Genomic DNA, 57,369 nt, shown 5'->3' with positions numbered 1-57,369 from the left:
CTTCGCGCGCTGGCCCCGCGGGGCCTGCGGCGGCCGGCGCTGAGGATGGTGACACGCTGACGCACGCCAGCCGACAAGACCGCGTCAACGATCAGCGCGGCACGCCGACCACACCGGTGGAGATGCCCCTCGGCGGACAGCCCTGCTGCTCCGCCCGCAGCCGCTGCACAGCGGGCTCCTTCTCGGCGGCGTCCGGTGAGCGCTGGGCGGCCGCGAGCTCGTCAGCCAACCGCCCGGCGGCCTGAGCGCCCGATCGCGCCTGATCGATCCAGCTCAACGCAGCCGTGAGGTCACGACCACGCTCGTCCGCGGCGCTCGGATCCCGCGTCATTGCGGCCAGGTGCCGAGCGGCCTGTCCGCTCAGCTCGTCCACCATTGCGCACGACCGCTTCACCAGACGTAGGTCCTCGGCGACCCGGCTGGTCGAGCCGTGCGCCATGTCGTCGGCGACGTCCCTCGTCGTCTCATGTGCCGCGCGCAGATACGCGCGTGCCCGCTCCAGGCCGGCCGACGCCCAGAGCAAGCGCTGTGCCGGGCGTAGCTCGACCGCCGTGCCGCTGCTCTCGGCGACGCGACTGAGCGGCGACTCCAACCTGTCGAACTGGAGCCTGGCCCGGTCCAGATGGGCATCCAGGATGACCAGTCTGTCCAGAGTGAGCATCAGTCCTCCCGGCATCCGTCCAGTACGCGTCTCGGCGTCCACACATCCGAAGGCACCCTGATCCGCCTGGGTGATCGCAGACGCGACTCCCGCGCTAGGGTGGCGCAGGCCGACGAACAGGTCGACCCTTCGCGGCCTTGCCGGCTCCGCCGGGACCGAGCAACTCGACCAGCTCACCCGCATCGATGTCGAGGGATACGCCGTCGAGCGCCAAGAAGGTCGACCTCCCCCGCCCGCGGCCGCATCCCCGCAGCTGTGCTGGACCGGCACCGCGGGGGCGACTGACTGTCTTTGCCGTCAGGCCTGGGCGGGTGGTTGTTGACGGTCCGATGTGGCATCGAGCCCTAAGAATCGCCAGGAGCCTCCGCCGCGAGGAAGTCGCGCAGCGTCACCAGTTGTCCCAGAAGTTCGTCGTAGGTAACCAGTCGCACGCCGGACAAGTGTTCGCGGTACAGATTGAACGACTTCTTCTTGTCAGCGGTGTCGAGTTCTGAAGCGCTGCCCGCAACGACGAAGCAGCGAGGGGCGCTGCTCACCCAAGTGACGTCACGAGTTCTCCGCTTCGTGTCAGCCTCGTGGCGTGTCAGCTGCAGGGCCTGGTCCAGGACTTGGGTAACGGCTTCGCTGATCTCGCCCTGCACGCCGTAGATGCCCGTCCGGTAGGGTCTCCGCCTCATCAACTTCGTGCTGGGCTTCTTGATCTCAACCAGGGCCGCGTTGTTGGTCATCGACTCCTTGAGTAGGTAGTCAGCGATCTTCTTGCCTTTGGCCGCATTATCTCCTTCGCCGATCGAGACTTGGGAGTCGATGAACACAGTTGGGCCGCCGAATATTAGCTGGAGCGCGAAGAGGTTCTGCTCGAAGAACTGCTGCCACCAGTCCTCGTTGTGCCCCGCTTCGAGCGCCAATGCATATGACTTGAGAAGTTGATCGAGACTCACAAGTTCGATCGTGTGCTGGAGCCTTAGCACCTTTGCCGGGGCTCGCGTGGCAATCTGAGCCATCCCCGCGGTAGCCGCCATGAGTAGCTCATCCTGTTCGCCGACACTCAGCGGCTCCTGATCTGCGGCTACCCTCGTCATCCACCTCGATGTCGGCAGCCGACCCAGGGACAGTTGCAGCGGCTGCACCCCTAGCACAGCCGCCAGGCTGTTGTGGGTATGGTTCTCCTTCACCCGGCGGATAGCCATGTCGCCACGGTTCTTGATGCTGTCCAAATCTCGACGCAGCGAATGGAACCGGGTGAAGTTGATCCGAAATTCATCTCCATTGACTTCCGTGTCACCGGATACAAGGAACACGATCCTCGTGCAGTTGGTGGCATCCTCGACAAGCTCGATCAGTACATCGCAGTTTCTGGTAAGCCCGAGCCCGTACTCGTAGTCCTTGATGAAGCCGGACGGCAGTTCTTCTAGAGTGTCAAAGATATCAATGTCGGCCTCGACCTCGGCGGGGAGTGTGATAGATTCAATCCTCGAGTACTTCGGTCCCAGGAAATCCTCGCTCCAAGATCGCGTATCCGTGGGGTAGATCGTCAGACGCCCCTCGGGAGGATCGGCTTCGATGAGCTTTACTCCAGCGTAAAGGCGAGCCAAAGCGGCTGTTCCCGCGGCGGGAGCATCCTTCGGGACAAAGAATCCCTGCACCACTCCCTCGTACGTCGTCCGCACGTCCAAGGAACCGCGGTCGCCAGGTTCTAGACCATATCGCGCCATGTGTCGCAACTCCCACTCGACGAACTGGAGTACCGCATTGTTCTGCTCGGTTCATTCTTCGGATCGATGCACTCATGCACGATTCGCCGGTCGACATCAGCCAAACCGGGCGGAAGGACTCGCCTTGGCCGGCCGGTTCGGCAGTCGCTGACCGTCCGGCACCGGCGGGAGCGCGCCGCCGGCTCTCATCTCGGCGTCCTGGACCGCCACGACGACGGCTTCGTGGATCCATGACGAGCGGCTCATCAGCCGCCCGGCCTGGCGGTCGTCGATGATCGCCTCCTCCATCGCGGCCCGCGTCTCGGCCCGCAGCGCATGGTGCCGGTTCAGCCCGGCGGTGGCCGCGATGACCGCCCGCGGCGGCACGGCGAGCGCCGCGCGCCCCTGAGGGCCCCGGGCCGCGTGCGCTTCGAGCACCCAGCTCAGCCACCCGATGAACCCAGCCGGCGCTTCGGGGTGGTGGTCGAGGTCGAAGACGTAGGCCGCCCGTGCCCTCTGCCACATCTCCGGGTCCCACCACGCCCCGGTCGCCACACGCGTCTCGGTCATCGGCCCTCCACCGGCACTAACACCCACCTGCATCGGCGGTGGGGCGCGACGACAGAGTGCCGGGAGCAGCGGCCGGGGCCCGGTCGTCCACAGCGCCGGCAAGCAGGCCCGACCGTCCACAGCGAGAGCCGAGCGGCACCACGGAACACGTCACCCCGGAAGCATAGGACATGTCAGTTCTGTCTATTCGACACGAGGAGCAGCAATGAGCACCACGACAGAGGCCCCCGTCTACGAGGTCGGGCGCGTGTACGAGGTCGCGCCGGGCGACCTGCGGATCGGTACGAACGTGCGCAAGGACACCCGGCCCGATGCCAAGGACTTCGCCGCGTCGGTGCGCTCGCGCGGCGTGATCGTCGCGATCGACGCGCACGTCGACGAGGCCGGTGGCCTGAGCGTGCTGCGCGGGCAGCGGCGAGCGCTGGTCGCCGCGCAGGTCGGCACCCCGTCCGGCACGGTACCGGTGCGGGTTGTCGCTGCCCCGGACGAGGCGGACCGGATCACCGATCAGCTGGTGGAGAACCTGCACCGCGCGGACATGCACGAGCGCGAAGCCCGCGAAGGCGTGGAGCAGCTCGCGCTGCTGGGTGTGTCGGTCGCACAGATCGTCAAGCGCACGGCGCTGCCGCGCCCCGTGGTGGACGCCGCGCTGAGCGTCGCCGGGCACCAGGCCAGCAAGGACCGGATGGACGCCCAGGGCATGACCCTGGACCAGGCGGCGATCTTCGCCGAGTTCGAGGACGACCCCGACGCGGTCGCCACGCTGGAGAGCGCGTGGGAGAACCGGTGGGAGCGGCCCCGGCTGGCGCACATCGCCCAGCGGCTGCGCGACGAGCGCGACGAGCGCACTGCGCTGCTGGCCGAGGTCGAGCGCCTGCGCGCCGAGGGCCTGCCGGTCCTCGACCCCGCCGACGTGACCCCCGCCGTCCGGCGGCTGGCGTTCGAGGACCTGCGCGACAAGGACGGCCAGCCGGTGCCCGTCGAGCAGTGGGCGAGCACGCCCGGCGCGGGCGTCGTCGTCACCGTCGACTGGCAGGAGGACGACGAGGACGAGGACTCCGACGACGAGGACGGCGACCGGGAGCCCGCCGAGCCGCGCAAGGTCTTCGTGCCGGTGTGGGTGTGCACGGACCCCAGCAGCGCGGGGCTGCATCACCGGTGGGACGGCCCACCCCCGAGCGACACCCTGCCCGCAGACGACGACGAGCGCGCCGCCCGGGAGCAGGCCGAGCAGGCGCGCCGCGAGGCCGAGTCCGCCGAGCGGCGCCGGGTGCTGGCCAACAACGCGGCGTGGAGGTCCGCCGAGGTCGTGCGCCGCCAGTGGCTCGTCGGGCTGCTCACCCGCCGCCAGGTTCCGAAGGGAGCCGAAGCGCTGATCGCCCGTGCCCTGCTCGAGCGGCAGCACAGCCTGAGCCACGCCCTGAGCAACGGGCACGAACTGCTGGGTGACCTGCTCGGCCTGCGGACCGAGCACCGGGCGCTGTTCCCCTCCCAGGCAGCCGCGCGGGCACTGACCCAGGCGACCACGCCCGCTGCCGCCACGGTGCGGACGCTCGCCGTCGTCCTGGCCGCGTGGGAGGCCCGGAGCGGCGTCCACACCTGGCGCAACCCCGGCCCCTACGACGCCGCGATCATGGCCGCGCTCGTCGGCTGGGGCTACCCCGCCAGCGAGGTCGAGCAGATCCTGACGACACCTGACGAGGACGACCAGGAGCCCGAGCGGCAGGAGTCGTCCGACGCGGCTGACGAGACCGCCGTCGTCGCGGCCGACTGATCCACAGCCCCACCGAACCCGACTGTCGGGAGTTGCCCCGGTGGACAACTCCTGACAGTCGAATAGATCAAATAGTTTGATCTGGTCAGCCCAACGACGAGGAAGGAAGCCCGTCATGGCACACCAGATCGAGACCCACGGCAGCAAGGCTGCCGCCCTGTTCGCCCGCACCGACCCGTGGCACCGCCTCGGCACCACGGTCGCCGGTCATGCGTTCACCGCCGAGGACGCGATGAGCCTCGGCCACCTGGGCGGGTGGCGCGTGCGCAAGGCACCGCTGACCGCCACCGAGACCAGCGAGGACGGCGTGACCACCATGGACGTTCCCGGCTTCGCCACCGTGCGCACCAACCCGTTCAGTGGCACGCCCGAAGCCCTCGGCGTCGTCGGCGCCGGGTACACCCCGCTGCAGAACGAGGAGCACGCCGACTTCCTCAACACCCTGGCCGACGCGTCCGGCGCGGTCTTCGACACCGCCGGATCGCTGCGCGGCGGCCGTCAGGTGTTCGTCACCATGCGCCTGCCGCAGCACCTGACCATCGGCGGCACCGACCGGGTCGACCTCAACATCGCCGCACTCAACAGCCACGACGGCACCAGCGCCTTCCGCATCCTGGTGACCCCGGTCCGCGTCGTGTGCGCGAACACCCAGCACGCCGCTCTGCGCGATCACGTGTCGTCCTGGTCAATCCGCCACACCCGCAACGCCAAGGCCGCCGTGCAGGCCGCCCGCGACTCCCTCGGTCTGACGTTCGCCTACGTCGAGGCCTTCCAGGCCGAAGCCGAGCGGCTGATCGACACCGCGACCACCGATGCCCAGTTCTTCGACATGGTCGCCGACCTGTTCACGACCCCGGACGACGACGCGCCGGCCCGCGTGCGGCACGCCTACACCCGGCGGCAGCAGACCCTGGCCCGGCTCTGGCACGACGACGACACCCAAGCCGGCATCCGAGGCACGGCGTGGGGCGCCTACCAGGCCGTGGCGGAGTACGTCGACCACTACGCCCCCGTGCGCACCAGGCACGACCCCGCAGCCGCCCGTGCCACGCGGCTGCTGACCAGCGAGGAGCCCGCGCGCCTCAAGGCCCGCGCGTGGGCCGCGCTCACCCCGGCCTGACCGATCCCCCGACCGCGCCCGGCACTCCCCTCGTACCGGGCGCGGTCGGGCATCACCACAGCGACGGCTGCTCACCGAACACCCGCCGCAGCCGCGCGAGATCGGCGGCCACCAGCGCCGGATCGGTGCGCGCCAGGTCCCGCAGCTCTCGCGCCCGACGACGAGCCCCACGCGCGTCACCCAGCGGTGAGCCGGTCACGTCACGTCGAGCGGCCCACTCACGCCGGTTCTCCACGTAGGACGAGGCGACGACGTGCCCCGGTCCCACGTGCTGGCACAGCGGGTTGTCGCACCGGTGCCCCAGCACCTCGACCGCCGCGAGCGTCGCCATCCCGTGCGCCAGCGCGAACGCGAACCGGTGCGCGACGACGACCCGGCCTGGCGCCAGCCAGAACCGGCCGTGCCCGCGCCCGCTCACGGCACCGGTCCACCAGCGGCAGTCGGAGCCGTCCACCTGAACCACCTTCGCCCGGTACCGCGCGACGACATCCGGCGCCACGCACGCCGCCGCGAGCGCTGCCGACCCCGCCTCACCCAATCGCGCGGCCACCGTCTGAACCACCCTGCGCCGCCCCGGCCCCGCCGACCCTGTCGGCCCTCGCATCGGCGTCCGTCGTCCGGGCCTCCCGACCCGGCCGGACGACCGCCGACGGCTGTGCTGCCTGCCGCAGCCGCGCCGCCTCACGCACGGTCAGCAGATCAGCGCCGCCGCACCACTCGACCGCGTCAGCCAGGCTCAAGCCCTCCTGCTCGGTCATCTTCGCCAGCGCCTCCCCCGCCCGCGCCTCGCACGCCGCGACCACCGCGTCCCGCTCCGCCAGCGCCGAGACGACCACCACCCCCAGCGCGTCGCGCCGCCGCTCCTGCTCCGCCCGCCGCGCTCGCATCCGCGCCTGCGCATCCAGTGCCGCCCGCCGCGCCCGCTGCCTCGCCGTCTGATCCGCCATCGGACTCCCCTTCTCGTGTGACCTCACCTCCGAAGGCCGACCCCAGCCCGCACGCGCTCACCGCGACCAGCACGCGCAGCACCGACGACGTCCCCCCACGGACGACGACCGACGACCGCACCGACCCCGACACGGTCTGAAGCCACCCAGGCACTGCCCCACACACCTCTTGCATGGCCGGTAGTTGATCTCTCAACCACTGATCGCTGAGGTCGGAGCCCACGCCTTCGGCGGGTGTGACCATGTCGATCCACAAGCTGACGGCCGGGAGCGGGTACGACTACCTGACCCGCCAGGTCGCTGCGCAGGACGCGACCGAGAAGGGCCACACCAGCCTCGCGTCCTACTACTCGGCCAAGGGCGAGGCCCCGGGCACTTGGATCGGGTCTGGGATGGCCGGTATCGACGGGCTCGACGAGGGCGACGAGGTCACCGCCGAGCAGATGCGCAGCCTTTTCGGCGCCGGCAAGCACCCGCTGGCCGAACAGCTCCGCGCCGCAGCCGCCGAAGCCGGGATGGACGAGCGGGAGCAGGAGACCGCCACCTGGCTGGGCACGCCTTTCCGGGTCTACGCCAACGACACATCAGAGTTCCGCATCCGCGTGGCCAAGCAGGTCGCGGCCCTCAACGCCAGCCTCGGACGCCCTTCCGCGGAGCCGGTCCCGCTGTCGGATCGGGCGCGCATCCGCACCGAGGTCGCGGCCGAGCTGTTCCGTGAGGAGTACGGCCGCGAGCCGGTCGACGCGCGCGAGCTCGCCGCCACGATCGCCAAGCACTCCCGCCCGCGCACCAACGCCGTCGCCGGGTACGACCTGACGTTCTCGCCGGTCAAGAGCGTCAGCGCCCTGTGGGCCATCGCCGACCGCGCCACCGCCACCGCGATCGAGCGCGCTCACCAACGCGCCGTGAAGGACGCGCTGACGATCCTGGAGGGCAAGGCCCTGTTCACCCGTGAGGGCACCAACGGCGTTCGCCAGGTCGAGACCCGTGGCCTGGTCGCCACCTCGTTCACGCACCGCGACAGCCGCGCCGGCGACCCCGACCTGCACACCCACGTCGCGGTCGCCAACAAGGTCCAGATCCGCGACACCGGCCGCTGGCTGGCGATCGACGGACGGCTCATGTTCGCCGCCACCGTCGCCGCGTCCGAGACCTACAACACCGCCCTCGAACACCACCTCACCGACACCCTCGGCGTCAGTTTCGAGGCCCGCGAGGGCGACGACCCACGCAAGCGCCCGATCCGCGAGATCGTCGGCGTCGACCCTGCACTGGCCTCTCGGTGGTCTGCCCGACGAGCCAGCATCGAGGCGCGCCGAGCCGAGCTGGTCAGCGCGTTCCAGACCACCCACGGACGCCCGCCCACGCCGGTCGAGTCGGTGCAGCTGGCCCAGCAGGCGACCCTGGAGACCCGCCAGGGCAAGCACGAACCGCGCAGCCTCGCCCAACAGCGTGCCGCCTGGTCAGCCCAGGCGCGTCAGGTCCTCGGCGGCGAACGCGGCGTGCAGGCCATGCTGCACCGGACCCTGCACCAGGGCGCGATGCACGCCCGCCAGGTCGACGCTGAGTGGGTCCGCGAGACTGCCACCATCATCCAGCAGACCTTGCAGAGACACCGTTCCTCCTGGCGTCGCTGGCACGTCGAAGCCGAGGCGCAGCGACGCGTCCGCGGCACCGACGTGCGCACCCACGACGTCGACCGCCTCGTCGACCTCCTGGTCGACGAGGTCTTGACCGGCCGCTCAGTTGCACTGACCCGCTCCGAGCAGGACATCGACACCCCAGCCGCGCTGCGGCGCAGCGACGGTGCCAGCGTTTACACAGTCGCCGGGTCAACGCTCTACACGTCGGAGGACCTCCTCGCTGCGGAGACGCGGATCGTCGCCCACGCCAGCCAGCACGACGGCACCCGCGCGACGCCCGCCGCCGTCGAGCAGGCGCTCGCCCAGTCCCCCACGGACGGCCTGCCGCTCAACGCCGGTCAAGCGGCCTTGGTCACCGAGATGGCCACATCCGGCGCCCGGGTCCAGCTCGCGATCGCCCCGGCCGGCGCAGGGAAGACCACCGCCATGCGCGCCCTGACCGCCGCGTGGACCGCCGCTGGCGGCGACGTCGTCGGGCTCGCGCCGTCCGCGACCGCCGCCACGGTCCTCGGCGAGGCCGTTGCCGCCCGCACCGACACCGTCTCCAAGCTGATATGGCACCTCGACCACGATCCCGAACACCTGCCCGGCTGGGCACGGCGCATCGGCCCGAGAAGCCTCGTCGTGGTCGACGAGGCCGGCATGGCCGACACCCTCTCCCTGGATCGCCTGATCGAGTTCGTCACCTCCCGCGGCGGATCGGTCCGGCTCATCGGCGACGACCAGCAGCTGTCCGCCGTCGGTGCCGGCGGCGTACTGCGCGACGTGCGAGCCACCCACGGCGCCCTGCACCTGACCGAGCTCATGCGCTTCTCCGACCCGGCCGAAGGCGCCGCCTCCCTGGCCCTGCGCGACGGACTGCCCGAGGCCCTCGGGTTCTACCTCGACCGGCGCCGGGTCCACGTCGGGGACCTGAGCACCCTGACCGACGACGTCTTCGAAGCCTGGCGCACCGATCGCGAGGACGGCCGCGACACCGTCATGCTCGCCCCGACCCGCGAGCTCGTCGGCGAGCTCAACGACCGCGCACGCACCCACCGGCTCGACGGCCGGACCCCCGAGCACGTCGTGCACCTGGCCGACGGGTCGACCGCCTCGGACGGGGACACCGTCATCACCCGGGCCAACAACCGCCAGCTGCGCGTTACCGGCACCGACTGGGTCAAGAACGGCGACCGCTGGCACGTCACCACCGTGCATCCCACCGGGGCACTCACCGTCCGGCACATCGGCAGCGGGTGCAGCGTCGACCTGCCGCCGGACTACGTCCGCACCTCCGTCGACCTCGGCTACGCCACCACGATCCACACCGCCCAAGGCGTCACCGCCGACACCAGCCACACCCTGCTCACCGGGCAGGAGTCCCGCCAGCTCGCCTACACCGCCGCCACCCGGGGCAAGGCGGCCAACCACCTGTACCTGGAGGTCGTCGGCGACGGCGACGAGCACAGCGTCATCCGCCCCGAGCACGTCCACCCGCTGACCGCGACCGACATCCTCGAGAGCATCCTCGCCCGCGACGAGTCCGCGCGTTCAGCCCACACCACCCGCCGTGCCACCGAGGACCCCGTCACCCTGCTCGGCCAGGCGACCGCCCGGTACGTCGACTCGCTGTACGTCGGCGCGGAGCAGGTCCTCGGACCCGAGCAGGTCGCTCGCCTGGACCAGGCCGCGGACCTCGTCGTACCGGAGGTGACGCTCGCCCCCGCCTGGCCGACCCTGCGCGCGCACCTTCTCCTGCTCGCCGCCCAGCACGGCGACCCCGTCGACCACCTGCGTCACGCCGCGAGGGTGCGCGAGCTGGGCACCGCCCACGACGTCGCCGCGGTGCTTGACTGGCGCCTGGACGACACCGGACTGCGCAACGCCGGCTCCGGCCCCCTGCCCTGGCTGCCCGGCATCCCCACAACACTAGGTACGGACCCGCAGTGGGGCCCGTACCTGGCGGCCCGGGCGGCGCACGTGCGTGACCTCGCCCAACAGGTCGACGACCGCGCCCGGTCGGAGGAGTCGACCCCCCTGTGGGCCAGCACCGGACAGCACCGCACCGACGACGACCTGCTCGGTGACGTCGCCGTGTGGCGCGCGGCCACCGCGGTTCCCGACAACGACCGCCGACCCACCGGCAGGCCCGAACTCGGCAAGGCCGCCGCCCGATACCAGCAGGCTCTGGACGCGCGCCTGGCAGCCCACCACACACCTGCCCTCGCCGAGTGGCAGCCCCTCCTCGACCGCGCTCTCACCGACGCCCGACACGACGCCTTCATGCCGGTACTCGCCGAGCGTCTGTCGGCCCTCTCCCGCGCGGGCCTGGACGCCCCGCGGATCGTGCGCCGCGCCCTGGCCGACGATCCCCTGCCCGACGACCACGCCGCAGCAGCCCTCTGGTGGCGCATCATCGGGCGTCTGTCGCCCGCGGTCGCCGCCCAGGCCGAGTCCGACCATCGCCTCACCGCCCCATGGACCCCGCAGCTGGCGGACGTCGTCGGCCAGGACACCGCCCACGCGCTGCAGGCCAGCCCTTGGTGGCCCGCGCTGGTCACCACCGTCGACCATGCCATCGCCCGTGGCAACACCGTCGAGAACCTGTTCGCCCATCCGATCACCGACGACGACGTCGACCCGTCCCAGACGCTCGTCTGGCGCATCTCCCTGCTCACCGACCCCCTCGTCGACGAGTCCGACCGCTACGCGCCCGAGCCCGCGCTCGGTGCCGACGACGTCGATCCGTTCAGGCAGGACGAGCCGGACCACACGCTCGTCGTCCTCTCCGATCACGAGTTGCTGCACCTGCCTCCGGCGGCCGACCCGATCGACGACCCGCTCGCACCCGAGCCAGAAGAGCCGGACTCGCAAGACCTCTTCGATGACCCTGCGTTCGTCGAGGCGTACCTCACGCTCGCCGCGGCCGCGCGAGCCCACACCACCGCGCTTGCGCCCACCGACCGGATGGTCGACGCCCAGGCAGCCCGCGAGTTCGACGCCGCCATGGCACCCGTCAGCCCCGCTCGCATCCTCGAGCTCAACAGGCTCGCGACCGACTTCTACATGGGCCAGTTCCCCGGCTCCTGGGCACAGACGTATCTGGCCGAACGCATGTGCACCGACCTCACCGGCGACGCGCACGTGCTTCCCGGGTACGCCCCAGCCGGTTGGACTCGACTCGTCGACCATTTGCGCCACCAGGGCGTCACCGACCTGGAGCTCACCGAGTCCGGGCTGGCCACCGTCGCACGCACCGGCCGTCTCATCGACCGCTTCCGCGACCGCCTCGTCTTCCCCGTCACCCACCGCGCCGCCGACGGCCAGCTCGAACCCCTCGGCTTCATCGGCCGGCGGCATCCTGACGCGACAGACGAGACCGGCGGGCCGAAGTACCTGAACACCCCCCAGACGCCGCTGTTCCACAAGGGAGCACAACTCTTCACGATCCGCGCCGACCACCTCGACGCGGGCGCCACACCGGTTCTGGTCGAGGGTCCGCTCGACGCCCTGGCGGTCTCGCTCGCAGGGCGTGGAGACTTCGTCGGCGTCGCGCCCCTCGGAACATCGCTCACCGAGGAACAGGCCGCCCATCTCGCCGGGACGAGCGCACGAACTGATGTTGCTCCGATCGTCGCCACCGATGCAGACCACGCTGGTCAGCGCGCGGCGCAGCGCGACTACTGGCTCCTTGCCCAGCACGGCGTGGCGCCCATGAGCCTGCCCTTGCGTCCGGCGAGCGACCCAGCCAGCACGCTCGAAGTCGCAGGGCCCGAAGGGCTGCATGCGCTCCTCGCCGGCCCTACCCCGCTGGCCGAGGTAATCGTGCACGAGCGACTGCACAACCAGGAAGGCCCAGAAGCCGTGCGGGACGCAGCCCAGGTGCTCGCGGCCAGCACTCCAGCCACCTGGGCTCCGGGCGCTGCGCGGGTGGCGCGAGAGACCGGCGCCTCCGAGACGGCCGTGTGGCGCGAGATCGCCCGGGCGATCCAGCAGTGGGAACACGACCCCCGCGCCGTCGCCGCTGAACGCCTGATGAAGCTCGGTGCTGCACTGCAGCATGCCAGCCCCGACTCACAGGCGTCCGACACCGCTCCGCCCAGGCAGCCTCATACTCCACGACGGCCCGTAGTCGCCGTGCCACGCAAGGACCCGGCCCCGACCACACCGCGCCCGTGACCATCGCGGAGCGGAAAGCCCCATCGAGGACGCCCTACCTCTGCGATGACCTACCCACGAGGCTTCGAAGATCGAATGGGAGCAGTTGCCCAGCTCTCGGGTGAGATGGACCATCAGTCAGGACGGGGGTACCGGACCTGGATCGACTTGATCTGCGGCTCCGGGAGGATGACGACGGCCCACGCGCCGTCGCCGTCCTTGTCCTCGAAGCCGGGGCCTCCGGGGCGCTTCCGACGAAGCGGGGAGCCGAGCGTGAGTCCGCGCTGGTCGTCCTCGGGGTCTGTGTCGAAACCGACGAGCTGGCCCTTCCACACGGTGTCGTCGAGGAGCTCGACCGTCAGGTAGGGAGGCTCGGCGCCCTGAACCGCCCCGGGTTCCATGGAGGCTCTGGTGTGTCTCGCCTTCCTCGGAGTCGTGTTACTGGACTCTGGTGCCACTTGACCCTTTGAGGAGGGCCTTGTGGGACGACGTGGATACCCGCCCGAGTTCCGTCGCAGGGTGCTGGACCTGGTCGCCAGCGGACGCTCTGTCGCGGACGTTGCTCGCGACCTCGGGATCAGCGAGGAGTCGATCTACAGCTGGCGGCGCCAGGACCGCATCGACGCCGGCCTGGTCCCGGGGCTGACCTCGACGGAGAAGGCTGAACTTGCCGCGGCCAAGCGGCGGATCGCCGAGTTGGAGGCTGAGCTGGCGGTGCACCGGCGGGCCAGTGAGCTGCTGGGGAACGTGGTGCCCCCAAAAGGCGGTTCGAGGCCATCGCGGTGATGGCCGAAGAGGGACTACCAGTCCAGGTCGCCACCCGCGCGCTCGGGACCTCGGAGTCGGGGTTCTACGCCTGGCGCAGCCGCGCCCCATCGCCCCGGACGATCCGACACGTGATCCTCACCGACGCGATCCGCGAGGTCCACGCCGCGTCCCGAGGCATCTACGGCGTTCGCCGCGTCCACGCCGAGCTGACTCTCGGCCGGGGGCTCACCGTGTGGCAGGGGACGGTGGCGATGTTGATGCAGCGCGCGGGCCTGAAGGGCATCGGCGGGCGGCCGAAGTGGCGTCGCCCGCACCCTGACTTGATCTCCACCGACATGGTCGACCGGCGGTTCCGTCGCGAGGGCCTGGACCAGCTGTGGGTCACCGACATCACCGAGCACCACACCCCTTGGATTCCAGCGGTCGTCGCAACGCGGTCGTCTATGCGGTGTCGAGTAAAGCAGCCATTCGCTCGGCTGGGGTGTCCCAGTCGAGGGACTTGCGGGGCCGGCCGTTGAGTTCGTCGGTGATCGCGGCCAGGGCGTCGAGGTCGTGGGCGCTGAGGTCGGAGCCCTTGGGCAGGTACTGGCGCAGGAGCCCGTTGGTGTTCGGCGGACTCAACCGGTCGTCGCAACACCTCGTGATCGCGGAGGTGTCGGATGGCACGGCGGCAGCAACAGGCGGATCGGGCGTTGCGACCGGCGATGCGATCACCGGGTCGACCGATTCCGGCGAGGCATGTGGAGCGGGAGTTCTGGCGGCTGATCGCGGCGGGCAAGAGCAGCGAGGAGGCCGCGGCCGGGGTCGGTGTGTCGGGGCCGGTCGGGGTCCGCTGGTTTCGTCACGCTGGCGGCATGGCGCCGTTGTCCCTGGCTGAGCCAACCGGCCGCTACCTGTCGTTCGAGGAACGCGAAGAGATCGCGGTGCTGAAGGCCCGCGGGCTCAGTGTCCGCGCGATCGCCCGCGAGCTGGTGCGTGATCCGGGGACGGTCTCGCGGGAGTTGCGGCGCAATGCCGCGACCCGGGGCGGCAAGCTCGAGTACCGGGCGACGGTCGCGCAGTGGAAGGCGCAGACGGCCGCCCGGCGCCCCAAGGCGGCCAAGCTCGTCACCAACCCCCGCTTGCAGGAGTACGTCCAGGTCCGGCTCAGCGGGCAGCTGCGCCGGCCCGACGGGACGCTGGCCGCCGGGCCGGCGACGGCCTGGAAGGGTCTGAACAAGCCCCGCCGGGGCGACCGGCGGTGGGCGATGGCCTGGAGCCCGGAGCAGATCTCGCGGCGTCTGGTGGTCGACTTCCCCGACGATGAGGACATGCGCATCAGCCACGAGGCGATCTACCAGGCGCTCTACATCCAGGGGCGCGGGGCACTCAAGCGCGAGCTGGTCGCCTGCCTGCGGACGGGGCGGGCGCTGCGCAAGCCCCGGGAGCGCGCGCGCAACAGGCCCCAGGGTCACGTCACGCCCGACGTCGTCCTCAGCGAGCGGCCCGCCGAAGCCGAGGACCGGGCGGTCCCCGGGCACTGGGAGGGCGACCTGATCATCGGGCTGAACCGGTCCGCGATCGGCACCGTCGTCGAACGCACCAGCCGCTACACCCTGTTGGTCCACCTGCCGCGCCTCGAGGGCTACGGCACCGTCCCGCCGGTCAAGAACGGGCCGGCCCTGGGCGGCTACGGCGCCGTCGCGATGAAGGACGCCCTGCAAGCCACGATGACCACGATGCCGTCGGAGCTGCTGCGGTCGCTGACCTGGGATCGCGGCAAGGAGCTGTCCGCGCACGCCCAGTTCAAGATCGACACCGGCATCGCCGTCTACTTCGCCGACCCGCACTCGCCCTGGCAGCGCGGCACGAACGAGAACACCAACGGGCTGCTGCGCCAGTACTTCCCCAAGGGCACCGACCTGTCCCGATGGCCCGTCGAGGACCTCCAGGCCGTCCAGGCCGCGATCAACAGCAGACCCCGCAAGGTCCTCGGCTGGAGAACACCGGCCGAAGTCCTCGATGAGCAACTACGGTCGCTCCAACAGGCAGGCGTTGCATCGACCGGTTGAACCCAGTCAGTTCGGCTCGTGGGCGTTCACCCGCCGCGCGAAGGACTCCGGGCTCGTCCCGTCGATGGGCTCGATCGGCGACTGCTACGACAACGCCGTCATCGAGTCGTTCTGGTCCCGCATGCAGGTCGAGCTGCTGGACCGTCAGAGCTGGCGCACCCGTCTGGAGCTGGCGAACGCAATCTTCGAATACCTCGAGATCTTCCACAACCGCCAGCGCCGGCACTCCGCCCTGGGCTGGCTCACGCCCCTAGAGTTCGAGACGAGACAGCCGATCACCGTGGCCTAGATTCCAGCAACCCGACTCCACGAGACCCGGGACACACCACTGCGGTCGCATCGTCACAACGGCGTGATTCCACTGACGGCCACGGTTGATGGGCGCGCGGCGTGGCCACTTGACTGCGGCGAGAACCATCACCAGTCCGCATGCGAGCAGGGAGCCTGACCCGCTTCCCCGGACACCTGTCCTGAGGTGACGATGTCATCTCCGAGAGGAGTCCTTGTGCCTGCAGCCAAGCCGCCGGAGTTCCGGCGTCGCGCGGTGGATCTTGCCCGCAGCGGTCAGCACCCGGTCGCGAAGGTCGCGTCCGACCTGGGGATCAGCGAGTCGTGCCTGCGCCGGTGGATGGCTCAGGACGACGTCGACACCGGCCGCCGGGAGGGGCTGACCAGCGACGAGCGCAAGGAGCTGGTCGAGCTGCGGCGCCGGACGCGGGTGCTGGAGATGGAGAACGAGATCCTCAAGCGCGCCAGCGCCTACTTCGCGCGGGAGAACGTGCTCCCAAAATGACGTTCCGGCTGGTCCGTGAACTCGCCGACGACGGTGTCTCCGTCGCGGTGGCCTGCCGGGTGCTCGACGTCTCCAGGTCCGGCTACTACGACTGGCAGGTCCGACCCCCGTCGGCCCGAGCGGTCGCCGACGCCGAGCTGACGGCCACGATCGTGGCAGTCCACCAGATGTCGCGGTGCTCCTACGGCGCCCCGCGGGTCCATGCCGAGCTGCGCCTGGGCATGGGCATCGCCTGCGGCCGCAAGAGGGTCGCGCGGCTGATGCGGGCCGCGCAGGTCAGCGGCATCAGCCACCGGCGCAAGCGCGCTCGTCACCACCCGGCGCCGGCCCCGCACGAGGACCTGGTCCAGCGCCGGTTCGTCGCCGACGGTCCGGACCGGTTGTGGTGCACCGACATCACCGAGCACCCGACGAACACCGGGAAGGTCTACTGCGCCGCGGTCCTGGACGTGTTCACCCGCAAGATCGTCGGGTGGTCGATCGCGGACCACATGCGCTCCGAGCTCGTCGTCGACGCGCTGCAGATGGCGATCTGGACCCGCCGGCCGGGGCCCGGCGCGATCGTCCACGCAGACCGCGGAGCCCAGTACACGTCGTGGATCTTCGGCCACCGGCTGCGCTCGGCCGGCCTGCTCGGATCCATGGGGCGGGTCGCCTCGAGCGTGGACAACACGATGATGGAGTCCTTCTGGTCGACCATGCAGCGCGAGCTCCTGGACCGCCGCTCCTGGGCCTGCCGCGAGGAGCTCGCCGCGGCGATCTTCGAATGGATCGAAGGCTTCTACAACCCTCTCCGGCGCCACTCCGGCCTGGACTACCGGTCCCCGAACGACTTCGAGGACCTTCACACCGCCGCCACCGCGGCGGCATGATCACCCAACCCGAACTGTCCGGGAAACCGGGTCAGGCTCCCAGAGAGGTGGCGGCGACGCCGCCGATGTAGGGCACAACGGAGACCGGGGAGTCGAACATGCCCGTACCGGCCAACTCGGCCGATCGGTAGAGGGGAAGCCAGACCCAGGGCAGCAGGATGAGGGCGGACACCCCTGTTGCCACCAAGGAGGCGATCACGACTCGTGAGACCTCGACGAGCGCCGTCTCTTTGACCGAGGGCTCGTGTCGCGCCTGCTGCAGCTGCCAGATCGCCCCGGGCGCCAGGAGCAGAAGGAACGAGACGAGAGCGGCGATGCTGTCGGGGATCAATCGTCGCCGTTGTCGGCGAGCTCTGTGGTGGTCTGGGCGCTCATCTGGCCGACGTCGAGTAGGAGTACGACGAGCCGAGCAGGCTCTTCTCCTCGAGTCGCTGGGGGTTCTCGGTCGTGCGCGGCTCGCCGGTGCTCTCGCTCATCTCAACCTCCATGTCGTGGTGTGTGCTGCCGCGATCAACGCTCCCACAGAGCACCGACACGGGGCCGGCAGTCGCGTCCGGTTGAGGTCAGTCGTCGAACTCCTCGCTCACAACCTCGGGGAAGCTCGGGGGCTGGGACATCGCGTGTGCGTAGCGCTCTGCGGTTCTCGCGGCAAGGCGATCGCGCGCGCCGGGGCGGTCGGGCGCCGCTATGCGATCGTGCAGTGTGCGCCCGTCGTCCTCGAGCGAGATCGTGACAGGCACGGCGGTCGTCAAGTCTGCTGAACCGGTGATGAGCAACGGCAGCGCGCGTTGCGCGACCCAGTCGCGCAGATGCTGTGCCTCTGTCGTCGGGCTCACCGCCGCGGACCACGGCGCAGGCCTCTCGACGACGACCGCGGCACTCGACTCGAACGCCAGAGGCGTCCCCCAGCTGCCCTCGCCCAGGACCGTGCCGACGCCGACCCGGCGCAATGAGCGGTCTTGAGCGAGGAACGGCGTCCCGTTGGTCGTCAGCATGGCGCGCCCGACCGTCATGGTGATCGCCCGGTGCTTGTCGGCGTTCGAGTACGCCTGCAGGAGCAGCAGCGGGTGGACGTCCTCCGAGATCACGTCCGTGAGCATCGCGAGCAGCGGTCCAAGCGATGGGACGCGCGCGGGGTCGGCGAACGGCTGCAGCTCCTTGATCCGCTGGTAGGTCGTGCTGGTGTGCTGGCCAAGGACTGGCACCCTGCGGCGGATGTCCTTCGCCCAGGCGGTGAACCGCTCGGGGTCCTCATGGATCGGCATCGCGACGGCTTTGGCCGCTTTGTCGTCCAGAGCAACACTCTGCTCCGACACGAGATGCCAGACGACGTTGTCCAGGACGGCGCGCAGATGGTTGATCGCCTCCGAGAACAAGAGCGAGATGAGCGGTGGGATCGGTCGCACCGCGGATACCAGCGCCCGGTACCGGCCGTCGTTGCGGCGCACCTGCTTCACTTCCAACGCGGCGAGCGACCATTGTCCGGAAAGATCGCCCATCTCGAAGATGCAGTCGTCGACACGCGCCAGCCGGGCGACGGCGGGCTCCAGCTGTTCGGGTAGCCACGAGGGATAGATGGTCACTCCAGTGGTCGGCGAACGCCCTGCAAACCTGGTCAGTTGCTCGCGTTCGAAGGCTACAGCCGACGAGGACGGCCGCTGCCCCGAACGCAGAAGGTGGCGTCAGTCAGGACCTCGCCGCTCCACATCCGTCTGCATGCCGTCGATGGCTTGCGGGTTCGGCCTGCCGGCACCACCCGCGGTCGCGCTGCCCCGCTTACCGAAATGCTCAGCGAGGGTGGCGACGTCGGCGCCGTAGGCCATGGCGCGGTGACGACGTGACTCGTCACCCTGGTGACGGGTGTATCGCCCCTGCGCCGGCCAGACCTCGTGATCGCTGTCTTGGCAGTGCTGACGTAGGCGCTGACGCATCCGGTCGGTGAAGGCTGGCAGCGCGTACCGGTGCCACTCCTCGAGGGCGTCGGCGGTGACAGCGAGGCCGGCGCGGCGGCGGAAGTCGGCGAGGACCGCGATCTCGTGCACCAGGTGCGGGTGGCGTGGCCAGCACGAGGGGATCATCGAGTCCGGGTCCCACGCGTACTCGTGGTTCAGCCAGGTCACGACCTGCTCGAGCCACTGCCAGATCTGAGCCCGCAGCTGAGGGTCGACGCAGCTGGCGGGGTCCCAGGGACGTGCCAGCAGACGGGGATCACCCAGCACGTTCTGCTGCTGTCGGGTGCCCGATCCGGCCGCGAGGTCGAGCTCGGTGTAGGCATGTTCGATGCGCCGCCCAGCCCGCGGGAAGACGGCGATCATCTCCCCCGGCGCTCGCGCCGCCGAGGGTGCCGGAGCCTGGTCACTCACTACTGCGTCCGTCGTCCTGGCCGGCCAGGCCGCTGCGCCGCGCCTCGACGAGGGCCGTCGCGGCTCGCGCCTCGGGGCTGACCTGGTGTCCACGGTCGACAGCCACCTTGGCCCGCAGTGCGTCCTTGCCGACGAGCAGCGCGCGACCGGCCTTGCCGTCGACGCAGCGGTGCAGCTCGGCGATGATCGGCGCCCCGTTCTCCGCCAGCACCAGGGCATGACGCTCTTTGAGCTGGCGAACCTCGGCGGGGGTGAGGATCGCGATGTCCTCCCCGGACATCTGCCGACCACCCATCCGTCCGCTCTGCCAGCTGGTGCGGGCCACGCGGACCTCGCCGAGCAGGTCGGAGATCTCCTTGTTGAACGCGACGTCCTTCGAGCCGCCGAACACGATCAGGTTGTTCGTCAGCCCGAGCAGGGTGCGCGCCTCCTGCTCCCCGAAGATCGCGGCCAGCTGGGGCCACGCCTGGGCTGCCCAGATGAAGCTGATGCCCAGAGCGCGCTCGTTGGCCATCCGGGTGCGGAGGGTCGGCAGCGGCGCGGTCGACGGCAGCTCGTCGAGCACGGCGTGAAACGGCGGGCACAGCCGACCCCACGGACTGGCATTCGCTGCTTCCAGCGCGGTGTCCAGGACGTGCTCGGCAAAGGCGGTCATGAGCGGAGACGCGGAGGCGTACGGGTCCTCCCGTCCCAGCACGTAGATCGTGCCGCACGCGGCGATGACGTCGGCAATGGCCGTGGCCGGACGTCCGGGACCTGGCACGCACCGACGGCGGATGTCGTCCTGGAAGAACAGGGACATGGCCTGCTGGACGGTCGTGACCGTGTTGCCGGCGGTGCGGTCGTCGCCGTGCAGAGCGCCGTGCAACAGACCGTCCCAGAATGACGCCGCGTGCGGGTGCTCGCGCAGGATCTCGCTCGGCTGTGTGGCGGCCATGGGCCGGGCGACCCAGCGCAGCACGTCGTCCAGGCTGCCTCCGGTGAGCGCGGCGGCGTGGAAGAAGCCCTGCAGCACCTTCGCGGCCTCAGCGGCGTAGAACCGGGCGGCGGCGTCACCGTGGCCACCGGCGACCGCGCCCTTGACCGTGCCGGCGGTGAATGCCTTCGCGCGGCGTTCGGCGACGAGGGGGTCGGCGCAGTCGCGGATGGGGTCCCACACCGCCTCGGGCAACCCGGGCACCAGGCCGAACGGGTCCAGGACGACGCACGGACGCTCACCGGTGGACCGAGGGTCGAAGGACAGGAGCAGGTCGTCGACCTTCGTCAGCGTCACCATCGCGGCGCCCGGGGCGTCGAGAAGGGCGGGGACGAGCAGGTCGAGGGTCTTGCCCGAGCCCTGCGGGCCGATCACGCCGGCGGTGCGATCCCACGGCACCCACAGCTCGCCGCCGCGTGGTTCGCGCGCCCTGCCGAGCCGCCAGCCGACGTCGGCAGGGCGGAGGCGTCGCGGGTGGCCGGCGGTCATCGCCGACTGCCCCGCGGTGCGCCGTAGAGGTCGGGACGGATCACCTTGGCGTGCCTGCGCAGCCGGGTGCGGCCGAGCAGCGTCTCGGCCTCTGCGGCGGTGGCCATGCCGTGCATGCGGGCGGGTCCCCAGCGGTCGAGCCCGAGCTTCACCGCCCACCCGATCAGCGCGACGATGACCAGCTCGACGAGGCCGACGCACGTCCAGAGCAGCCCGGTGGAGGCAGGTCGTGGCACGGCGAGGCCCGCGCTCGCCTGTCCGCTGAGCAGGGGGGCGAGCGTGGTGAACAGTGCCATCCGGTCGACGAACACCCACCCGTTGCCGGCCACGAGGTTCGCCAGCGATCGTCCGGTCTGCAGACCCAGGACCAGCGCCAGGAGCACCGCCAGCACGATCCCGACCGGGATCTCCCAGGTGAACGGATACGGCGTCGTGCGACGAGTGCGCTGCATACGTTCCGAAGGCGACACAGCGGCGATCGGTGCTCACGGGCGTCACCCCGAGCGTCGCGATCTGGCCGGTCAGTCTCGGAGGTCCTCGCTGCGCAGTATCGGCTCGTAGTCACGGCCGCCGTAGAACACGCCGAGCACGACGACGGCGTCGTCTCGCACGACGAACGCGATGACGGCTCTGCGCCGGAACCCGATCGTGCGCAGCCCCGGGCGGATGTCGTCTCGGGCGGTGCCGCGTAGCGGGAACGGCGCCAGGTCCTCACAGAAGGTGACGATCGTGTCGATCAGGTCGGCAGCGGTCTGTGGTGAGCCAACTGCGGCTACATAGTCGTGGAGCTCGTCGAGCTGGGCGAGTGCCTCGCGTCGGAAGACGACCCGGCGCTGCGCGGGGTTCACGCCTTGCGCCTGGCCGCCAGGTGAGCGCGTACGTCGGCGGCCTCGATCACGTCCTCCGGGTTGGCCTGCATCGCGTCGTAGGCCGCCGCGACCTCGCCCTGCAGCCATGCCTCGACGGCCTGGTCCCGGGCGATCAGGGCTCGGAGCCCGTCGCGCACGACCTCGCTCTCGCTCGCGTACTGGCCCGATCGCACCCGCGCGCGAACGGCGTCGGCCATCTCCGTCGGCAGGGTGATGCTCATCTGACGTGTCGTTCGCATCGTCGACCTCCCGAAGTCGAGTAGGACTCAATCCTACTCCGAGTGAGCGCAAGAGCAAGGGTCTACGGCGCGCTGTGGACAGCCACGGACGAGCCTCGATGGGTCCCCTGGGCGCCGTCATGCCGCGCCGGCCCCTATGCGCCAGATCGAGAAGAGGCTGTGGTCGGTCCAGTAGCCGTAGTCGTAGTGGCCGACCCTGGACCCGCCGGCCTCGATGGTGAGCCGCCTGTCCGGGTCGAAGACGATCATCACGTGGCCGACGCGGTTGGGGCCGAGGTAGCTGTCGGTGAAGATCAGGTCACCGGGTTGCTCCTGGCCGAGCGGAACCTGGTAGCCGTTGCCCTGGGCGACCCAGTTCCGCTGGCCGGCGGCGGTGCGCGGAAGCGTGACGCCGATCTGCGCGAACGCGGCTCGCGTGAACGAGGAGCAGTCCCAGGAGTCCGGGCCGTTGGCGCCGTAGACGTACGGTTCGCCGAGCTGTGCGGTTGCGAACGCCAGGACCGTAGCGATCTGCTGGTTCGGCAGGCTGGGCAGACTGGGGTTGCCGACACCGCCGATGCCGCAGTCGACCGGGTCACCGACGACCAACCCTCCCCCGTACGCGGCGGCGTAGAACAGGACGTCGTTGACGTACCAGTCGGCGTGGTTGTAGGCGAAGATCGCTCGGCGCACGCCGTCGACGCCTGCGGCGACCCCGGAGGCGGTGAGGTAGTTCGCCGCGCTCATCACCGAGTCGGCGTCGTTGTGGATGTCGGCGCGCCCGTCGCCGGACCCGTCGACGCCGTACCGGGCCCAGGTGGCCGGCATGAACTGCATGAGGCCCTGCGCGCCCGCCGGGCTCATCGCGCGGGTGCGCCCGTGCGCGGTCTCTGCCATGCCGATGCCCGCGAGGAGGGTCCAGGGCAGGTGGTACCGATCAGCGGCGGCGATGTAGAGCACGCGGATGTCGTCGGGGATGGCCGCCGCCGGGTTGCGTAGCGACGCCAGCCGAGGCGTTCCAGGTGCCGGCAGCTCGAAGCCGAGCCCGCCCTCGCCGGCCGGGTCGCCGTCGGTGAGGATCACCGCGGTCTCCTCGGCCTCGACCGGGACCGTGCACACCGCCTGGACTGCCCCGCCGGAGACGGTGGACACGACCACCGCTGCACCCATCAGCACGAGCGCGACGGGCAGGATGAGCACCGCCACGATCCCGATCACGAGTGCCTTCATGGTCTACGCCGCCCCGGCGATGGCCTCGTTGGTCCAGGTCAGATGCTGCTCGACAGGGTGCAGACGGGTCTCGACCTTGTACGGGTGCTCCCCCACCATCCACAGTGCCCGGCCCTTGCGCTGCATCGCCCAGCCGGTGATCGCCGCGGTGGCTTGCGGGCCGAGGCCGAGCATGGTGTCGAGGTCGTGGGCGATCTCTGGCTTCTGGCCGTGCAGGATCTTGATGTCCGCGAGGTGCATGAGGTCGCGGGCGATGTTCGCGGCCTGGGAGCCGATGTCACCCACGGTGAGCATGTCCGACGGCTTGTGCGCGTTGGCCCACTGGATGTCCCCGCCCTTGCCCGCGACACCGCGGGAGAGGCGGAAGTCCTCGTCGAGGGACTTCACGGCGTCCACGCCGAGGCGCATGACCTTCCAGACCTCGTCGCGCACGACGATGCGCAGGTCGCCCGGCGCGGCGATCTCGCGCATGCCCCGGCCCCAGGAGTTCAGCGCGAGCAGGGCGATGCCGATCGCCTCGTCGCCCAACGGGCTGAGCCGCGACAGGGACAGCGACTGGATGGGGGCGGTCCAGTCGACGGCGATGTTGGTGTGGTCGTCGAACAGCCCGGCGAGCGCCCCGGAGACGAGCTGGCCCAGGGCGTCGCGCAGCAGACGACTCTCGTCCAGGAACTGCTGCCGGGTGGCGAACCGGCACAGCTCGACCAATGCGGCGGACGGCTCGTCGAGGTGGTGCCACAACCTCGGGATCGTCGTCTCGGTCAGGCTCGAGGCGGCGCGCGTGTAGCCGGTGAGGTCGTGCAGCGCGGTCTTGACGATCGCTTCCTCGGACGGGCCGAAGGGAACCCGCTGCTCGCCGATTCGCTGGCTGCCGACGAGGCCGCGCACCAGCGTGAGCCAGCGGGAGAAGACGACGGCCGCACGCTGTTGCGCCTTTCGGGCGTCGAGCCGGTCCCAGCCGTCGCCAAGGGGTCCGAAGGCCAGCGGGTTGATCCGAGCCGGCATGCCAGGGCCGAGCGCGATGGGGTCGACGCCGAAGAACCGGCAGAGCGGCTCGTACTCGTCCTTCGGGTCGCCGAGGATGAGGATGCGGTACCCGAAGTCCGTCATCCGCAGCGCGAACGCTTTCGTGGTCGCGGACTTCCCCGTGCCGGGCTTGCCCATGGTGATCACGTTGGCGTTGGTGACCGGGATGTCGTCGCGCAGCACCCAGCCGATCGGGTCGGCGTAGAACGCAGTGCCGGACATGGTGTCGGCGCCGATCTGCGCACCGGTCTGCGGCAGGCCGGGCCCGGCGACGAACGGCCAGAACGCCCCGGCCTGGTCCGAGGTCATCTGGTACGACACCACCGGCGCCGAGGCCGGGACCCACCCGCGGTCTCGTCGCGACTCGCCGCGCGCCCGGACGTGCCGGAACAGCCGGTCCGGCGGCGCGTCCAGCGGCGACTCGATGGCGGCGGGCAGGTCGTGGCCGAAGTCGGCGAGCAACCGCGAGACGTCCCGCCCGGCGCTGGTCGGCCGCGGTCTCACGCGTCCCCCGTCCGGGTCAGACTCACGCCGAGGGGGACCACGGAGGCGGCGAAGGCGACGTCGTGGCTGACGTCCAGGCGCAGTGGCGCGAAGCCGGCCCGGCGGATCGAGGCATCCAGACGACGCCCGTACTCGGCGACCCGCACGGTCTTGGGCACGGTGACCGTGCACACTGCGTACGGACGGGTGACGGCACTGCCGCGAGCCTGCTTGGCCTCCAGCGCGCGCACCTGCGCGGCGGCGTCGCGGACCCTCGTCGTCGAACGCATCCGGGCCCGCTCACGCAGCCCCTGCCCCATGTCAGCGGCCCACTCCCGGGACGCGGTCTGCCGGGCGGCCTTGGCCTGGCTCAGGATCGGGAATGCGACGAGGAAGCTGCGTCGCTCCCCCGGCTCGGTCGGCGTCAGGACCGGCGCGAGCGCACCGAGCACGGCACCCTTGACGGGAAGCTTGATCGTGGCGCTGATCGAGTTCCAGGCGTCGTGGCTGTAGTGCCGTGCGACCACGTCGGCCCCGGACGGGCCGGCCATTGCCCACGGGACCTCCGCGACGACGTCCTCACCGCGATCCGCGGCCAGGAGCGCATCGACGATTCCGGCCCGATCCCCCGGCGCGAAGCCGGTGCGGCACGCCACGGCGAGCTCGGGGCTGGTCAGCCAGGTCACGGTGACCGCGCCGAGGCCGCCCTTGAGCTGGGCCTCGACCTCGCCCATCAGTCCGTACAGGACCTGGGCACGGCCCTCTACTCCACGGCCCGTCTCCCGGGCCGCCCTCGCGATCCGGGTCTCGGGTACGACGATCGTCACGAACGCCTCGGTGCGGACAGATGCCTGCGTCAGGACACGTTGCAGGTCGTCGTTGATCGCCCGCGCCTGCATCGGGCCGTCTTGTCGGCGGTGTCGCCGGATCCACTCGTCGCGCTCGGCGCCGTCCTCGGGGACGGTGCGCACCAGGATCAGGATCTCGTCGATCAGTTCGGTGCGCCCTGCCTGGTCGATGAGGTCGGCGAGCCCCTTGGCCATCTGCGCCCGGTCCTCTGCCCCCCGCATGCCGATGCCGGGGTGGACGATCGCGGCGGTCGCCGCCCAGGTGCGTACCACATGGTTCTGGATCAGGGCGACCCGTGCTGCGTTGAGCCCGACCGGTGGACCTTCGTGGATCTCGACGCCGGTCAGCGAGCCGGGCAGGTCGACCGCGGCGAGATCGTCGGCCTGCCCACGGGATGCCCTGGAGCGGAACCGGGTCCAGCCCGCGAGCGCGCCGACCGCGAAGGCCGTACTGGCCACCAGCCAGGCCAGGGCCGAACGGCCACGCACTGGGACGACGGTGACCACAGCCACGACGCCGGCGATCAGCAGCAGCACGACGGCAGACGCCCATGCCTGTCGGCTCAGCGCCCACAGCACGGGCAGCACACAGACCGCCAGCACTGTCGCCTGCCACCCGGTGAGCCCGAACGGGAACCAGCCGATCCTGGCTCGCGAGTACTCGTTGTAGACCTGACTCATCTCGGTTGCTCTCCTCAGACGGCCGCGGCGGCAGCCTCGGGTGCGGCGGCAGCCCCGCCGCCGGCACCACCGGCGGGCCCGCCCGGGGAACCACCGACCGGCGGCTTGCCGGTGGCACTGGGACTGGGACCGAAGGTGCCCTCGTCGTCAGGCCCGGCGCCGTTGATGTCCGGGGTGTCGTCGTCCCGCACTCGGCCCCGCTGACCAGGTCGCGACCGACTTCCGGAGAAGTCGGGGATGTAGGTGTTGTGGCCGACGCCCATCTGGTTGGTCACGTCCGCACCGACGGCGGCCGCCTGGCTGCCGAGGCTCTGCGCCATGCCCCAGCCCTGAGCGAGCACCTGGCCGCCCGCCCCGAACGCGGAAAGGAACCCGCCCGCCGAGCGAGCGAACCGGTCGTTGGTCGCTGCCTCGGTGTCCGCCTCCCCACCGGACTGTCCGGACGCGTCGCTGCTCGAGGCCGCGTCCGAGGTGCTGGCGCCGTCCGCCCTTCCGTTCAGCAGACCCTGCCAGCCGCCTTGCGCGGCGAGCCCGGCGCGCATGGCCGATCCCGAGCTCGTCCCGGGGTCAACGAACGCGAGCAGCTTGAACAGCGCGAGCGGTGCGAAGCTGCCGATGAAGATCAGGACGACACCTGGGACCGCGGTGCCGATCGCGGCCTGCAGGGAGTCGGTCATCGACAGAGCCACGCCGCTGGTCGCCTTCACGCCCAGCCCGAGCAGCAGGACCATCAGCACGGGCGTGAACGCGGCGGCCAGGAACCAGCGGAACGTCTTCCAGAACCACGACCGACCCCCGTCCCAGACGAGCCCGGCTGCCGAGACCGGGTTGGTCGCGGCGAGAACCATCAGCGCGGCCGCGCGGGCGAGCATGACCAACAGGTGCGCCACAGCCGCGAACACCACGAAGATGCCCAGCACGCCGAGGACAGTGGCGACGGTGCCGTCGGTGAGGTCGGCGGTCGAGAACCCGGTCCATGGCTGCCAGGCCGACAGCGAGTCGACACCGAGCAGCGAGTGCGTCAGCGCCCGGGTCAGTCCCCCGGCGGCGGCGAGGATCGCGATGGCGAACACGATCCACATCACCCACACGGCGCCGAACTGACCGACGCCGAGCAGCACCCGGCCCACGCTCTGCCCATCGCGACGCACCGCGGCGATGCCGAGTTGCACCAGGAAGAGCAGCAGCACCATGGCGCCGGCGATCCAGAAGGTCGCCTCGTAGATCTCCCGCATCGGGCCGCCGGCGCTCAGGTCGGGCACGAGGAACTCGTCTTCGATGGTGAGGGCGAGCTTGAGCAGCCATAGGCCGGCGTTCCAGATGCCCAGCATCGCTGCGGTCCAGCCGTCGACGACGACGCTGGCGGCGGCGTTGCCCAGCGCCGTGAAGGGGTTGAGGTAGTCCGACCAGTCCACGTCCGTCTCACTCCTTCGTCGTCCAGGTGCGCCACCCGGCGGCGCCGGCCAGGTCCGTGCCGGGCCAGGTCGACGGTGCGGTCTCGGGCGCCTCACCTGCCGCGACGACCCAGCGGTCGTCGGCCCACTGGAGCCGCTCGCAGTGCCCGTAGGCGGCGCGCGCCTCGGTCACGACGGTGGCGGTGACGTCCAGCAGGACGCAGGCGACGACCCAGTCGTCGCCGTCGCTTCCCTTGACCTGCGCGGCTGCCGGCACGGTGACCACCGAGGTGCCGGGCTCGTCGACGTACCGGCCGGCGTCGCTGGCCAGGAACGCCTGGACCGCGGCCATCAGCGCCCACTCGTCGACAACCGGCGCGCCAGGTGCGGACCACTGCTCGTACACGGCCCGCGTCCGCTCGATCGACACTCCTTGCAGGACCGTCGTCGCGATCGCCGCGAGCTGGCCGACCGCGCCCTCGGGTGTGCGGTCGAACCCGGTCGGGACGTCCGCAGGGCCCAGACTCGCCGCCGGCGACACGACGATTCTCGGCGCCGGGCTGGTGGCCGGGGTGCCGCCTCGGGCGTCCTGCGGGGCCACGTCCAACATCGGAGCTGCGGCGATGGCGTCTCGACGCGCCTGCCCGCTCGGCAACTCCTCGACAGCCACAGCGACTGCGGTCGGAGTGGTGCTGGACGCGACCGCGCCGTGCACGGCGTAGGCGACGCCGACGCCGACGCTCACGACGACCAGCACCACAGCGACGACGACGACGAGGAGCTGTCGCCGGCCCCAGCCTGGGGCCTCGTCGGCAGGCGCGGTCATCACACGCAGCCCGCGCCGGTGATGCCCGCGACCATCGGCGGCACGATCATGTACGCGATCCCGGCGATGAACATCATGACGACCGAGACGATCCCGGCCTTGCTGGCGTGCGGCAGCGCGAACACCCGTCCCCCGACGATTGCACCAATCCCGATGATCACGCCGATGGCGAGCAGGATGAGCACGCCCCACATGACGTAGCCGGTCATCTGGTCGGCGTAGGCCTGGGCGCCCGGAGGCGCCACCGGGCAGACGGTCGGCAGGACGGAGGCGACGTGACTCGCGACGAGGTTGCTCATGGGGTTCCTTTCAGTGGATGTCCCGCGACGCCAAGCTGGCGCAGGACGTCGCGTGCGACCGTCAGCAGCGCTGGGGGCAGCGGTGTCGAGTCGATGCCACGCAGGGCGAGGCGCTTGTCGCTCGAGACCCCGACCAGGCGCCCGGCGTGATGCCTGTCCCGGGTGGCAGGACCCATCGCTGCCGCCAGTTCGCGAGGCCACCGGCGCGGGTCCGGGCCCCGCACCACTACTGCGGCGCGCGTCGGGTCGAGCAGTGTCAGCGCGCCCTCCAGCCGGCGAAGGCCTGGAACGGTCGCCGTACCTACGACCACGACGTGCGGCGCGGCGGCCACGGTCGCGCTCAGCCACCCGCCCGATGCCAGCACATGTCCGATCTCCCAGCCGACGTCCAGCACGGTCAGGGCGATGCCGACAGGTGTGTCCTCGGGCGTGGGCAGCTCGTCGGGACGCAAGTGGTGTTCACTCGGGCGGGCGAGACGGACCTGGTCGCGGCGTCCGATGCTCCACCCCGACGACGTCCTCCCCAGCTCGGCGGTCGCCGCTGCCGTCAGACCCGACGCGGTGGGCGGGCTGCACTCGACGACGCGGGCGGGAGAGGCTTGCGTGGCGATCGCCAGCGCGAGGCTCGACGCGCCGGACTGCGGCAGGCAGCCGATCACTGGCAGGACGTCCTCGCCCGGACACCAAACGTGGTCATCCGGCGCTGACCTGGCCGGTCGGGGCACGGCGTCGCCGCGGTCCAGACGCCCCCGCTCGATGAACCGCCCCTCCTGGACCGCGTGCCAGGCACGCCGCAGCTCGTCGATACCCACAGCTCGGGTCGCGGTCGTCATCGCTGGACGCCGGCCAGCGCTGTCCGGCGCATCCGCAAGGCCTCGCGCAACTGCTCGGCGGGCAGGCCAGCCAGCACGATCTGCGCGGCGCGGGCTCGTCGCAGACGCTCCAGGCTGTCCTCCAGGCCCGCCACGGCGGCGGCCTCGTCGTACGCCTCATGAAGCAGCCGCTGCAGTTCCAAGTCGTCGGTCACGGTCATCACCTCGCCACCGAAGGCGAGCCGCAACGCCCTCGTGCGCACCACGTCACGCCGAGAGCTGACGTGCGTACGCATCGGCCAGGGCCTGGATGCTGCGCCGCGCCCGGCGCCGCACCGTGGCTTCGGAGACCCCGTGCCGCGCCGCGACGACACTCGAACCTGCCCGTGAGCACAACCCGCCGCGGCCCTCGCGACTGCGGGTCACCTTGGTCGCGCAGGCCGCCTCGGCCAAGCCGACGAGCAGGTCCTTGTCCTGGTCGTCGATCACGTGGAGGGATGTCGCCCAGGACAGGAGGTCGGCAAGCTCCTCTTCCGGATCCACCGCAAGAGGCCCCGCAGCCTTCGCGTCGAGGATCTCCCACAACTGCGCCTCGGGCTCCAGAGGCACCGCCCGTGCCCAAGCACAGTCGGTCGTGCGCAGGTGCTGGCCGACGCCTAGTTCCCGGAGCACGCCGCGGCGCAGGTTCCGCACGATGTTGCCCGCCACCTTGCGGCGGCGTTGCCAGTCGAAGGTGCGCACCTCGATCCAGAGCTGGGCCGCGACGCACTCGTCGATCCGAGGTGTCATGTCCCCCAGCCGGCGAGCCACCTGGCTCGCCCCCGGCAGCAGCAACCACGCCAGTGCGCCGGCCGCCGCCACGTCGTCACCACCGGTGGGGCTGCCGAGGCGTGCGAGCTCGTGCAGAACGTCGTCGGCGTCGTCGCGGTCCACTGAGCCGATCCACCGCGGCAGGTCGAGGAGGTCGCCCACCACAGCCAGTCGTGGATCACGGCCCCACCAGACGGGCCAGCATGTGCGGGCTCGAGCCAGCAAGCCACGTGCCGGGTCGTCGAGTTCGAGCTGTGCCGCGACGCTCATCGTGGGGCCCTTCCGCCGTAGTGATACGGCGTGAAGGTCACGCATGGTCGTCCCCCGATTTGTCCCCCAATCAGCTCCGCACCGCCGACTTTCCCCGGCTCCGGCCTCATCTCTCTCGCCGCGCGCGACACCTCACCTGCGGAAACGCCACTAGTCACTACGTCCCCCTTCGTCCCCCCGTACGCGCCCAGGAACGCTCGCGCAGCCTGCCCTAGGTGACGGCGGAGCACGGTGTCCATGACGACCCGGGGTCGCCTGGCACTCGACACTCTTGGGCGCCTGGCGTCACTCGATCGCCCCGCCGGGCGAGCGACGGTCCCGTCATCGACCACGACCTGGCAGAGAACCGACGTCCTCGCCGCCGAGGGTCGCACAGGGACCCATCCGCCGCTTCCCGGTCATCGACGCGCATCCACGAAGGCCGTCGGATGTCGGGGCTCCGGGCGTAGTGCGCCCGACCGGGGCGGGGTCGGTTAGAAGGGCGTCAACGGTGCTCGCGCACGCGGTCACCCGTCAAGTCTTCGTGCCTGCCTGTGGACAGAGCCCACGACTGTCCGGGCGAGTCGGTCTGGTCGCCCGTAGTGTGTGACGCGTGGTGCCTGGCTAGCGTGCGCGTTCGGTGTGGCCGAGGTGGCGGACGGCTTCGTCGTAGACGGCGCTGACGTGCTCGTCGAACAGCGTGTAGTAGATGTGCCGGCCGTCGCGGTTGCCTGTCACGAGCTCGAGGTGGCGCATGAGGCGCAGGTGGTTGGAGACGAGGGCTTGGGCCGCGCCCAGCCGTGTGCACAGCTCGCTGACACTGGCCGGTCCGGTGCGCAGCACGGACAGGATCTGCAGCCGCAGGGGTGAGGCGAGCCCCTGCATCACCGTGGCGAGGCGTTCGGCCTCGTCAGGGGTCAGCACTCCGGGCGTCGCGTCCGCGGGCTGGGTGATGCTCATGGGAACCATTGTGCCCACCGCCGGCCGCACGAGTGCTGTACCCATCACGATGTTGACATATCACAATGTCGTGTTGCATCGTGTGGGCATGAGCGCACGCGCGGATGTGGACGGACAGCACGGGCACGGCACCGAGGCCGACGGGGCGGGGTCGGCCCGTAGGGAGCTGGGCTTTGCGATCGCCTCGGGGGTCACCTACTTGTCGGGGATGCTCGGGGAGTACGTGTTCGACCTTCCTGGCGGCGCGCCGCTGGCGTTGTTCTTGGCGACCTACGTCCTTGGCGGGTTCTACACGATCCGCTCGGCCGCCAGCTCGATCCGGGGCGGGCGGTTCGAGGTCGACTTCCTGATGATCGTGGCGGCCATCGGTGCGGGGCTGATCGGGAAGTTCGCCGAGGGCGCGGTGCTGCTGTTCTTGTTCAGCCTCGGGCACGCGCTCGAGGAGTACGCGATGAGCCGGGCCACCCGCTCGATCAACGCCCTGGCGGCGCTGGCTCCGCGCACCGCCATGGTCCGGCTGGCCGACGGACAGACCGAGGAGCGCCCGGTGGAGCAGATCGGTGTCGGCGACGTGCTGGTGGTGCGACCCAACTCCCGCATCCCCTCGGACGGGTTCGTGTCCGCCGGCGCCTCGGCGGTCGACCAGTCGGCCGTCACCGGTGAGTCGATGCCGGTGGAGAAGGTCGCGGTCGACGACCCGGCGCGGGCGTTGCGCAGCATCGAGACGATCGAGGCGGCCCATCGCGTGTTCGCCGGCACCGTCAACGGCGCCGGCGTGCTGCAGATCACCGTGACCGCCACGGCCGCCGACTCCACGCTGAGCCGGGTGATCGAGCTGGTGCGGATGGCCGACCAGGGCACCTCTCCGACGCAGCGGTTCATCGACCGCTTCCAGCGCTGGTACGTCCCGGCCGTCGTCCTGGGGGTGGCGGCGACCCTGGTGGTGGCGATGGTGGTGGCCGGGTGGTCGTTCGTGGACGGGTTCTACCTGGCAATGACCGTGCTGGTGGCGGCCAGTCCGTGCGCGCTGGCCATCGCCACTCCGGCCGCGGTACTGGCCGGGGTCGCCCGCGCGGCGCGGGCCGGTCTGCTGGTCAAGGGCGGTGGCCCGCTCGAGACGCTCGGGCGGGTCGGGGCGATCGCGTTCGACAAGACCGGCACCCTGACCTGGGGACGACCCCAGGTGGCCTCGGTGTTCGCGGTCGACGAGGACCAGGACACGCTGGTGCGCACGGTGGTGGCGGTCGAGCAGCTCAGCGACCACCCGCTGGCCGGCGCGATCGTGCGCGACCTGACCGATCTGGTTGCCCCCGACGATCGCCTCACGGCCAGCGACCTGAACGCCGTGGTCGGCCGCGGGGTCCGGGCCTGGATCGGCCAGGACCTGGTCGAGATCGGCAGCCCGCGCATGTTCACCGAGCAGCAGATCGACCTGCCGGCCGATGTCGCCGCGGCCGCCGAGGCCGCTCAGGGCGACGGGCAGACCGTGATGGTCGTGCGCCGCGGGTCGCGCTTCCTCGGCGTGCTCGGGGTGATGGACACCCCCCGGCGCGAGTCCGGCGACGTGCTGGGCGCCCTGCGCGCGGCCGGGGTGCGCCGGCTGGTCATGATCTCCGGTGACAACCAGCAGGTCGCCGACGCGGTCGGACGCCAGGTGGGGCTCGACACCGCCTTCGGCGAGCTGATGCCCCAGGACAAGGTCGAGCACATCGCCGCCATGTCCGCCGGCGACCAGCTGATCGCGATGGTCGGCGACGGCGTCAACGACGCGCCGGCCATGGCCCGCGCCGACGTCGCGATCGCGATGGGCGCCGCGGGCTCGACCGTCGCCCTGGAGACCTGCGACGTCGCCTTGATGAGCGACGACCTCGGCCGGCTGCCGTTCGCGATGCGCCTGAGCCGCGCCACCAGCCGCATCATCCGCCAGAACCTCGTCATCAGCCTCGCGATCGTCCTGCTCCTGATCGCGGCCACCTTCGCCGGGCTCAACATCGGAGCCGTCGTGCTCATCCACGAAGGATCCACCCTGCTCGTGGTCGCCAACGCGCTGCGGCTCCTGCGCTTCCAGCCCGGCCAGGAGCACGCCGGGATCGACCACGAGGACGCTCCGCCCCGGCCTCGGGACACCCCCACACTGGTCGCCTGACCCGGATTGACCGGACACGCGCCCTGAGGTGGATGTAGGAGGTCCTGGCCCGGCCCGGTGACGACGGAGGGAGAGCAGACGATGGGCGGGGAGGTCCGGATCCTGGTGCTGGGAGCAGTGATCGGCAGCCTGTACGCGGTGTCGCTCGCAACCGTCCCGGGATCTCGGTGACGTTGGTGGCACGCGGGCGACGGCTGGACCAGGTGAGCGCGGGGGTGCGCTGCAGCCTCCGAGGCGCCGTCGAGAGCATCGAGCTGCCCGTGGTGGACACCGTGCCGAGCGCCTCGTCATGGGACGTCGCCAGGGTCTGCGTGCGCTACGACCAGGTGGAGCAGGCGTTGCACCACGCCGCACCCGTCGACTTTCCCACGATCGTCACGCTGATCAACGGCCCCGGAGACTACGAGGCGTGGGAGGGCCTCGTCGGACCCGGCAGGCTCCTGCCGGGCTTCCCCGGTGCCGGCGGCAGCATCGACCCGGCCCGTGTGCTGCATGCCGCGGCGACCCCCACGTCCATCCTGCGGACCACGCTGGGCGAGATCTCCGGACGGCGCACCACGCGCGTCGTGCGCCTGGCCGGTCTGCTGCGCCAGGCCGGGTTCCCGACCGCCCTCAGCTCACCGATGGGCATCTGGCGGCTCACGCACCTGGGGCGCTGGTCGTCGCCCTCACCGATGCCGTGTACGCCGCAGGCGGGGCCGGCCACCGGCAGATCGCCACCGACAGCGCCGCCATCACACGGGCGATGGACGACTCCACCGGCTATGTGGCCCGTCTGCGGGACAAGGGCTTGCGCCCGACCCTGCTGAGGCGGGCCCTGCCCGCCCGGCTACCACGAGCGATCCTCGTCCGTACCGCGGCGGCCTGCTTCCGGTCGGACTTCGGTGAGACGTACGTCTGCCGACGCGCCCGCCGCGCGAAGACGGAGATGGACCTGCTGAAGGACGCGCTGCTGACCCGGCTGGCCTAGACCGGCGGCTGGAAGACGACGATCAGGCCCTGCAGAGCCTGGACCCACCGGCCCCACAACCCAGTGATCAGAGCGACGCCGATCACGATGAGCAACACCCCACCGACGCGGGTGATGGTCAGCCGGTGCCGTCGCACCCACGTCAGCAGCCGAGTGCTGCGATGGACACCGAACGCGACGAGCACGAACGGCAGACCCAGGCCCAGCGCGTACGCGCCGGACAGCACGGCACCACGCACGGCGGACCCGCCCTCGAGCGACAGCGCCAGCACCGCCGCCAACGTCGGCCCGATGCACGGCGTCCATCCCAACCCGAACGCCAGACCAAGCACCGGCGCACCCCACAGCGTGGCAGGCGGGCGCCGACGAGAGCGCGTGTCGCGCTGCAAGAACCCAATGCCGCCGAGGAACGCGACACCCATCACCACGACCACCACACCCAGCGCACGGGTCACCGGGTCCTGCCACCGCAGCACCGCAGCACCCAACGAGCCGGCCAGCACACCCAGCGCGACGAAGACGGCCGCGAAGCCGGCCACGAACAGCGCCACACCGAGCACCAGGCGGCCCCGTCCCGCGGTCCGGGCCGCGGGAGCGGTCACGGCGCCGCTCGGCCCTGGGACCGTCTGCGCCGTCAGACCCCCCAGATAGCCCAGATACCCCGGCACCAGCGGCAAGACGCACGGGGAGGCGAAGGAGACGATGCCCGCGACGAGCGCGACGAGCACGGCCAGGATCGCGGACCCGGAGAACGCGGTCGTGGCGAAGACGTCGCCGATGTCCGCCCGGACGGTCAGCGCCAGCTCAGGCATGGCTCGAGGTCTCGGCTGGTCGTGGCGCAGGCTCGGGTTGTGCCGGTGGCTGCCAGTGGCCGTGGCACACCTGGAGGTGTCGGACCCAGCCCGTCCCCGGGCGGCGAGCCCTGGCGTCGGCCAAGCGGAGCCGCCTCACCACGTCACCGACACGGCGACCACGAGCACCGCGAGCGCTGCAAGTCCGCACGCGAGCACAGCACCGTGGTTTCGCGTGGCGGGCCCAGCCAACCCCGTGCGGCGACGGCCTGTCGCGGCTACGAGGTCGAGCACTGAGTACCACAGGACGGTGAACGTGACTGCCCAGACGACCATGCAGTACGGGCACAGCGCCTCGATGACGAACAGGCTCTGAGTGATCAGCCAGATGATCAGTGCCGAACCGGCAACGGCACCGGTCAGCAGCGCGGCCCGGTACCAGGTCGCGATGCGCCCGCCTACTAGGCGCATCGCACCGGTGGCGGCGACCACGGCGAACCCGGCGATGCCGAGGTAGGGGTTGGGGAACCCCAGTACCGCTGCCTGGACCGAGCTCATGATCGGGCCGCACGAGACGACCTCGTTCAGGCTGCAGCTGGGTTGGTAGAAGGGGTTGGTCAGCAGCCAGTACTTCTCCACGGCGAGCACGAACGACGCGGCGAACCCGATCAGGCCGGCGACCAGGTGAACCCAGGCGACGGTGGTCGTCGACGGTCCGCTGTCCCGGGCGGCGTCAGGTCGGCCCGGGGTCGAGGCGCTCGCTGGCCGGGCCACGCCCTCCCCGGCGTTGGTCACTGCGCGAGTGCCCGGTCGAGCGCTTCGGTCAGGTCTGCGGCCGAACGAGGCTCGAAGAGCTCGCCGTTCAGGAAGAACGTCGGGGTTCCCGCCACGCCCAGCGCGCGGCCGTCGGCGATGTCGCGCTCGATCCGCTCGAGTGTCTCGGGGGCCTCGTAGGCGGCGTCCCAGGTGTCCATGTCCAGGCCGAGCTCTTGTGCGTACTGGCGGAAGAGGTCGTCCTTCGGTTCTTGGGACTCGCCCCACTGCGCCTGTGTCTCGAACATCCGCGCGTACATCGCCTCGAGCTGGCCCTGCTGCGCGGCGGCCTCCACGGCGCGAGCGGCCCGCTGGGAGTTGAAGTGGCTGTCCAGCGGGAAGTACCGGATGACGAACGACACCCGGTCCCCGTACTGGCTGCGCAGTTCCTCGATCGCCGGGTAGACCGCGCCGCACGCCTCGCACTCGAAGTCGAGGAACTCCACGAACGTGACCGACGAGTCCGGCACGTCGTTGAGGCGTCGAGAGTCCTCCCGCACGACCAGCCCCGCCTGATCGGGTGCCTGCGGGTCGCCAGCCGTGGCGGGGTCCTGCGAGTCCTGCCAGGGACGCGCCACCACGATGGCGACAGCGATGACTGTGACCAGGACGGCGGCCAGCGCGAGGATCAGCGGCGCGCGCCGTTGGGGCCGAGGCGTCGGCCCCTGCGGCCGGCTGCCCGGCTTGGCGACCTGCGCCGGCTTGGCCGACCTGTTCGACCTGGCGGGCTTGGCCGACTTGCGCGACTTGGCGGACCTGGTGCGCTTGGGGGTCATGTCGGCTGGTACTCCTCGTGCTCGGGACTAGCTGGGGTGTGTGCTTGGGATGCGGGCCTGCTGGATCGGTCGGCTCGACGGCGCCACGCGTTCGCGGCGCCGCTGGTGGCCGCGGCTGCTGCGATCAGCACGGCGAGGATGATCGGTGCGGGGCCGGCTCGGACCGCTGGAGTCAGCGACGTGCGCAGCGGCAGGTCCGCGGTCATCGTCGCGGGCGTGAACAGGTCCGTGCGCTGCACGAGGGTCCCATCGGGCTCGATCACGGCGCTGACTCCGACGGTCGAGGCCTGGATCGTCGCGCGGCCGGTCTCGACCGCCCGTAGCCGGGACATCGCCAGCTGCTGGGTGGACTGGGCGGTCCAGCCGAACGACGCGTTGTTGGTGGGGACGACCAGGACCTGTGCGCCTTGGCGTACGGCGTTGCGCACCAGGTCGTCGAAGGCGACCTCGAAGCAGATCACGGTCGCGACCGGCACCGCACGACCCAGTCGTACTACCGGGATGTCGACGACCGCAGGCGCCGTTCCGGCGACCATGTCGACCTCGACTCGGTCGACCTGGGAGGAGAACACCCGGATTAGGCCTCGCAGCGGGACGTACTCTCCGAACGGCGCCGGCCGCTGCTTGGCGTAGGAGTCCACCGGACCCCGCTCGGGGTCCCACACGACGATGTCGTTGTAGCGGCCCTCGGGCTCGTAGCGGTCGGTGCCGACCAGGATCGGCGCGCGCACCGCATCGGATGCCTCCCACACCTGCGCAGCCGCGTCGGCGTTCGTCCGCGGATCGACGTCGGAGGCGTTCTCCGGCCACACGACCAGGTCGAGCCCACCTGGGGCCTGGGTCGCGACGGCGGCGGTGCCCTGGACGTGGTTGGCCAGTACGACCTCGGCGCGATCTGGCCGGCCCCGGTCTGCGGGCACGTTGCCCTGCACGACACCGGTGCGCAGCGTGCCCGCCTCGGGCTCGACTCCCAACGGGATGAGCGTGCCGAGTCCGAGCATCGCCCCCGTGAGCGCGGCGGCCACCAGCACTCGGCGCGCGGCGCGGCGACCTGCAGCAACCGTGGCCAGGGCGAGCAGGGCGCCGATGAACGCCACCGCGAACGAGACCAGCGGCGCCCCGCCGAGCCAGGCCAGGGAGAGCAGCGGGCCGTCGGTCTGGGAGAACGCCAACCGTCCCCACGGGAAGCCCCCGAACGGCCAGACCGAGCGCAGCTGCTCACCGGCGACCCAGACTGAGGCGAACACCAGCGCACGCAGCATCGGTCGGCGCGCCAGGATCGCAGCGCGATCGGCCCACGACCACAGGGCACCGGCGACGGCGAGCAGCCCGGCCTGCAGCACCGACAACGCCACCCACGCCACCGGTCCTGCCGCCTCGCGTGCCCATCCCAAGTGCAGCAGGAAGAAGGTCTGGCCCCAGGCGAACCAGACCAGGGCCGTGGTCCGCCCACCGCCGCGCGATCCGGCCAGGACCAGCATGGCGACCGCGACGAACCCGACCGGCCACCAGCCCCGGTCGGGAAAAGCGACGTCGGCCAGCACCCCGCCGACCGCGGCGAGCCCCAGCCGCAGCACGCCCCGGCGCGGGCTCGGCGCCGTGGTGTCCGCGGGCGTGACCGCGGGGGCTGCCAACACCTGGAGCACTGGTCCTCGAACGTGTTCTCGCGCCCGCCGTCGCGGGCTCGTGGAGCGGTCGGGAACCGCCGGGGTCGGCGTGCCCGGACATCCGCCTCGGCCGCCCTCACCGTAGGCCGGTCACGGGTACCACCGGCTGGTTCAGTCGATTGAGATTCGGTGAAGCCTGACCCACGCGCGCTCCTGAGTCGCGAGGCGGGCACCGGCCACACGCCTATCGTCGTCATGTGGCGACACGCTCCCTGGCCGACCCCCTGGGCCAGGAGCGTGTCGTCACCGCACGAGCGTGCGAACCGCCCGGGCGAGCACACTGGTCCGCCGCCCGATCGACGCTGCAAGGGGCGACGAGGGGCGGGGCACCGCAACGACCGCACCGTTGACGAGAGAAGCACCGATGACACCGACGCAGCCATCCGCACCCCGAGGCCTCACACGCGAACGGCGCGTGCCCCCGGTGCTCATCGCCGCCGCCGCCACCGGCGCCCAGCTCATGATCGCCGCTCGGTCCGACAGACGCCCCTCACCGAGCTCGCTCCTCGCCGCGGCACTGGTGGCCTCGGCGTCCACGTGGCTGATCGCCGACTCGGTGGCCCGATTCCGGCGTTCGGGCACCACCGTGGACCCGACGGCGCCCGCCGCGACGAGCGCGCTGGTCACCACCGGGGCCAACGGGCTGACCCGCAACCCGATGTATGTCGGGATGGCCGGCGGGCTGCTCGCCCACGCCCAGGCGCGCCGCTCGTGGGTGAGCCTGCTGCCCGTCGCCGGGTTCGTCGCCGCGATGAACCGCTGGCAGATCGCCGCAGAAGAACGGGCACTCGCCGTGCACTTCGGCCAGGCCTACGACCACTATCGGGCCGTCGTCCCACGCTGGGTCGGTCCCCGATCGGTCCACGCAGCCATCTCCGCCTTGGCGACACCGCGCACCTTCGCGATGAAGACCCGATGAAGCCACCAGGTGGGTGCTACCTCCAGGGCCGGTCACACGCTCTGCGCGTGGCACGGTGAGGTCATGACGAACGGACACGAGTGGCGCGACTCGACTTCGGAGCACGAGCGTCTGCGCGCGCTCGTGGTCGAGGACGAGACCGACCTGGCCGCCGCGGTCGCCGACTACCTGCGGATGGACGGGTACGACGTCATGATCGTCCGGGACGGTGCGCGCGCCGTGGAGGCCACGCGTACGTCCGCGCCGCATGTGGTGATCCTGGACCTGGGGCTGCCGTCCCTCGATGGCATCGAGGTATGCCGCAGGCTGCGGGAGTTCTCCGACGCGTACGTGCTGATCCTGACCGCGCGAGCCGACGAGGCGGAGGTCCTGCGCGGGCTGGAGGCGGGCGCGGACGACTACGTGACCAAGCCGTTTCGACCGCGCGAGCTCCTGGCCCGGGTCCGTGCGCTGCTCCGACGCTCGCGCACACCCGGCCAGCTGCCGCCCATGCCCAACCAGGTCGGAGACCTGGTCGTGGACCCCGCCGCCCGGCGGGTGACCCTCGCCGGTGAACTCGTCGACCTGACCCCAACCGAGTTCGACCTGCTCACCATCCTGCTGTCGCGCCCCACGGAGGCGCTCTCACGGCGGGCCCTCATCGAGGCCCTACGCGGTTCGAACTGGTACGGCGACGAGAGCCTGGTCGACGTCCACGTGCTGCACCTACGACGCAAGCTGGGCGACGACGCCGCCACACAGCGCTTCGTACGGACCGTGCGCGGCATCGGCTACCAGATGGGAGAGGGATGATCAGGCGACCGGCACGGCACTGGGGCGTCGCGCTACGCCTGCTCGTCGTGCTGACCGCGGTCACGCTCGTCACCGTCATCACCGCATGGGCGGTCGCCTCACAGATCGGCCCCGGGATCTTCCACGAGAACCTGCTCCAGCACAGCGACGACGACGCGACCGAGCACGCCGAGATCGCGTTCACCACCGCAGGCGGGTTCTCCCTGGCCGCGGCCCTGGCGGTAGCGCTGCTGGTCTCGACCGCACTGAGCCTGTCCATCGCCGGACGGGTCACCCGCTCGCTGCGCCCGATCGTGGTGGCCGCCGGGCGGATCGCCGGCGGTGCCTACGACCGGCGCGTACCCGTGCCGGGCCTGGGTGCCGAGTTCGACGAGCTCGCGACCGCCGTGAACGCGATGTCCGAACGCCTCGAGCAGGTCGACACCACCCGCCGGCGCCTGCTGGCCGACCTGGCGCACGAGCTGCGCACCCCGCTGACCACGCTGACCGTGTACGTCGACTCGATCGACGACGGAGTACGTCCCCCTGACGCCGCGACGTTGCAGGTGCTGCGCGACCAGGTCAACCGGCTCAGCCGCCTGGCCGAGGACGTCTCGGCGGTCTCCCTCGCCGAGGAGCGCCGGCTGCCGCTCCACAGGGCCGAGGTGCTGCCGTCCGACCTCGCCCGGGCCGCGGCCGCTGCCGCGAACCCCGCCTACCACGCCAAAGGCGTCTTCCTGCAGCTCGACACGGCCACCCGCACCCCGACGGTGCGGGTCGACCGGGACCGGATCGGGCAGGTCCTGGCCAACCTGCTGCAGAACGCCCTACGGCACAGCCCCCCGGGCGGCGCCGTAGTCATCCGAGTACGCGCCGAACGCGGCGGGGTCACGATCGCCGTGGTGGACGCCGGTGACGGCATCGCCCCCGAGCACCTGCCCCACGTGTTCGACCGGTTCTACCGCGCCGATACCGCCCGCGACCGCGACCACGGCGGCTCAGGCATCGGGCTGACGGTCAGCAAGGCACTGGCCGAGGCCCACGACGGCTCGCTCGACGCGGCCAGCCCAGGCCCAGGCATGGGCGCGACCTTCACCCTGCACCTACCGGCCGCACCAGCGGACCGCACCGACCCGGCTCCCGCACAGCCCGCACGTCTGCACGAGCGAGACACCCAGATCGACACGTGATCCACGACACCGACGTCGCGCACGTCTGATCGGACTCACGCACCCGCCTTCACTGAAGCCGGAGACGGCCGCCGCCTCAGGGCGATGAAGGAACGATGAAGGCCGGCGCGGCCACGATCACACACACGCCGGCACGACCTAACGTCGCAGCAATGTCTTCGTCCCCCCGGGTCCCACCGGTCCGCGTCCGCCGTCGGCGCCACCTGCGCCGCGCAGCGGCCCTGCTCGTGACGGGCGCACTCGTCGTCGGTCTGGTGCCGTCGACGGGTGCCGCCGACGAGCTCGACGATCGACGCCGCGCGGCGCAGGAGCGCGCCAACACCGCGCAGCAGCGCTCGGAAGAGCTCCGGGCGTCGATCGAGGGCCTGTCGGCCGATCTGGGCCAGGCGGTCGCCGACCTGGCTGCGACCGAGGCCCGGCTGCCTGCCGCGCAAGAGCAGCTCCGACTGGCACAAGACGAGCTGCAGGCGGCCGAGCGTCGAGCCTTGATGCTCCAGACCCGCCTGACCGACGCCACGAACGAACAGGTTGCGATCGGTGAGGAGATCGCCACGATGGCCACGCGCGAGGACGAAGTCCGCGCAAGCGTCGGACAGTTGGCCCGCCAGGCGTACATGGACGGCGGGCAGGCCTCGACGTTGGCGGTCGTGCTCGACGCCCAGGACCTGCAGGAGTTCACCCAGGCGATGCAGGCCACCGCCACCGCACAGCGCCTGCAGACCCGGGTGCTCGACGAGCTGACCACCATGGGCGCCGCCGCGCGCAACGCCGAGGCACGGCTCGCCGCAGTCACCGACCAGATCGCCGAGCTGAAGGTCGAGGCCGACGTCGAGGTCGCGCGCGCCGACGAGGCCAGGGTCGAGGCAGCCGCACGTGAGGACGAGATCGAGACCCTGATCGCCCAGCAGCAAGCCACCCAGCAGCGTCTGGCCGGGATGAAGGCCCAGGCCGAGGCCGAGCAGGCCGAGGCCGATCGTCAACGCGCCGCGCTCGAGGACGAGCTGGCCGCGATCATCGCCGAGCAGCAGCGTGCAGCAGCCGCCACCCCGGACAGACCGGCCGCACCCCCGCCGTCGTCGAGCACTGGCGCGATCTTCGCCAACCCGACGTCCATCAACCCGATGTACGTCACGTCGAACTACGGCATGCGTCTGCACCCAATCCTCGGCTACGAGCGCCTGCACGCGGGCATCGACCTGCGCACCTACTGCAACACCCCGCTGTATGCGCCACGCGACGCGACCGTGCAGTGGGCCCAGTGGCGCAACGGCTTCGGCAACCAGGTGATGCTCAACTACGGGAGCGTCAACGGCCAGCCACTGATGAGCAGCTCGAACCACATGACCAGCTTCACCGTCTCGACCGGGCAGCAGGTCAACCAGGGCGACCTGATCGGCTACTCCGGGAACACCGGCTTGTCCACCGCGTGCCACCTGCACTTCGAGGTCTACCAGAACGGGTCGACCATCAACCCCGCGCCACTGCTCGGGAGGTAACCGATGCCCTATCCCATCACGCGCGCCGCACGCACCGCGGCACTGGTCGCCGCTGCTAGCGCGCTGGCAGCCGTCTCGACGGGGTGCACCCCAGGTGCTGACGACAACGCCGCCGCCAGTCCGGGTTACGTCTCCGAAGACGGCAGCGTGCGGACCTGGGAGCCCGGCCAGCGGCCAGGACCCGTGGTCGTCACCGGCACCGACTACGAGGGCCGGGCGGTGGACACCGGAGACTGGCTCGGGGACGTGCTGGTGATCAACACCTGGTACGCCGCATGCCCACCCTGCCGGGCCGAGGCACCCACACTCGCCACCCTCGCACGCGACCGCGCGGAGCAGGGCGTGCGCGTGCTGGGGATCAACGTCGAGGACGCCGCCGGTGCGGCGCTGGCCTTCCAGAACACCTTCGACATCCCCTACCCCTCCATCGAGGACCGCGACGGGCTGGCCGTGGCGTCCCTGTCCGGCGTCGTGCCACTGCAAGCGGTGCCCACCACCGTCGTCCTAGACCACCAGGGCCGGGTCGCCGCCCGGATCGTGGGCCTGGCAGAGGAGTCCACGCTCAACTCCCTGGTCGGCGACGTCGTCGCCGAGTCCCCCGTCCAGTGATCGGAGTGCCCATGGTCGCCCACGCCCAGGTGTCCCGCCGACGGGCCATGGCCTGTCGGCTGGCCATCGCCGCGGTCCTGGCCCTCGGTCTGGCAGCCGCCGGCGCGGGCGCCGCCTGGGCGCACTCCGGTCTCATCGAGACCGACCCGGCCGACGGCGCGAGCGTCGAGGTCGCACCGGTCCAGGTCGTGCTGACCTTCAACGAGGCACCCCAGCCGCTCGGCACCCTGGTCCAGGTGCTCGGTCCGGACGGCGCGGACATCTCCGACGGCCAGGCCGTGATCACCGACACCCAGATCGCCCAGCCCCTGGCCGAGGTTCGCCCGACCGGCACCTACACGGTCCAGTGGCGCATGACCTCGGCCGACGGGCACCCGCTGTCCGGACAGTTCGCGTTCACCGCCACCTCGGCCACCGGGACCGCCCTCGACGACCCGACCCAGGCCGCGGAGGCGACCACGGCACCCACCCCGAGCCCGACGACCCCGGCCCCGGCCCCCGAGACGGTAGGGACGAGCCAGGGCCAGGCCGCCTGGCGGTGGGGCCCGAGCTCCGTCACCGCGCTAATGATCGTGGCGGTCGTCGCCGCGGCACTGCTCGTCCTCGTCGTCCGGCTTCGCCGCAGGGTCTTCGGGGACGACACCTCAGAGTGAGCCCGGGCGATCCGACGGGCAGAACCTCAGTCGGATCTTCATCTTCACCGCGCTCATCCGCGCATCGGACACGTCGATCGGGCCGAAGTAGAGCGACCCCGCTCGTCCCCCGAGGTCAGGAGCGTCCGTGCCCGAGCAGCGGATCATCAGCCAGAGCAACCGAATCCAGGCCGGTGCCGCCCGCGACCGCGCCAGCGCCCCGGATACCACCACTGCACCCACCACGGTGCCGCGCAAGCCCAGAAGCAGGCGCACGCTGGTCCTGCTGGCCCTCGTCGTGCTGACGGCCGGCGCCGTGTACTGGTTCCTTCTTCGACCAGACGCCGCCGACTCCCTTGACCAGCCCGAAGTGGAGCTGGGCGCGGTCCAGACCGTCGAGCCGATCAACATCAACCTCGCCGACGGCCGGTACCTCAGACTCGGGCTGGGTCTGCAGCTCACGGCCGAGGTGGTCGAGGACCTCGACCCCTCCATGGCCCTGGACCGGATGATCGCGCTGTACTCGATGCTCCCGCTCGACCAAGTCAGCTCCCCCGAGGGACGCGAGGCCCTCAAGGCCGAACTCACCGCACAGCTGGCCGAGGCCTACGACGGGCAGGTCGTCGCGGTGTACATCACCGACTACGTCTACCAATGAGAGCACTTCGCCGACACGAGCAAGCAGTAGGCGTGGCGCCGGGTCCCGGATGCCACGTGACCCGACCATCGGTGACAAGCGACCTCGACAGGTTCCTGAGCGCCGTCGACCAGGGCAGCGCTGATGCACGATGTCCTCGGCACCTCCCCCAAGAGGACGTGGGTGCCGATGCAAGAAGGGACAGGACACACGTGCCGAACACCACTGCGAGGAAGCCTGCGCCGAACCTGCAGCGGGCGTTCATCGGTGGCCTCGAGCAGGTCCTCGACTCCTTCGGGGCGGCACCACCCGAGCTACCTTCGCTGGACGCTGGGTACCTCGTCCCGATGCTCGTGCACGCCGCCAGGGTCTACGGCAACACGATCGTCGACCACATACCCGTCGAGAGCTCGGCAGATCACAACGTCAACTGGTACAGCCTCGTCGCTGCTCTGGCGAGGGCGCCGCAGGACCGGAAGCCCTACTTCCACTTCGGTCTGGCGGTCGACCCCGATGTCGAGGCCGTGCTGGACCAGTACCGTGCCATGTTCCGCACGCGGCACCAGCTCGGATCGCTGAAGGACGGACGATGGCGAGTCTTCGAGTGTGACGACGGCTCCGTCGAGATCGGCCTGGCGCCTGCGGCACGGCGCTCGGCTCTGCATCTGGTGGCCTGGCGAGCGGAGAACCACCTTCTTCCCCCCGACCGCGCGGCCCTCACCGCCCTGCCGAACTCTCGGGAGAAGTTGGTCCAGATCATCCTGTCGGCAGCGAACGCAGACCTGGACGTGTTCCGCAAGAGCCACCCGCGCAACTGGGACAGGCTCGCCGACGGGCTCGGGTTCGACCTCGATGACTTGCCACAGTTCCAGGCCTTCCTCATCGACCTCCTGCACACTCCGCCGGCCTGGTTCACCAACGGCGAGCTGCTGAGCCTGTGGAACGACTACCGATCACCTGCCCCTCCGTACTCGGACGAGACGTTCTCAGCCCTGCTGGCGTGCCAAGCGCTGACTCCAGCCGAAGGCGTCGCCTGGAGCGCGGTCGCCCCGTTGATCAAGATTGGTGACCTGTACATCCCCTGGTTCTTCGGCTTTCACGGGCTGCATCCGTGCCTGAGCTTCTTGTCCATCCTGATGCGCCGACACGAAAGCCTGTGGAGCCGCACGGTGGGCTCCACCCTCGCCTACGCGGCCGACTGGCTCGGGGGGCGCCTGACCGGGCACGGGCGACTTGAGTGGAGAGTACGCGCCAAGGTGCCGGGAGGCGGCGGGGATGCCGACCTCGTGCTCTGGGACTGTACGACGGGTGCCGTGGCGGTCTTCGAGATGAAGACGACGTTCGACAAGTACCGCACGAGCTTTCAGTTCGACAACTTCACGGGCCAACGCGTCAACTATACCAAGGCACTCGCGCAAGCGCAGGCCGCCGCCGAGGCGATCCGTACCGGAGCCTGGCCGCTACGGTCGCTGTTCGGCAAGAGCAGCCCCGACCGCCCCACGTCCGTCACCGCGGGGGTGCTGACGTGGTGGGACACCTACAACCCCACCCTGGACTCGGCCGCCCCGCCAACCCTGTGCTGCAACTACGCCACCCTTGCTTTCCTGCTGGATCGGGCGGAGGGCGACCTGAGTGCGGCTATGACGGCGATCGCTGAGCTGTCGGCCATCTACTGTCCTGCCAGGCTCGTTCCCATCGGCCAGGACCCCCAGACCGGTGACCTCATCCTCCTCGAGGTGCAGGCCGCGGAGCTGCCCCCGCGCAGCTCATGGCCCCCGATCAGCGACTTCACCCGCGAGCTGCTCAGCACGCACGGCTGCTGGCCCGAGGACTGGGTCACGCAGGCGTCGAGCGACGTCGGGCGCTGGCGCGTGTACTGAGCGCCGATGGTTGTGCGCGTCCATCCCCCGCCCAGCATCCGAGAACACAGCACCGTACGACAACGCCCGAGCCCGCGAGGGCGCCTGGCAGCAGGCTGAAGAGCCGCACTGCGAACGGAGAGCCCCTCGCTCTCCGGGAGGGCAGCGGGGGCGTTCGGCTCAGATGCCTGAGTAGGAGTGCTTGCCCGCGACGAGCAGGTTCACCACGGTGAAGTTCGCGAGTACTACGGCGTACCCGACGAAGACGAAGTAGGCGGCTCGTCGGCCGGCCCAGCCGCGGGTGGTGCGTGCGTGCAGGTATCCCGCGTACACGACCCAGGCGACGAATGTCGCGACCTCTTTGGGGTCCCAGCCCCAGTAGCGGCCCCATGCCTGCTCGGCCCAGATCGCGCCGCCGATCAGCGTCAAGGTCCACAGCACGAACCCGACGGCGTTGAGCCGGAAGGACAACGCCTCGAGTTGTCGTGCGGGCGGGACGGTGCTCAGCCAGGACCATGCCGGGCCGGTGATCCGCCACCGGGACAGGGCACGGCGCAGGCCGTCGGCCGCACGCCACGACGTGGCCACGTGCGACCGCCCGGTCTGTCGGGCGTCTTGCAGGACCTGCAACAAGGAGGTGGCGAAGGCGACGGTGAAGATGCCGGTCGCGGCGATCGCGACGCCGACGTGGATGACCAGCCAGTAGTTCTGCAGGGCGGGCTGGACCTGGTCTGCTCGGATGTAGAACGCGTTCAGGGCGAGCACGAGTGCCAGCACGCTCATGCCCATCACCACGACACCGAGGAACGGGATCGTGCGGGTGCGCCGCACGGCCAGGTGCACCAGGGCAGCGACCAGGATCCCCACCAGGGTGAACTCGTACATGTTCGCCGTGGGCCAGCGACCGGCGGCCAGTCCGCGCAGGACGATGCCGACCAGCAGCAGCGTGACACCGAGATAGGTGGTCGAGCGGGCGATGCCGGTCGACCGCCACGACGCGACACCATCGGATGCCTGCCCCTGGTCACCTGAGTCGGGGCTCGCGACCGCGACTGTCGCCACGCCGCCAGAGGCGGGGCTGTTCGCCGACGGGTCACCTGCGCGGCGCGCGGGTGTGGCGAGCGCGGCCTGCCGGTGCTCGCGCGAGGATGCGTCCGCGACGCGGGCCAGCGCGGCGGAGTGTGCGATCAGCGCGATCGTGAACGCGGTCGCCGCGCCCCACACGAGCAGGGTGCTGATGTCACCGAGGGGCATGTCCGGTCCTCTCCTGTTGGCCGGGGCGCTGGCCGGCTCCTGCTGGGCGAACCAGGTCCATTGCCCGGTCGAGCTCCTCCTGAAGGCCCACGTCGTCGCCGCGTGCCAGTGCCGCCCCGGTGACCACCGTGCGCTCGTGGCCTCGGGTCTCTCCGGCCGGGGCCAGGCGCGGCCAGACCCGTCGGCGTGGGACGAACAGCGAGGTCGACAGGCCGGCGAACGCCAGCAGCGAGGACACGAGCACCCAGGTCAGTGACGGGTCGTGGCGCAGGTCAAGCGCGACGAACCTCGGCAGGGCCTCGAAGGTGAGCGTGCCCAGGCCGTCGGGCAGGTCGACGCTCTCGCCGGGGCGCAGGTACAAGGTGACGGGCTGGCCCTCGTCGTCGAGCACCTGGTCCAGGCCGGAGGTGTCGAGCTGGTAGACGTTCTGCGGGATGCCGTCGTCCAGGCCCAGGTCACCGGTCCAGACCGCGAGCACCAGCAGCGGGTCGACGGGTTGGGGGTAGACCGAGCGCCAGACCTGCTCGGAGACCTCCTCGGCGGTGGGCAGCAGCGCCCCCTGCAGGCCGATCTGCGGACCGGTGGTGACGTCGGGCACCTTGATGACACCCCGCGAGGTGTACACGGTGTCCTGCGGCAGGAACGGCACGGTCCCGGCGAACACGACCTCACCGGCACGGTCGCGCACGCTCACCTGGGGGGCGTAGCCGTTGCCCTGCAGGTAGACCTTCGCCCGGTCGATCGTCAGCGGGTCGTTGACCTTGATGATCCGCTCGGTCGGTTCCCCGCTCGGTGTGGTGACGGTCACGTAGGCCGTGAAGTCGCGTGAGAGCGCCGTCGCCGGGTCGAACCGGGCCTCGAAGGCGTCCAGGCGCAGGGAGAACGGCACCAGCGAGGACGCCTGGTATCCGGCACCGGACTCGAAGGTGTCGTAGTCGGCCTGGGTGTTGGCGAACGCCCGGCCCTCGACGATGATCGCCTGGCCCCGGTAGTGCAGGAACTGGCCGACCGCGATCGACACCAGCAGACCGACCAGGGCCAGGTGGAACACCAGGTTGCCGGTCTCGCGCAGGTAGCCGCGCTCGGCGGCCACGCTCCAGATCCCGTCGCCCTCCTCGCGCACGTCCACCCGAAACCGTCGCCGCCACCGCGTGCCGGTCAACGCGGCGCCAGCCTGTCGGGCCACGGCCTGCGGGCTGCCGTCCACCTCGAGCACGGCCTGGGCGGGGAACCGGTCGAACCGGCGTGGCACCCGTGGTGGGCGGGCGCGCATCGCCCGCAGGTGCGCACGGCTGCGCGGCAGGATGCACCCGACCAGGGAGACGAACAGCAGCAGGTAGATCGCCGAGAACCACACCGACGCGTACACGTCGAAGAACCCCAGGCGATCGAGCAGCTCGCCCACGGTGGGGTTGTCGGTCAGGAAGGTCGCGACCGCCTCGGGGGCCTGGGCTCGCTGGGGAAAGATCGTGCCGGGTGCCGCCGCGGTCGCCAGCAGCATGAGCAGCAGCAGAGCGACCCGCATCGACGTCAGCTGACGCCACGCCCAGCGCAGCCATCCCAGTGCGCCGAGCGAGGGCAGGCGTGTGGTGGCCTCGGCGCCCTCCTCGACCGGTGTGAGGGTGCCGGTGGTGAACGAGTCGTCCAGCCCTTCGGGTGCGTAGCGCGAGGCCGGCTCACCGCCCGGGCGATCGCGCGTCAGGTCACCCCTGGGTGGCACGACCGCGGCCCGTCGCAGACGCCAAGGGCAGCGCCGACATTCGGCGCTGCCCTTGGCCCGAAGGGCTTCCACCGTCCACCCACCCGGCCATGGCGGACGTGTGGGGCGGGTTGGTCCCGGGCGCGCCGACGCGGCTCACCGGTTGGCGGTCCGAGCGTGGGTACGGCTGTGCGGCCACGAGCTCCTCCCGTCGTGTCTCGGATGCGCCGGTGGGTTCGGACGGCCACCCGAGTCCGGTCGCCGTCATTCGTTGGTCGCAGGTCTGCGGCTCGTGACATGCGCCCGTCCAGGGCGTCGGCGGGCAGGGTCGGTGTCTCCTCGGTCCGTCCGGTGGTCTGCCGCGACGAGTCGAGGCTATGCGGACTCCTGCGCCGGCCACGGGCGGCGGGGATGGTCTTCAGCAGACCTTCATCTACCCCGACGGGTGCCGGCAAGCGGCCGGGCGGGCTCGACTGCCTCGAGCCTCCCGCCACTGGGCAGCTGGGTCCATGCCCTGGTCGACGTCGGGACGGCCATGCACGTCAGCGCATGGCCTCCAGGTCCGTGGTCTCGACGACGCCCAGGTGCAGGTCACCGTTGGCGATGAGCGTGGGCACGGTCAGGGTGCGGATCTCGTCCTCCACCACGGCCCTGCCCTGAGCGATCGCCTCCTCGACCCGCGCCGAGTCAGCCAGGGCGTCCACCTCGCTGATCGCGTCCTGGTCATACCCGGCCTCGGCCAGCCACGCCTGCAGCTGAGCTTCGGCTTGTTCGGGCGAGGCCTGCTCGTTGAGCCAGACCTGCCATCCCGTGCCGTCCTCACGCGACCCGGTGAAGACCTGTTCGAGGATGAACCAGTCGGTCGGGTCGTCGGCGGGCGCGCCGTCGGCGGACTCGAGGAGCTGGATCGCGGTGAGGTACTGGGCGACCAGAGGAGAGTTGGCGAACTTGGGCACGAACGACAAGGTGATCGGATAGACGATGTAGGTCAGGTTGTTCGCCTCGGCGAACCCGGACTCCTCGATGTTGGTGAACAGCTGGGCGCAGAACTGGCAGCCCGGGTCGATCACCTCCAGCGCGGTGGGAAGGCCGTCCCGGTAGCCGCCCAGGTAGCTGGCGTGCGAGGTGGCGTACTGGGCACCGTCCCAGGTCCTGAACCGGCCCGGGACCGCCGTGATCGTGTCGGCGAGCGAGGAGAACTCGTTGCGGAAGGCGCCGACGACGTCGCCGTCCAGCAGGGACGCCGCGAAGGTAGGTGTCTGGGAGTCGATGCTGCATCCCTGCGTGGCGGACAGCGAGCACGCCTGCGGATTCTCCTTGTTGCAGGTGCCGTAGGCCACCAGGTTCAGCCCGCTGCGGGCGACGACGTAACCGCTGACCACGAGCGAGAGCACCATCGCCCAGGCCGTGACCTCGATCGCGATGCTCGCGGGCCGCACCAGGCGCGGTGATCGCAGCGCCAGGGGCGCGAGCAGGGAGTTCTTCACGTCCTCACGAAAGCTCGTGTCGCACGGCCGGAACGTGACCCTGCGCGAGACGCAGCCCCATGCCCGGCGCAGCAGCGCGCGGTACTTGGCCGAGACGGCGCCCAGGACGAGCAGGACCACGAACGCGGCGACGCAGAGCACTACAGGCCCTTCATGAGGCGGTCCATGACGTCCAGGGTGCGCTCGACGTCCTCATCGGTGTTGTGCGCACCCAGACTGAACCGCACCAGGGGCGGGTGCGTCTCGAGCTCCTGGAGCCAGTGGTGGGCACAGAAGTAGCCGCTGCGCACCATGATCCCGGCCCGCGAGAGGAAGGCGGCCAGACGGTGCCCGTCGACCCGGTCCGGACGCACGCTGACCAGCGAGGAGCCCCGCGGGCTGAGCACCGTGCACCCCGGCAACGGGGTCAGGCCGTCGACCAGGGCCTGCGAGAGACGTTCCTCGCGTGCCTCGCACCGCTCCCCGGTGCCGTCCTGGTAGCCGTCGAGCCACCTCAGCGCCGCGCCGAGGGCGATGATCTCGCCCCACGGCTGCAGCCCTGCCTCCAGGCGGGTGTGCAGCTCGGGCAGCAGATCGAAGTCCGACGCTGTCACGTGCGCGACCTGACCGCCGCCGACGAACGACAGCTCGAGACTTCCCAGGAGCTCGTGGGATGCGGCGACCACGCCCAACGACGCGCCGTAGACCTTGTGTGCGGAGAAGCACAAGGCGTCCGGCGTGAGCCCGCGCACCGTCGACAGCCCGTGCGGCACCGCCTGTGCCGCGTCGATGACGGTCGTCCCGCCTGCCCGCCGGACGTCGGCGACCAGCTGGGCCAGCCCCACCGTGGGCGCACCGTCGACGTTGTTCATGGCCGAGACGACCACGAGCGCGCCCGCCAGGTCGCGGTCGCGGTAGACCAGCGCACCGGATCCGTCGCGGTCGAGCAGCAGGCGTTCGATGCCCTCGCGCCGCGCGAAGGTCATCGTGCTCAGAAACACCGAGTTGTGCTCGGTGTGGGTGGTCACCACCCGGCGGTAGCGTCCCGCCGGCAGCTGCTGCAGCAGGAGGTTGAGGGCGTAGGTGGTGTTGAGGGTGAAGGACGTCGTATACCGGCGCGCAGGCAGGCCCAGCGCCTTGAGCACCGCGGCGCGGGTCTGCCCCACCCGCTCGTCGACCTTCCTGCCCCACTCGTAGGCCACCCGTTCACCGCAGGCGTTGTAGGTCAGGTAGTACTCGTTGAGCGCATCGATCACCGGCTGCGGGCGAAGCGTCTGGCATGCGGAGTCCAGATACACGTTGTCCGCCGGCAGGTACGCGAAGCCGTACCGGCCGCCGGCGCCCACGACGGTCTGCTCGGGGCGCCTGGAGAACACCCCTCGCCGTCGAGGCACGGCACCCGCGTTCGCCCGCGCTGCACTCACAGGCACTCGCCGCGGGGAAGACGCAGGAATGGGGGTACGGGCTTCATCGTGGCCCCACTGTAGCTTTCGCCCCCGCCTCGAACAGGGTCCATCGGTCCCGGATCCCTACGACGAAAGCGATTCTTAAGGACGACCGTCGAGCACCGGCCGACAACGGCCGTGACCTGCGGCGTCGCACGCGTGCTGGCCCACCCGAGGGTCGCCTCGTCGCCGCGAGCGCGGCCGGCCGGCTCGTAGCATGGCGGCGGGCGGCCCGGTGCCCTGCGGTCTGGCGAACCGGGAGTCCCCTCCGCGCGGCGACCCACCACCCGCCCGGACGTGATCGTCTCGCGCCGACGGGAGGACTGCGACGTGGTCGGAGCGTTGAGGCTGGACGTCAGCGGGCCGGCATGGCTGCCACCGGAGCCGGCGTCCCTGGCGTCACTGCTGGCGCCCACGCTGCAGCCGGTTCCGCTGCTGCCCGCCGTCGGACTGGTCCTGGCGATCCTGTACACCGCAGGGGTGATCCGGATGCGGGCCTCCGGGCGGCGCTGGTCACCGTGGGCGACGTTGTCGTTCCTGACCGGGTGCGTCCTGCTGGTCGTGGTCACCGGGGCCGGGATCGAGGGCTACGGGCTGGAGATGTTCTCGGTGTTCATGTTCCAGCAGCTCACGCTCATGGTCACTATCCCGCCCCTGCTCGTCCTGGGCCGGCCGGGCACACTCCTGCTGCACGCCACCCCCCACGGCCGCGTCGGGCGACGGGTGCTCGCCACCGCCCGATGGGGCCTGCGCGGAGGCCTCGGCGCGTTCCTGCTGCACCCGGCACTGGCCGTGCCGCTGTTCCTGCTGGCCTTCTACGGGCTGTACCTGAGCCAGCTCGCCGGCAACCTGCTGAGCACCTGGGCCGGGCACATCGGACTCGAGACGGCCTTCCTCGTGGCCGGGGTCCTGTTCATCACACCGGTGCTGTCCCGCGACCCGCTGCCACGCAAACAAGGTCACGCGATGAAGGCCGTCGACGTCTTCCTCGAGATGGCGGTGCACGCCTTCTTCGGCGTGATCGTCATGATGGCCACCACCCCGCTCGTGCAGGCGTTCACCCACCCACCTGCGGCGTGGGGGGTGGACGTCATGGCCGACCAGTGGCTGGCCGGCGGCCTGGCATGGTCCTACGGGGAACTACCGACGCTGCTGATCCTGCTGCTGGTCTTCGCCCGGTGGAACCGTGACGAGTCACGCACCACGGCAGCCGAGGACCGGCGCATCGACCGCTTCGGCAACCCCGAGCTCGACGCCTACAACGCCTACCTACGAACACTGAACCGCGAGCCCTGAACCACCCACCTGGGCAGGCTCGTCCACCATCATGGCGGCCAGCCGCTGGCGAGCCCCACCCCGCGCTAGGCTCGCCGGTAGATCGCTCACTCGCCACGAGGCCGATGGCACCTCCGGCGGACGGCGAACCTTCCCATCGCGGACCCCTGGATCGCGAGGCTCGACAACGCCGCTCGCGAAGTTGCGTACGGCCCCCTTCGTGCTCGGCTGCAGGCTCGTCCGCGCTACGAGTCGCGGCGGCGGAGTCGCGTGGCCAGTGCCCGCCCGGGTGGTCCCGGGCGCACAGGCCACCAGGCCTCGGCTACTGCGGTTTGACCACGTGCTCCCGGAGAACCTCCGAGGACCGGTGGGTCATGACGAGCAGCGCGCGGCCGCGCTGTGCGGCGTCGCGGCGCAGGTCGGTGAGCAGGGTCGTGGCGGTGGCCTCCTCCAGGCCCGAGGTCGGCTCGTCGAGGATCAGCACGTCCGGGTCGCGCAGCAGGGCGCGTGCCAGGACGAGGCGGCGTCGTTCCCCGCCCGACAGCGTCCTCCCGCCGGAGTCGAGCCAGGTGTCCAGGCCCTCCTCCAGGCCGTCGAGCCAGCCGCCTAGGTGCGCTGCGTGCAGGGCGGACCTCAGGTCCTGGTCGCTGGCCTCGGGGCGTGCGAGGCGCAAGTTCTCCCGCACGGTGGTCGCGAAGACGTGATCGGGCTCGCCGGCCAGACCCACCACGCGGCGCAGGCGTGCGCCCGCGCCCGACGGCGTCGAGCCGGCCGTAAGGACGTGATCGCCCACGCGCACCTCACCGCTCAGCGGGGGCAGCAGTCCGGTCACGACCGCGGCCAGCGTCGACTTCCCGGCACCGGACGGCCAGCGGATCTCCACCGTCTCGCCCGCCGCGACGTCGAGATCGAGACCGCGCAGCACCGGGGACCCGGCGTCCCAGCCGGCATGCAACCCGCCCACGTGCAGTCCTCGCGACCACGACGATCCAAGCGAGACGGAGCCACCGGCCGAACAGACACCCGGCATCGGCGCCGACCGGGAGGCCGAGAGCGTCCCGACGGCAGCCCGGGCTTCGACCTCCTGCTGACCGGTGTCCCGGGTGGCCACCAACCGTCGGGTTCCGCGAAAGCGGCTCGGGTCGTCGTCCAACGCGTCCAGGCGCGCCCCGGCGGCCCGTCCGTCGGCCACGGCGCGGACGGCGGGCAGCACCGTGAGCAGGGTCTCGGTGAGCGCGAGCGCCGTCAGGGTGACGATGCCGACCGTCTCGGGTCCGGCGAGGCCCGACGTCCAGGTGAGCGCCGCGACCAGTCCGGCCCCCGACGCCAGCACGGCGGCGCCGAGCTCGGCCAGCCCGCGTCCGCATCCGTCGATGCGCGCGGCATCGCGCTCGGCGGCCTCGGCGGCGGTCCCTCGCTCCTCGATTTCGGCCAGTAGCGAGCGGCCGCGCGCGGTGCCCAGTTCCTCGACGTTCTCCACCGAGCCCACGACGGCGTCCTGCAGGTCGGTGCGGGCCGCATCCCGCAGATGGACGACGCGGCGGTCGGCGCGCACGGCCAGCCAGGGCGCGAGGACGCCCGCGATGGCGGTGCCGAGCGCGAGCGGCACGAGGGCGGCGGGCAACAGCCACGCCGTGCCGAGGGCGACGACGGCGAGCGTGACGGTGCCCGCCGCCAGCGGCACCGCGCCCCGCACCCGCCCGGACAGGCGAGCCTCGACGTCGTCGACCACGCGCACCAGCAGCGCACCCCGCCGCGCGGTCAGCCGTCCCGGCACCCGGGGCACCATGTCGGCGACGACCTGCGCGCGCCAGTCCGCGAGCAGCGACAGCCCGGCGTCGTGCGAGGCGAGCCGTTCGAGGTAGCGCCACAGTGGCCGCGCGATCGCGAACGCGCGCACGGCCACCACGGACACCGAGAGCGTGAGGATCGGCGGCTGGGAGTCCGCGCGGACGATCATCCAGGCCGCCGCCACCGTGAGCCCGATGCCGGACAGCAGCGAGGCCGCACCGGCGGCCGACGCGAGCGCGAACCGGGTGCGCGGCGTCAGGCGGGTCCACCGGCGCCGTGGTCCCGCGAGCAGGGAGCGAGGCGGCGGTGTGGTGGTGGCAAAGTCGGTGGCGGCGGGGTCGCTGGCCGGATCGGGTGCGCCGCCGTCGTACCCGTTCGCCCCAGCCCGGTGGCTGCCGCTCGCCACAACGGCTTCGTCGCCCGCACCGGCGTTGTCCAGCGAGTTGTCCGGTGAGGCGAGGCCGCCGGGTGGGAGCGCCGCGTCGTCGGGAGAGATGGCGCTGCGTGGGGACACGGCGATGCGGTGGTCGGCCGCCGCCGCGAGCACGGGCCGGTGGGTCGCGACGATGACGGCGGCGCCGCGGTCCGCGAGGTCGCGCAGCACGGCCACGACGGCGCGTTCGGCGGCGGCGTCCAGGTGCGCCGTCGGCTCGTCGAGCAGCATCACCGGTGCCGGCGTGTCACGGGGTGCCGTGGCGTCCAACGCGGAGGCGACGGCGAGGGCGGCCCGGGCGAGCGCGATCCGGTGTCGCTGACCGGCCGACAACCCGGTGGCGTCGTCGCCGAGCGCGGTGTCCAGCCCGGCGGCCAGGGTGCTGGTGGGCAGGGCCAGCGTGGCGAGCGCGGCCGTGAGGACCCCGTCGTCGACGCTGGCGGGCAGCCCGGCGGTGAGCGCCTCGCGGACGGTCCGGGCCAGCGGGAGCGCGGGGCGCTGCGGCACGTACTCGGCGTTGTGCGCCCAGGCGTGCCCTCGGTCGCCGCGTTGCACGCCGGCCATCGCGCGCAGCAGCGTCGTCTTGCCGGAGCCGGAGGGTCCGACGACGGCCAGGACCTGCCCGGTGCGCACGTCCAGGTCGGGCAGCGTCAGCGGCTCGCGTCGTCCCGGGTAGCGCACGACGAGCCCACGCGATCCTGCGACGGCCGCCGCGCGCGGCCCGGTGGCGGCGTCGCGATCCGCGCCGTCGAGCGGGGCGAGCAGCACGTCGAGCCGGTCCATCACGGCGCCCGCCTGCGCGGACTCGTGGAACTGCGCGCCCGCCTCGCGCAGCGGCCGGTACGCCTCCGGGGCAAGCAGGATCGCCGTGAGCGCGGGCCACAGCGTCATCTCTCCGCCGGCCAGTCGCACGCCCGCCCCCACCGCGACGAGTCCCACCGAGACGGTGGCCACCAGGTCAAGTGCGGTCGAGGACAGGAACGCCACCGAGATCACGCGCGTCGTGGCGCGCGCGTAGCGCCGGCTGGAGTCGCGCACGGCCTCGACCTGCCGCTCGGCGCGGTTGAAGAGCCGCAGCGTGACCAGACCGCGCACGACGTCGAGGAAGTGCCCGGCCAGGCGGCCGCCACGTTCGTACTGCTGGTCGGCCCGGCGCTGGGTGGC

54 protein-coding genes and 1 pseudogene (2 of these 55 only partly in view) are annotated in these 57,369 nt (G+C 71.2%); 22 read left to right on the top strand and 33 right to left on the bottom strand.

Features of this window, described 5'->3' with window-relative positions:
* Positions 1 to 60 carry the 3' end of a hypothetical protein gene (locus K5O09_RS08315; protein ID WP_222172288.1) on the top strand. It extends 810 nt beyond the left edge of the window, so only the last 60 of its 870 coding nucleotides appear in the window; the start codon falls outside the window, past its left edge; its stop codon occupies positions 58 to 60.
* 31 nt (positions 61 to 91) lie between these two features.
* On the opposite strand, the gene K5O09_RS08310 is transcribed toward K5O09_RS08315, so the two are convergent.
* The 3 genes from K5O09_RS08310 to K5O09_RS08300 form a co-directional block, all read right to left on the bottom strand.
* Entirely contained in the window at positions 92 to 661 is a 570-nt protein-coding gene (locus K5O09_RS08310; RefSeq protein ID WP_222172287.1) for a hypothetical protein, read from the bottom strand.
* A 344-nt stretch (positions 662 to 1,005) separates the two neighbouring features.
* Positions 1,006 to 2,307 (bottom strand): Shedu immune nuclease family protein, encoded by a 1,302-nt coding sequence (locus K5O09_RS08305; protein WP_222172286.1) that lies wholly within the window; start codon positions 2,305 to 2,307, stop codon positions 1,006 to 1,008.
* A gap of 165 nt (positions 2,308 to 2,472) precedes the next feature.
* Positions 2,473 to 2,925, bottom strand: a complete 453-nt coding sequence (locus K5O09_RS08300; protein WP_222172285.1) for a hypothetical protein — start codon at positions 2,923 to 2,925, stop codon at positions 2,473 to 2,475.
* A gap of 205 nt (positions 2,926 to 3,130) precedes the next feature.
* On the opposite strand from K5O09_RS08300, the gene K5O09_RS08295 reads away from it, so the two are divergent.
* Together K5O09_RS08295 and K5O09_RS08290 are read left to right on the top strand one after the other, a co-directional pair.
* Positions 3,131 to 4,699, top strand: a complete 1,569-nt coding sequence (locus tag K5O09_RS08295) for a ParB N-terminal domain-containing protein (RefSeq protein ID WP_222172284.1) — start codon at positions 3,131 to 3,133, stop codon at positions 4,697 to 4,699.
* A gap of 115 nt (positions 4,700 to 4,814) precedes the next feature.
* Positions 4,815 to 5,819 (top strand): DUF932 domain-containing protein, encoded by a 1,005-nt coding sequence (locus tag K5O09_RS08290; RefSeq protein WP_222172283.1) that lies wholly within the window; start codon positions 4,815 to 4,817, stop codon positions 5,817 to 5,819.
* 52 nt (positions 5,820 to 5,871) lie between these two features.
* Here K5O09_RS08290 and K5O09_RS08285 read toward each other — a convergent pair whose 3' ends face one another.
* Together K5O09_RS08285 and K5O09_RS08280 are read right to left on the bottom strand one after the other, a co-directional pair.
* On the bottom strand, positions 5,872 to 6,273 hold the full coding sequence (locus K5O09_RS08285; protein WP_222172282.1) for a hypothetical protein: 402 nt from the start codon (positions 6,271 to 6,273) through the stop codon (positions 5,872 to 5,874).
* A gap of 76 nt (positions 6,274 to 6,349) precedes the next feature.
* Complete coding sequence (locus K5O09_RS08280) at positions 6,350 to 6,766, bottom strand: hypothetical protein (RefSeq protein ID WP_222172281.1); 417 nt, start codon at positions 6,764 to 6,766, stop codon at positions 6,350 to 6,352.
* 17 nt (positions 6,767 to 6,783) lie between these two features.
* On the opposite strand from K5O09_RS08280, the gene K5O09_RS19165 reads away from it, so the two are divergent.
* Positions 6,784 to 6,906, top strand: a complete 123-nt coding sequence (locus K5O09_RS19165) for a hypothetical protein (protein ID WP_255596225.1) — start codon at positions 6,784 to 6,786, stop codon at positions 6,904 to 6,906.
* 102 nt (positions 6,907 to 7,008) lie between these two features.
* Positions 7,009 to 12,570 (top strand): MobF family relaxase, encoded by a 5,562-nt coding sequence (gene mobF / locus K5O09_RS08275; RefSeq protein ID WP_222172280.1) that lies wholly within the window; start codon positions 7,009 to 7,011, stop codon positions 12,568 to 12,570.
* 113 nt (positions 12,571 to 12,683) lie between these two features.
* On the opposite strand, the gene K5O09_RS08270 is transcribed toward mobF, so the two are convergent.
* Positions 12,684 to 12,950: a DUF6338 family protein gene (locus K5O09_RS08270; protein ID WP_222172279.1), complete on the bottom strand. Its 267-nt coding sequence runs from the start codon at positions 12,948 to 12,950 to the stop codon at positions 12,684 to 12,686.
* 79 nt (positions 12,951 to 13,029) lie between these two features.
* On the opposite strand from K5O09_RS08270, the gene K5O09_RS08265 reads away from it, so the two are divergent.
* Both K5O09_RS08265 and K5O09_RS19540 read left to right on the top strand, forming a co-directional pair.
* Positions 13,030 to 13,335, top strand: a complete 306-nt coding sequence (locus K5O09_RS08265; protein WP_255596223.1) for a transposase — start codon at positions 13,030 to 13,032, stop codon at positions 13,333 to 13,335.
* Entirely contained in the window at positions 13,335 to 13,835 is a 501-nt protein-coding gene (locus K5O09_RS19540; protein WP_370635552.1) for an IS3 family transposase, read from the top strand. Before K5O09_RS08265 ends, K5O09_RS19540 begins: the two co-directional genes overlap by 1 nt.
* Here the strand turns inward: K5O09_RS19540 and K5O09_RS08255 are convergent.
* A pseudogene (locus tag K5O09_RS08255) lies at positions 13,771 to 13,941 on the bottom strand (IS30 family transposase); the annotation flags it as partial. The gene K5O09_RS19540 and the pseudogene K5O09_RS08255 overlap by 65 nt on opposite strands.
* A 35-nt stretch (positions 13,942 to 13,976) precedes the next feature.
* Between K5O09_RS08255 and K5O09_RS08250 the strand changes: the two are divergent.
* From K5O09_RS08250 to K5O09_RS08240, 3 genes are all read left to right on the top strand, one after another.
* Entirely contained in the window at positions 13,977 to 15,368 is a 1,392-nt protein-coding gene (locus K5O09_RS08250; protein ID WP_222172239.1) for an IS30 family transposase, read from the top strand.
* Entirely contained in the window at positions 15,352 to 15,657 is a 306-nt protein-coding gene (locus K5O09_RS08245; protein WP_222172276.1) for an integrase core domain-containing protein, read from the top strand. Before K5O09_RS08250 ends, K5O09_RS08245 begins: the two co-directional genes overlap by 17 nt.
* A 216-nt stretch (positions 15,658 to 15,873) precedes the next feature.
* Positions 15,874 to 17,033, top strand: a protein-coding gene (locus K5O09_RS08240) for an IS3 family transposase (protein ID WP_370635551.1) whose coding sequence is annotated in 2 segments (ribosomal slippage) — positions 15,874 to 16,126 and positions 16,126 to 17,033 — 1,161 coding nt in all. Because the reading frame shifts where the segments join, the coding sequence is not laid out codon by codon here.
* Between the two features lie 31 nt (positions 17,034 to 17,064).
* On the opposite strand, the gene K5O09_RS08235 is transcribed toward K5O09_RS08240, so the two are convergent.
* The 17 genes from K5O09_RS08235 to K5O09_RS08155 all read right to left on the bottom strand — a co-directional run bounded on the left by K5O09_RS08235 (position 17,065) and on the right by K5O09_RS08155 (position 31,566).
* A complete protein-coding gene (locus K5O09_RS08235) occupies positions 17,065 to 17,364 on the bottom strand; it encodes a DUF6338 family protein (RefSeq protein ID WP_222172275.1) in 300 nt (99 codons plus the stop codon).
* Between the two features lie 232 nt (positions 17,365 to 17,596).
* Positions 17,597 to 18,616 carry a hypothetical protein gene (locus K5O09_RS08230; protein WP_222172274.1) on the bottom strand — a complete coding sequence of 340 codons (1,020 nt, stop codon included), beginning with the start codon at positions 18,614 to 18,616 and terminating at the stop codon, positions 17,597 to 17,599.
* A gap of 99 nt (positions 18,617 to 18,715) precedes the next feature.
* The gene (locus tag K5O09_RS08225) at positions 18,716 to 19,348 is read right to left on the bottom strand and encodes a hypothetical protein (protein WP_222172273.1); all 633 of its coding nucleotides are present in this window, start codon (positions 19,346 to 19,348) and stop codon (positions 18,716 to 18,718) included.
* 40 nt (positions 19,349 to 19,388) lie between these two features.
* On the bottom strand, positions 19,389 to 20,861 hold the full coding sequence (locus K5O09_RS08220; RefSeq protein WP_222172272.1) for a type IV secretory system conjugative DNA transfer family protein: 1,473 nt from the start codon (positions 20,859 to 20,861) through the stop codon (positions 19,389 to 19,391).
* Positions 20,858 to 21,313, bottom strand: coding sequence for a hypothetical protein (locus K5O09_RS08215; RefSeq protein WP_222172271.1), 456 nt, complete (start codon positions 21,311 to 21,313; stop codon positions 20,858 to 20,860). Before K5O09_RS08215 ends, K5O09_RS08220 begins: the two co-directional genes overlap by 4 nt.
* A 69-nt stretch (positions 21,314 to 21,382) precedes the next feature.
* Complete coding sequence (locus K5O09_RS08210; RefSeq protein ID WP_222172270.1) at positions 21,383 to 21,709, bottom strand: type II toxin-antitoxin system RelE/ParE family toxin; 327 nt, start codon at positions 21,707 to 21,709, stop codon at positions 21,383 to 21,385.
* Complete coding sequence (locus K5O09_RS08205; RefSeq protein ID WP_255596220.1) at positions 21,706 to 21,951, bottom strand: type II toxin-antitoxin system ParD family antitoxin; 246 nt, start codon at positions 21,949 to 21,951, stop codon at positions 21,706 to 21,708. The genes K5O09_RS08210 and K5O09_RS08205 overlap by 4 nt, the downstream gene beginning before the upstream one ends.
* A 135-nt stretch (positions 21,952 to 22,086) precedes the next feature.
* Positions 22,087 to 23,166, bottom strand: coding sequence for an NlpC/P60 family protein (locus K5O09_RS08200; protein ID WP_222172268.1), 1,080 nt, complete (start codon positions 23,164 to 23,166; stop codon positions 22,087 to 22,089).
* Positions 23,167 to 23,181: 15 nt separating this feature from the next.
* Positions 23,182 to 24,708 carry an ATP-binding protein gene (locus K5O09_RS08195; RefSeq protein WP_222172267.1) on the bottom strand — a complete coding sequence of 509 codons (1,527 nt, stop codon included), beginning with the start codon at positions 24,706 to 24,708 and terminating at the stop codon, positions 23,182 to 23,184.
* Positions 24,705 to 26,216, bottom strand: a complete 1,512-nt coding sequence (locus K5O09_RS08190; RefSeq protein WP_222172266.1) for an SCO6880 family protein — start codon at positions 26,214 to 26,216, stop codon at positions 24,705 to 24,707. The genes K5O09_RS08195 and K5O09_RS08190 overlap by 4 nt, the downstream gene beginning before the upstream one ends.
* A gap of 14 nt (positions 26,217 to 26,230) precedes the next feature.
* Positions 26,231 to 27,631: a hypothetical protein gene (locus K5O09_RS08185; RefSeq protein ID WP_222172265.1), complete on the bottom strand. Its 1,401-nt coding sequence runs from the start codon at positions 27,629 to 27,631 to the stop codon at positions 26,231 to 26,233.
* Between the two features lie 7 nt (positions 27,632 to 27,638).
* Positions 27,639 to 28,436 (bottom strand): hypothetical protein, encoded by a 798-nt coding sequence (locus tag K5O09_RS08180; protein WP_222172264.1) that lies wholly within the window; start codon positions 28,434 to 28,436, stop codon positions 27,639 to 27,641.
* Positions 28,436 to 28,735: a hypothetical protein gene (locus K5O09_RS08175; RefSeq protein ID WP_222172263.1), complete on the bottom strand. Its 300-nt coding sequence runs from the start codon at positions 28,733 to 28,735 to the stop codon at positions 28,436 to 28,438. The genes K5O09_RS08180 and K5O09_RS08175 overlap by 1 nt, the downstream gene beginning before the upstream one ends.
* A complete protein-coding gene (locus K5O09_RS08170; RefSeq protein ID WP_222172262.1) occupies positions 28,732 to 29,568 on the bottom strand; it encodes a hypothetical protein in 837 nt (278 codons plus the stop codon). The genes K5O09_RS08175 and K5O09_RS08170 overlap by 4 nt, the downstream gene beginning before the upstream one ends.
* Complete coding sequence (locus K5O09_RS08165; RefSeq protein ID WP_222172261.1) at positions 29,565 to 29,762, bottom strand: hypothetical protein; 198 nt, start codon at positions 29,760 to 29,762, stop codon at positions 29,565 to 29,567. Before K5O09_RS08165 ends, K5O09_RS08170 begins: the two co-directional genes overlap by 4 nt.
* 52 nt (positions 29,763 to 29,814) lie before the next feature.
* Positions 29,815 to 30,627: a hypothetical protein gene (locus K5O09_RS08160; protein ID WP_222172260.1), complete on the bottom strand. Its 813-nt coding sequence runs from the start codon at positions 30,625 to 30,627 to the stop codon at positions 29,815 to 29,817.
* Between the two features lie 603 nt (positions 30,628 to 31,230).
* On the bottom strand, positions 31,231 to 31,566 hold the full coding sequence (locus K5O09_RS08155; protein WP_222172259.1) for a helix-turn-helix transcriptional regulator: 336 nt from the start codon (positions 31,564 to 31,566) through the stop codon (positions 31,231 to 31,233).
* Between K5O09_RS08155 and K5O09_RS08150 the strand changes: the two genes are divergently transcribed.
* From K5O09_RS08150 to K5O09_RS08145, 3 genes are all read left to right on the top strand, one after another.
* On the top strand, positions 31,565 to 33,712 hold the full coding sequence (locus K5O09_RS08150; RefSeq protein WP_255596218.1) for a heavy metal translocating P-type ATPase: 2,148 nt from the start codon (positions 31,565 to 31,567) through the stop codon (positions 33,710 to 33,712). The genes K5O09_RS08155 and K5O09_RS08150 overlap by 2 nt on opposite strands.
* Before the next feature lie 167 nt (positions 33,713 to 33,879).
* Entirely contained in the window at positions 33,880 to 34,521 is a 642-nt protein-coding gene (locus tag K5O09_RS19535) for a ketopantoate reductase family protein (protein WP_370635550.1), read from the top strand.
* A complete protein-coding gene (locus tag K5O09_RS08145) occupies positions 34,458 to 34,682 on the top strand; it encodes a hypothetical protein (RefSeq protein WP_222172258.1) in 225 nt (74 codons plus the stop codon). Before K5O09_RS19535 ends, K5O09_RS08145 begins: the two co-directional genes overlap by 64 nt.
* Here the strand turns inward: K5O09_RS08145 and K5O09_RS08140 are convergent.
* The 4 genes from K5O09_RS08140 to lnt form a co-directional block, all read right to left on the bottom strand.
* Positions 34,679 to 35,494, bottom strand: a complete 816-nt coding sequence (locus tag K5O09_RS08140) for a cytochrome c biogenesis CcdA family protein (RefSeq protein ID WP_222172257.1) — start codon at positions 35,492 to 35,494, stop codon at positions 34,679 to 34,681. The genes K5O09_RS08145 and K5O09_RS08140 overlap by 4 nt on opposite strands.
* A 135-nt stretch (positions 35,495 to 35,629) precedes the next feature.
* A complete protein-coding gene (locus K5O09_RS08135; protein ID WP_222172256.1) occupies positions 35,630 to 36,268 on the bottom strand; it encodes a vitamin K epoxide reductase family protein in 639 nt (212 codons plus the stop codon).
* On the bottom strand, positions 36,265 to 37,062 hold the full coding sequence (locus K5O09_RS08130; RefSeq protein ID WP_222172255.1) for a thioredoxin domain-containing protein: 798 nt from the start codon (positions 37,060 to 37,062) through the stop codon (positions 36,265 to 36,267). The genes K5O09_RS08135 and K5O09_RS08130 overlap by 4 nt, the downstream gene beginning before the upstream one ends.
* Positions 37,059 to 38,699, bottom strand: a complete 1,641-nt coding sequence (gene lnt / locus K5O09_RS08125; protein ID WP_255596217.1) for an apolipoprotein N-acyltransferase — start codon at positions 38,697 to 38,699, stop codon at positions 37,059 to 37,061. Before lnt ends, K5O09_RS08130 begins: the two co-directional genes overlap by 4 nt.
* Positions 38,700 to 39,144: 445 nt before the next feature.
* Between lnt and K5O09_RS08120 the strand changes: the two genes are divergently transcribed.
* From K5O09_RS08120 to K5O09_RS08085, 8 genes are all read left to right on the top strand, one after another.
* Positions 39,145 to 39,648 (top strand): isoprenylcysteine carboxylmethyltransferase family protein, encoded by a 504-nt coding sequence (locus K5O09_RS08120; RefSeq protein ID WP_222172254.1) that lies wholly within the window; start codon positions 39,145 to 39,147, stop codon positions 39,646 to 39,648.
* 63 nt (positions 39,649 to 39,711) lie between these two features.
* A complete protein-coding gene (locus K5O09_RS08115) occupies positions 39,712 to 40,440 on the top strand; it encodes a response regulator transcription factor (protein ID WP_222172253.1) in 729 nt (242 codons plus the stop codon).
* The gene (locus tag K5O09_RS08110) at positions 40,437 to 41,609 is read left to right on the top strand and encodes a cell wall metabolism sensor histidine kinase WalK (RefSeq protein ID WP_222172252.1); all 1,173 of its coding nucleotides are present in this window, start codon (positions 40,437 to 40,439) and stop codon (positions 41,607 to 41,609) included. Before K5O09_RS08115 ends, K5O09_RS08110 begins: the two co-directional genes overlap by 4 nt.
* A 227-nt stretch (positions 41,610 to 41,836) precedes the next feature.
* Positions 41,837 to 43,105, top strand: coding sequence for a M23 family metallopeptidase (locus tag K5O09_RS08105; protein ID WP_255596214.1), 1,269 nt, complete (start codon positions 41,837 to 41,839; stop codon positions 43,103 to 43,105).
* A gap of 3 nt (positions 43,106 to 43,108) precedes the next feature.
* A complete protein-coding gene (locus K5O09_RS08100; RefSeq protein ID WP_222172251.1) occupies positions 43,109 to 43,714 on the top strand; it encodes a TlpA disulfide reductase family protein in 606 nt (201 codons plus the stop codon).
* An 11-nt stretch (positions 43,715 to 43,725) separates the two neighbouring features.
* The gene (locus tag K5O09_RS08095; protein WP_255596321.1) at positions 43,726 to 44,367 is read left to right on the top strand and encodes a copper resistance CopC family protein; all 642 of its coding nucleotides are present in this window, start codon (positions 43,726 to 43,728) and stop codon (positions 44,365 to 44,367) included.
* 127 nt (positions 44,368 to 44,494) lie between these two features.
* Entirely contained in the window at positions 44,495 to 45,004 is a 510-nt protein-coding gene (gene fliL, locus K5O09_RS08090; protein WP_222172249.1) for a flagellar basal body-associated protein FliL, read from the top strand.
* Between the two features lie 191 nt (positions 45,005 to 45,195).
* Positions 45,196 to 46,863: a hypothetical protein gene (locus K5O09_RS08085; RefSeq protein WP_222172248.1), complete on the top strand. Its 1,668-nt coding sequence runs from the start codon at positions 45,196 to 45,198 to the stop codon at positions 46,861 to 46,863.
* Positions 46,864 to 47,022: 159 nt separating this feature from the next.
* Here the strand turns inward: K5O09_RS08085 and ccsB are convergent, their stop codons facing one another.
* From ccsB to K5O09_RS08065, 4 genes are all read right to left on the bottom strand, one after another.
* On the bottom strand, positions 47,023 to 48,096 hold the full coding sequence (ccsB, locus tag K5O09_RS08080; RefSeq protein WP_222172247.1) for a c-type cytochrome biogenesis protein CcsB: 1,074 nt from the start codon (positions 48,094 to 48,096) through the stop codon (positions 47,023 to 47,025).
* Positions 48,083 to 49,816: a cytochrome c biogenesis protein ResB gene (locus K5O09_RS08075; RefSeq protein ID WP_255596210.1), complete on the bottom strand. Its 1,734-nt coding sequence runs from the start codon at positions 49,814 to 49,816 to the stop codon at positions 48,083 to 48,085. The genes ccsB and K5O09_RS08075 overlap by 14 nt, the downstream gene beginning before the upstream one ends.
* 521 nt (positions 49,817 to 50,337) lie before the next feature.
* On the bottom strand, positions 50,338 to 51,423 hold the full coding sequence (locus tag K5O09_RS08070) for a hypothetical protein (RefSeq protein ID WP_222172246.1): 1,086 nt from the start codon (positions 51,421 to 51,423) through the stop codon (positions 50,338 to 50,340).
* Positions 51,423 to 52,637: an aminotransferase class V-fold PLP-dependent enzyme gene (locus tag K5O09_RS08065; protein WP_255596208.1), complete on the bottom strand. Its 1,215-nt coding sequence runs from the start codon at positions 52,635 to 52,637 to the stop codon at positions 51,423 to 51,425. The genes K5O09_RS08070 and K5O09_RS08065 overlap by 1 nt, the downstream gene beginning before the upstream one ends.
* Positions 52,638 to 53,036: 399 nt before the next feature.
* Between K5O09_RS08065 and K5O09_RS08060 the strand changes: the two genes are divergently transcribed.
* Positions 53,037 to 54,002, top strand: a complete 966-nt coding sequence (locus K5O09_RS08060) for a cytochrome c oxidase assembly protein (RefSeq protein WP_255596206.1) — start codon at positions 53,037 to 53,039, stop codon at positions 54,000 to 54,002.
* A gap of 301 nt (positions 54,003 to 54,303) precedes the next feature.
* Here the strand turns inward: K5O09_RS08060 and cydC are convergent, their stop codons facing one another.
* Positions 54,304 to 57,369, bottom strand: partial view of a thiol reductant ABC exporter subunit CydC gene (cydC, locus tag K5O09_RS08055; RefSeq protein WP_222172244.1) — the 3' portion only. It continues 561 nt past the right edge of the window; 3,066 of the gene's 3,627 nt are visible here — the last part of the coding sequence; its start codon lies off the right edge, out of view; its stop codon occupies positions 54,304 to 54,306.

The organism is Cellulomonas sp. C5510 (genome assembly GCF_019797765.1).
Lineage (GTDB): Bacteria > Actinomycetota > Actinomycetes > Actinomycetales > Cellulomonadaceae > Cellulomonas.
The sequence above is the reverse complement of the archived record's forward strand: the minus strand, read 5'-3'. Positions and strand labels throughout refer to the sequence as shown.

What these genes read in the sequence shown, in the direction of transcription:
- K5O09_RS08155 (WP_222172259.1), bottom strand. Translation starts at nt 31,566, where the DNA reads ATGAGCATCACCCAGCCCGCGGACGCGACGCCCGGAGTGCTGACCCCT.
- K5O09_RS08295 (WP_222172284.1), top strand. Translation starts at nt 3,131, where the DNA reads ATGAGCACCACGACAGAGGCCCCCGTCTACGAGGTCGGGCGCGTGTAC.
- K5O09_RS08140 (WP_222172257.1), bottom strand. Translation starts at nt 35,494, where the DNA reads ATGCCTGAGCTGGCGCTGACCGTCCGGGCGGACATCGGCGACGTCTTC.
- K5O09_RS08180 (WP_222172264.1), bottom strand. Translation starts at nt 28,436, where the DNA reads ATGACCGCGCCTGCCGACGAGGCCCCAGGCTGGGGCCGGCGACAGCTC.
- K5O09_RS19540 (WP_370635552.1), top strand. Translation starts at nt 13,335, where the DNA reads ATGGCCGAAGAGGGACTACCAGTCCAGGTCGCCACCCGCGCGCTCGGG.
- K5O09_RS08100 (WP_222172251.1), top strand. Translation starts at nt 43,109, where the DNA reads ATGCCCTATCCCATCACGCGCGCCGCACGCACCGCGGCACTGGTCGCC.
- K5O09_RS08130 (WP_222172255.1), bottom strand. Translation starts at nt 37,062, where the DNA reads ATGACCCCCAAGCGCACCAGGTCCGCCAAGTCGCGCAAGTCGGCCAAG.
- K5O09_RS08220 (WP_222172272.1), bottom strand. Translation starts at nt 20,861, where the DNA reads ATGACCGCCGGCCACCCGCGACGCCTCCGCCCTGCCGACGTCGGCTGG.
- K5O09_RS08215 (WP_222172271.1), bottom strand. Translation starts at nt 21,313, where the DNA reads ATGCAGCGCACTCGTCGCACGACGCCGTATCCGTTCACCTGGGAGATC.
- K5O09_RS08115 (WP_222172253.1), top strand. Translation starts at nt 39,712, where the DNA reads ATGACGAACGGACACGAGTGGCGCGACTCGACTTCGGAGCACGAGCGT.
- K5O09_RS08145 (WP_222172258.1), top strand. Translation starts at nt 34,458, where the DNA reads ATGGACGACTCCACCGGCTATGTGGCCCGTCTGCGGGACAAGGGCTTG.
- K5O09_RS08160 (WP_222172260.1), bottom strand. Translation starts at nt 30,627, where the DNA reads ATGAGCGTCGCGGCACAGCTCGAACTCGACGACCCGGCACGTGGCTTG.
- K5O09_RS08280 (WP_222172281.1), bottom strand. Translation starts at nt 6,766, where the DNA reads ATGGCGGATCAGACGGCGAGGCAGCGGGCGCGGCGGGCGGCACTGGAT.
- K5O09_RS08150 (WP_255596218.1), top strand. Translation starts at nt 31,565, where the DNA reads ATGGGAACCATTGTGCCCACCGCCGGCCGCACGAGTGCTGTACCCATC.
- K5O09_RS08225 (WP_222172273.1), bottom strand. Translation starts at nt 19,348, where the DNA reads ATGATCGCCGTCTTCCCGCGGGCTGGGCGGCGCATCGAACATGCCTAC.
- ccsB (WP_222172247.1), bottom strand. Translation starts at nt 48,096, where the DNA reads ATGCCCCTCGGTGACATCAGCACCCTGCTCGTGTGGGGCGCGGCGACC.
- K5O09_RS08205 (WP_255596220.1), bottom strand. Translation starts at nt 21,951, where the DNA reads ATGAGCATCACCCTGCCGACGGAGATGGCCGACGCCGTTCGCGCGCGG.
- K5O09_RS08175 (WP_222172263.1), bottom strand. Translation starts at nt 28,735, where the DNA reads ATGAGCAACCTCGTCGCGAGTCACGTCGCCTCCGTCCTGCCGACCGTC.
- mobF (WP_222172280.1), top strand. Translation starts at nt 7,009, where the DNA reads ATGTCGATCCACAAGCTGACGGCCGGGAGCGGGTACGACTACCTGACC.
- K5O09_RS08310 (WP_222172287.1), bottom strand. Translation starts at nt 661, where the DNA reads ATGCTCACTCTGGACAGACTGGTCATCCTGGATGCCCATCTGGACCGG.
- K5O09_RS08300 (WP_222172285.1), bottom strand. Translation starts at nt 2,925, where the DNA reads ATGACCGAGACGCGTGTGGCGACCGGGGCGTGGTGGGACCCGGAGATG.
- K5O09_RS08190 (WP_222172266.1), bottom strand. Translation starts at nt 26,216, where the DNA reads ATGAGTCAGGTCTACAACGAGTACTCGCGAGCCAGGATCGGCTGGTTC.
- K5O09_RS08290 (WP_222172283.1), top strand. Translation starts at nt 4,815, where the DNA reads ATGGCACACCAGATCGAGACCCACGGCAGCAAGGCTGCCGCCCTGTTC.
- K5O09_RS08250 (WP_222172239.1), top strand. Translation starts at nt 13,977, where the DNA reads ATGGCACGGCGGCAGCAACAGGCGGATCGGGCGTTGCGACCGGCGATG.
- K5O09_RS08170 (WP_222172262.1), bottom strand. Translation starts at nt 29,568, where the DNA reads ATGACGACCGCGACCCGAGCTGTGGGTATCGACGAGCTGCGGCGTGCC.
- K5O09_RS08095 (WP_255596321.1), top strand. Translation starts at nt 43,726, where the DNA reads ATGGTCGCCCACGCCCAGGTGTCCCGCCGACGGGCCATGGCCTGTCGG.
- K5O09_RS08110 (WP_222172252.1), top strand. Translation starts at nt 40,437, where the DNA reads ATGATCAGGCGACCGGCACGGCACTGGGGCGTCGCGCTACGCCTGCTC.
- K5O09_RS08270 (WP_222172279.1), bottom strand. Translation starts at nt 12,950, where the DNA reads ATGGAACCCGGGGCGGTTCAGGGCGCCGAGCCTCCCTACCTGACGGTC.